The sequence below is a fragment of the Streptomyces parvus genome, from assembly GCF_014648875.1.
GTDB lineage: Bacteria > Actinomycetota > Actinomycetes > Streptomycetales > Streptomycetaceae > Streptomyces > Streptomyces parvus.
This window is the reverse complement of the sequence record NZ_BMRY01000001.1, coordinates 1,201,195-1,256,865: the sequence shown is the minus strand read 5'-3', so window position 1 is coordinate 1,256,865 and position 55,671 is coordinate 1,201,195. Positions and strand designations below refer to the sequence as shown.

At 73.0% G+C, this 55,671-nt stretch carries 53 protein-coding genes and 4 pseudogenes (2 of these 57 cut by a window edge); 26 read left to right on the top strand and 31 right to left on the bottom strand.

Features of this window, described 5'->3' with window-relative positions:
- A protein-coding gene (locus tag IE140_RS05705; RefSeq protein ID WP_093440080.1) for an HAD-IC family P-type ATPase crosses the window boundary here: on the bottom strand, positions 1-1,311 show its 5' portion. Its footprint begins 1,161 nt before the window's first position; 1,311 of the gene's 2,472 nt are visible here — the first part of the coding sequence; it begins with the start codon at positions 1,309-1,311; the stop codon falls past the left edge of the window.
- Between the two features lie 153 nt (positions 1,312-1,464).
- Positions 1,465-1,818 carry a DUF2530 domain-containing protein gene (locus IE140_RS05700; RefSeq protein ID WP_150195753.1) on the bottom strand — a complete coding sequence of 118 codons (354 nt, stop codon included), beginning with the start codon at positions 1,816-1,818 and terminating at the stop codon, positions 1,465-1,467.
- Between the two features lie 210 nt (positions 1,819-2,028).
- On the opposite strand from IE140_RS05700, the gene IE140_RS05695 reads away from it, so the two are divergent.
- Positions 2,029-3,483: an NCS2 family permease gene (locus tag IE140_RS05695; RefSeq protein WP_093440085.1), complete on the top strand. Its 1,455-nt coding sequence runs from the start codon at positions 2,029-2,031 to the stop codon at positions 3,481-3,483.
- Here the strand turns inward: IE140_RS05695 and IE140_RS05690 are convergent.
- Positions 3,476-3,709, bottom strand: a complete 234-nt coding sequence (locus IE140_RS05690) for a hypothetical protein (RefSeq protein ID WP_032749464.1) — start codon at positions 3,707-3,709, stop codon at positions 3,476-3,478. The genes IE140_RS05695 and IE140_RS05690 overlap by 8 nt on opposite strands.
- Before the next feature lie 134 nt (positions 3,710-3,843).
- Here IE140_RS05690 and IE140_RS05685 point away from each other — a divergent pair, with 134 nt between their 5' ends.
- Together IE140_RS05685 and IE140_RS05680 are read left to right on the top strand one after the other, a co-directional pair.
- A complete protein-coding gene (locus IE140_RS05685; RefSeq protein WP_006126571.1) occupies positions 3,844-4,284 on the top strand; it encodes a MarR family winged helix-turn-helix transcriptional regulator in 441 nt (146 codons plus the stop codon).
- 141 nt (positions 4,285-4,425) lie between these two features.
- Positions 4,426-5,760 carry an MFS transporter gene (locus tag IE140_RS05680; RefSeq protein WP_006126572.1) on the top strand — a complete coding sequence of 445 codons (1,335 nt, stop codon included), beginning with the start codon at positions 4,426-4,428 and terminating at the stop codon, positions 5,758-5,760.
- A gap of 61 nt (positions 5,761-5,821) precedes the next feature.
- On the opposite strand, the gene IE140_RS05675 is transcribed toward IE140_RS05680, so the two are convergent.
- The gene (locus tag IE140_RS05675) at positions 5,822-6,406 is read right to left on the bottom strand and encodes a Uma2 family endonuclease (protein WP_150195751.1); all 585 of its coding nucleotides are present in this window, start codon (positions 6,404-6,406) and stop codon (positions 5,822-5,824) included.
- Positions 6,407-6,508: 102 nt separating this feature from the next.
- Here IE140_RS05675 and thpR point away from each other — a divergent pair, with 102 nt between their 5' ends.
- Positions 6,509-7,105 (top strand): RNA 2',3'-cyclic phosphodiesterase, encoded by a 597-nt coding sequence (gene thpR / locus IE140_RS05670; protein ID WP_150195749.1) that lies wholly within the window; start codon positions 6,509-6,511, stop codon positions 7,103-7,105.
- Between the two features lie 277 nt (positions 7,106-7,382).
- A complete protein-coding gene (locus IE140_RS05665; protein ID WP_065488432.1) occupies positions 7,383-8,372 on the top strand; it encodes an aldo/keto reductase in 990 nt (329 codons plus the stop codon).
- 60 nt (positions 8,373-8,432) lie between these two features.
- Here the strand turns inward: IE140_RS05665 and pip are convergent, their stop codons facing one another.
- A complete protein-coding gene (pip, locus tag IE140_RS05660; protein ID WP_150195747.1) occupies positions 8,433-9,410 on the bottom strand; it encodes a prolyl aminopeptidase in 978 nt (325 codons plus the stop codon).
- 61 nt (positions 9,411-9,471) lie between these two features.
- Here pip and IE140_RS05655 point away from each other — a divergent pair, with 61 nt between their 5' ends.
- Positions 9,472-9,960, top strand: coding sequence for a hypothetical protein (locus IE140_RS05655; RefSeq protein WP_189460113.1), 489 nt, complete (start codon positions 9,472-9,474; stop codon positions 9,958-9,960).
- A 95-nt stretch (positions 9,961-10,055) separates the two neighbouring features.
- On the opposite strand, the gene IE140_RS05650 is transcribed toward IE140_RS05655, so the two are convergent.
- Together IE140_RS05650 and IE140_RS05645 are read right to left on the bottom strand one after the other, a co-directional pair.
- A complete protein-coding gene (locus IE140_RS05650) occupies positions 10,056-12,086 on the bottom strand; it encodes a serine/threonine-protein kinase (protein WP_189460111.1) in 2,031 nt (676 codons plus the stop codon).
- Between the two features lie 45 nt (positions 12,087-12,131).
- Positions 12,132-12,971, bottom strand: a complete 840-nt coding sequence (locus IE140_RS05645; RefSeq protein WP_189460109.1) for an SDR family oxidoreductase — start codon at positions 12,969-12,971, stop codon at positions 12,132-12,134.
- A gap of 202 nt (positions 12,972-13,173) precedes the next feature.
- On the opposite strand from IE140_RS05645, the gene IE140_RS05640 reads away from it, so the two are divergent.
- Both IE140_RS05640 and IE140_RS05635 read left to right on the top strand, forming a co-directional pair.
- Entirely contained in the window at positions 13,174-13,938 is a 765-nt protein-coding gene (locus IE140_RS05640) for an SDR family oxidoreductase (protein ID WP_006126581.1), read from the top strand.
- 33 nt (positions 13,939-13,971) lie between these two features.
- Positions 13,972-14,874, top strand: a complete 903-nt coding sequence (locus IE140_RS05635) for a LysR family transcriptional regulator (protein ID WP_150196450.1) — start codon at positions 13,972-13,974, stop codon at positions 14,872-14,874.
- 66 nt (positions 14,875-14,940) lie between these two features.
- On the opposite strand, the gene IE140_RS05630 is transcribed toward IE140_RS05635, so the two are convergent.
- Entirely contained in the window at positions 14,941-15,558 is a 618-nt protein-coding gene (locus IE140_RS05630; protein ID WP_150196451.1) for a TetR/AcrR family transcriptional regulator, read from the bottom strand.
- Between the two features lie 36 nt (positions 15,559-15,594).
- Between IE140_RS05630 and IE140_RS05625 the strand changes: the two genes are divergently transcribed.
- Together IE140_RS05625 and IE140_RS05620 are read left to right on the top strand one after the other, a co-directional pair.
- On the top strand, positions 15,595-16,395 hold the full coding sequence (locus IE140_RS05625) for an alpha/beta fold hydrolase (protein ID WP_150196452.1): 801 nt from the start codon (positions 15,595-15,597) through the stop codon (positions 16,393-16,395).
- 106 nt (positions 16,396-16,501) lie between these two features.
- Complete coding sequence (locus IE140_RS05620; RefSeq protein ID WP_006126583.1) at positions 16,502-16,831, top strand: nuclear transport factor 2-like protein; 330 nt, start codon at positions 16,502-16,504, stop codon at positions 16,829-16,831.
- A gap of 43 nt (positions 16,832-16,874) precedes the next feature.
- Here the strand turns inward: IE140_RS05620 and IE140_RS05615 are convergent, their stop codons facing one another.
- From IE140_RS05615 to IE140_RS05605, 3 genes are all read right to left on the bottom strand, one after another.
- Positions 16,875-18,329: a PucR family transcriptional regulator gene (locus tag IE140_RS05615; RefSeq protein ID WP_150196453.1), complete on the bottom strand. Its 1,455-nt coding sequence runs from the start codon at positions 18,327-18,329 to the stop codon at positions 16,875-16,877.
- Between the two features lie 85 nt (positions 18,330-18,414).
- A complete protein-coding gene (locus IE140_RS05610) occupies positions 18,415-19,221 on the bottom strand; it encodes an SAM-dependent methyltransferase (protein WP_093440116.1) in 807 nt (268 codons plus the stop codon).
- Positions 19,196-20,065, bottom strand: coding sequence for a helix-turn-helix domain-containing protein (locus IE140_RS05605; protein ID WP_006126587.1), 870 nt, complete (start codon positions 20,063-20,065; stop codon positions 19,196-19,198). Before IE140_RS05605 ends, IE140_RS05610 begins: the two co-directional genes overlap by 26 nt.
- Before the next feature lie 287 nt (positions 20,066-20,352).
- Here IE140_RS05605 and IE140_RS05600 point away from each other — a divergent pair, with 287 nt between their 5' ends.
- Positions 20,353-20,790 (top strand): hypothetical protein, encoded by a 438-nt coding sequence (locus IE140_RS05600; RefSeq protein ID WP_109179624.1) that lies wholly within the window; start codon positions 20,353-20,355, stop codon positions 20,788-20,790.
- Between the two features lie 48 nt (positions 20,791-20,838).
- Positions 20,839-21,471: pseudogene (locus IE140_RS05595) on the top strand (class I SAM-dependent methyltransferase); the annotation flags it as partial.
- A gap of 38 nt (positions 21,472-21,509) precedes the next feature.
- Here IE140_RS05595 and IE140_RS05590 read toward each other — a convergent pair.
- The 3 genes and pseudogenes from IE140_RS05590 to IE140_RS05580 all read right to left on the bottom strand — a co-directional run bounded on the left by IE140_RS05590 (position 21,510) and on the right by IE140_RS05580 (position 23,877).
- Positions 21,510-22,139, bottom strand: coding sequence for a class I SAM-dependent methyltransferase (locus tag IE140_RS05590; protein ID WP_093440121.1), 630 nt, complete (start codon positions 22,137-22,139; stop codon positions 21,510-21,512).
- Entirely contained in the window at positions 22,132-23,430 is a 1,299-nt protein-coding gene (locus IE140_RS05585) for an APC family permease (RefSeq protein WP_150196454.1), read from the bottom strand. Before IE140_RS05585 ends, IE140_RS05590 begins: the two co-directional genes overlap by 8 nt.
- A 52-nt stretch (positions 23,431-23,482) precedes the next feature.
- Positions 23,483-23,877, bottom strand: a pseudogene (locus IE140_RS05580) (pyridoxamine 5'-phosphate oxidase family protein).
- A gap of 182 nt (positions 23,878-24,059) precedes the next feature.
- Between IE140_RS05580 and IE140_RS05575 the strand changes: the two are divergent.
- Together IE140_RS05575 and IE140_RS05570 are read left to right on the top strand one after the other, a co-directional pair.
- A complete protein-coding gene (locus IE140_RS05575) occupies positions 24,060-24,680 on the top strand; it encodes a hypothetical protein (protein ID WP_150196455.1) in 621 nt (206 codons plus the stop codon).
- Positions 24,665-24,874: a hypothetical protein gene (locus IE140_RS05570; protein WP_150196456.1), complete on the top strand. Its 210-nt coding sequence runs from the start codon at positions 24,665-24,667 to the stop codon at positions 24,872-24,874. Before IE140_RS05575 ends, IE140_RS05570 begins: the two co-directional genes overlap by 16 nt.
- A 17-nt stretch (positions 24,875-24,891) precedes the next feature.
- On the opposite strand, the gene IE140_RS35860 is transcribed toward IE140_RS05570, so the two are convergent.
- Positions 24,892-25,062 carry a hypothetical protein gene (locus tag IE140_RS35860; RefSeq protein ID WP_308438355.1) on the bottom strand — a complete coding sequence of 57 codons (171 nt, stop codon included), beginning with the start codon at positions 25,060-25,062 and terminating at the stop codon, positions 24,892-24,894.
- 66 nt (positions 25,063-25,128) lie between these two features.
- Here IE140_RS35860 and IE140_RS35855 point away from each other — a divergent pair, with 66 nt between their 5' ends.
- Positions 25,129-25,584, top strand: coding sequence for a hypothetical protein (locus tag IE140_RS35855; RefSeq protein ID WP_308438354.1), 456 nt, complete (start codon positions 25,129-25,131; stop codon positions 25,582-25,584).
- Here the strand turns inward: IE140_RS35855 and IE140_RS05560 are convergent.
- From IE140_RS05560 to lanL, 6 genes are all read right to left on the bottom strand, one after another.
- Positions 25,557-26,342: an SAM-dependent methyltransferase gene (locus IE140_RS05560; RefSeq protein ID WP_032764395.1), complete on the bottom strand. Its 786-nt coding sequence runs from the start codon at positions 26,340-26,342 to the stop codon at positions 25,557-25,559. The genes IE140_RS35855 and IE140_RS05560 overlap by 28 nt on opposite strands.
- A gap of 58 nt (positions 26,343-26,400) precedes the next feature.
- Positions 26,401-28,197 carry an ABC transporter ATP-binding protein gene (locus IE140_RS05555; RefSeq protein WP_150196458.1) on the bottom strand — a complete coding sequence of 599 codons (1,797 nt, stop codon included), beginning with the start codon at positions 28,195-28,197 and terminating at the stop codon, positions 26,401-26,403.
- The gene (locus IE140_RS05550) at positions 28,194-29,933 is read right to left on the bottom strand and encodes an ABC transporter ATP-binding protein (RefSeq protein ID WP_150196459.1); all 1,740 of its coding nucleotides are present in this window, start codon (positions 29,931-29,933) and stop codon (positions 28,194-28,196) included. Before IE140_RS05550 ends, IE140_RS05555 begins: the two co-directional genes overlap by 4 nt.
- A gap of 172 nt (positions 29,934-30,105) precedes the next feature.
- A complete protein-coding gene (locus tag IE140_RS05545; RefSeq protein ID WP_189460106.1) occupies positions 30,106-30,237 on the bottom strand; it encodes an ALQxL family class IV lanthipeptide in 132 nt (43 codons plus the stop codon).
- On the bottom strand, positions 30,234-32,252 hold the full coding sequence (locus IE140_RS05540; RefSeq protein ID WP_150196460.1) for an alpha/beta hydrolase family protein: 2,019 nt from the start codon (positions 32,250-32,252) through the stop codon (positions 30,234-30,236). Before IE140_RS05540 ends, IE140_RS05545 begins: the two co-directional genes overlap by 4 nt.
- A complete protein-coding gene (gene lanL / locus IE140_RS05535; protein WP_167533528.1) occupies positions 32,249-35,107 on the bottom strand; it encodes a class IV lanthionine synthetase LanL in 2,859 nt (952 codons plus the stop codon). Before lanL ends, IE140_RS05540 begins: the two co-directional genes overlap by 4 nt.
- 306 nt (positions 35,108-35,413) lie before the next feature.
- Here lanL and IE140_RS05530 point away from each other — a divergent pair, with 306 nt between their 5' ends.
- The 3 genes and pseudogenes from IE140_RS05530 to IE140_RS05520 form a co-directional block, all read left to right on the top strand.
- Positions 35,414-36,643: a sensor histidine kinase gene (locus IE140_RS05530; RefSeq protein ID WP_189460102.1), complete on the top strand. Its 1,230-nt coding sequence runs from the start codon at positions 35,414-35,416 to the stop codon at positions 36,641-36,643.
- Complete coding sequence (locus IE140_RS05525; RefSeq protein ID WP_093440155.1) at positions 36,631-37,263, top strand: response regulator; 633 nt, start codon at positions 36,631-36,633, stop codon at positions 37,261-37,263. The genes IE140_RS05530 and IE140_RS05525 overlap by 13 nt, the downstream gene beginning before the upstream one ends.
- 276 nt (positions 37,264-37,539) lie before the next feature.
- A pseudogene (locus IE140_RS05520) lies at positions 37,540-38,439 on the top strand (CPBP family intramembrane glutamic endopeptidase); the annotation flags it as partial.
- Positions 38,440-38,482: 43 nt separating this feature from the next.
- Here IE140_RS05520 and IE140_RS05515 read toward each other — a convergent pair.
- Genes IE140_RS05515 through IE140_RS05500 form a run of 4 tightly spaced genes read right to left on the bottom strand, consistent with a single transcriptional unit; the run spans position 38,483 to position 42,253 of the window.
- Complete coding sequence (locus IE140_RS05515) at positions 38,483-39,676, bottom strand: ABC transporter permease (RefSeq protein ID WP_150197740.1); 1,194 nt, start codon at positions 39,674-39,676, stop codon at positions 38,483-38,485.
- Entirely contained in the window at positions 39,673-40,533 is an 861-nt protein-coding gene (locus IE140_RS05510) for an ABC transporter ATP-binding protein (protein ID WP_229826696.1), read from the bottom strand. The genes IE140_RS05515 and IE140_RS05510 overlap by 4 nt, the downstream gene beginning before the upstream one ends.
- Positions 40,530-41,606 carry a peptidoglycan-binding protein gene (locus IE140_RS05505; RefSeq protein ID WP_150198446.1) on the bottom strand — a complete coding sequence of 359 codons (1,077 nt, stop codon included), beginning with the start codon at positions 41,604-41,606 and terminating at the stop codon, positions 40,530-40,532. The genes IE140_RS05510 and IE140_RS05505 overlap by 4 nt, the downstream gene beginning before the upstream one ends.
- Positions 41,603-42,253, bottom strand: coding sequence for a hypothetical protein (locus IE140_RS05500; RefSeq protein WP_150198448.1), 651 nt, complete (start codon positions 42,251-42,253; stop codon positions 41,603-41,605). The genes IE140_RS05505 and IE140_RS05500 overlap by 4 nt, the downstream gene beginning before the upstream one ends.
- A 135-nt stretch (positions 42,254-42,388) precedes the next feature.
- On the opposite strand from IE140_RS05500, the pseudogene IE140_RS05495 reads away from it, so the two are divergent.
- The 4 genes and pseudogenes from IE140_RS05495 to IE140_RS05480 all read left to right on the top strand — a co-directional run bounded on the left by IE140_RS05495 (position 42,389) and on the right by IE140_RS05480 (position 45,730).
- Positions 42,389-43,088, top strand: a pseudogene (locus IE140_RS05495) (response regulator).
- Positions 43,089-43,261: 173 nt separating this feature from the next.
- Positions 43,262-44,743 (top strand): ATP-binding protein, encoded by a 1,482-nt coding sequence (locus tag IE140_RS05490; RefSeq protein ID WP_150198452.1) that lies wholly within the window; start codon positions 43,262-43,264, stop codon positions 44,741-44,743.
- The gene (locus IE140_RS05485; protein WP_150198450.1) at positions 44,740-45,243 is read left to right on the top strand and encodes a GerMN domain-containing protein; all 504 of its coding nucleotides are present in this window, start codon (positions 44,740-44,742) and stop codon (positions 45,241-45,243) included. Before IE140_RS05490 ends, IE140_RS05485 begins: the two co-directional genes overlap by 4 nt.
- Before the next feature lie 148 nt (positions 45,244-45,391).
- The gene (locus IE140_RS05480; RefSeq protein WP_150197717.1) at positions 45,392-45,730 is read left to right on the top strand and encodes a hypothetical protein; all 339 of its coding nucleotides are present in this window, start codon (positions 45,392-45,394) and stop codon (positions 45,728-45,730) included.
- A 28-nt stretch (positions 45,731-45,758) separates the two neighbouring features.
- On the opposite strand, the gene IE140_RS05475 is transcribed toward IE140_RS05480, so the two are convergent.
- Positions 45,759-46,358 (bottom strand): TetR/AcrR family transcriptional regulator, encoded by a 600-nt coding sequence (locus tag IE140_RS05475; RefSeq protein WP_032764271.1) that lies wholly within the window; start codon positions 46,356-46,358, stop codon positions 45,759-45,761.
- Between the two features lie 199 nt (positions 46,359-46,557).
- On the opposite strand from IE140_RS05475, the gene IE140_RS05470 reads away from it, so the two are divergent.
- Positions 46,558-48,840 (top strand): exo-beta-d-1,3/1,6-glucosidase, encoded by a 2,283-nt coding sequence (locus tag IE140_RS05470; protein ID WP_150197718.1) that lies wholly within the window; start codon positions 46,558-46,560, stop codon positions 48,838-48,840.
- A 105-nt stretch (positions 48,841-48,945) separates the two neighbouring features.
- Here the strand turns inward: IE140_RS05470 and IE140_RS05465 are convergent, their stop codons facing one another.
- Complete coding sequence (locus IE140_RS05465) at positions 48,946-49,668, bottom strand: hypothetical protein (protein ID WP_150197719.1); 723 nt, start codon at positions 49,666-49,668, stop codon at positions 48,946-48,948.
- A gap of 193 nt (positions 49,669-49,861) precedes the next feature.
- Positions 49,862-50,863, bottom strand: a complete 1,002-nt coding sequence (locus IE140_RS05460) for a DMT family transporter (RefSeq protein WP_189460100.1) — start codon at positions 50,861-50,863, stop codon at positions 49,862-49,864.
- 19 nt (positions 50,864-50,882) lie between these two features.
- Between IE140_RS05460 and IE140_RS05455 the strand changes: the two genes are divergently transcribed.
- The gene (locus tag IE140_RS05455) at positions 50,883-51,467 is read left to right on the top strand and encodes a MarR family winged helix-turn-helix transcriptional regulator (RefSeq protein ID WP_308438347.1); all 585 of its coding nucleotides are present in this window, start codon (positions 50,883-50,885) and stop codon (positions 51,465-51,467) included.
- A 13-nt stretch (positions 51,468-51,480) separates the two neighbouring features.
- Here the strand turns inward: IE140_RS05455 and IE140_RS05450 are convergent, their stop codons facing one another.
- A complete protein-coding gene (locus tag IE140_RS05450; protein ID WP_150197720.1) occupies positions 51,481-52,413 on the bottom strand; it encodes a sulfite exporter TauE/SafE family protein in 933 nt (310 codons plus the stop codon).
- A 294-nt stretch (positions 52,414-52,707) separates the two neighbouring features.
- Between IE140_RS05450 and IE140_RS05445 the strand changes: the two genes are divergently transcribed.
- Positions 52,708-53,349: a TetR/AcrR family transcriptional regulator gene (locus IE140_RS05445; RefSeq protein ID WP_006126618.1), complete on the top strand. Its 642-nt coding sequence runs from the start codon at positions 52,708-52,710 to the stop codon at positions 53,347-53,349.
- Positions 53,350-53,586: 237 nt separating this feature from the next.
- On the opposite strand, the gene IE140_RS05440 is transcribed toward IE140_RS05445, so the two are convergent.
- Entirely contained in the window at positions 53,587-54,366 is a 780-nt protein-coding gene (locus IE140_RS05440; RefSeq protein WP_189460098.1) for a GDSL-type esterase/lipase family protein, read from the bottom strand.
- Between IE140_RS05440 and IE140_RS05435 the strand changes: the two genes are divergently transcribed.
- Positions 54,365-55,390, top strand: coding sequence for an SdiA-regulated/phytase-like domain-containing protein (locus IE140_RS05435; RefSeq protein WP_189460095.1), 1,026 nt, complete (start codon positions 54,365-54,367; stop codon positions 55,388-55,390). The two genes, IE140_RS05440 and IE140_RS05435, sit on opposite strands and share 2 nt — an antisense overlap.
- A 229-nt stretch (positions 55,391-55,619) precedes the next feature.
- Here IE140_RS05435 and IE140_RS05430 read toward each other — a convergent pair whose 3' ends face one another.
- Positions 55,620-55,671, bottom strand: partial view of a TetR/AcrR family transcriptional regulator gene (locus IE140_RS05430; protein ID WP_093440184.1) — the final stretch only. Its footprint extends 557 nt past the window's final position; only the last 52 of its 609 coding nucleotides appear in the window; its start codon lies off the right edge, out of view; the stop codon is at positions 55,620-55,622.

The following is a 55,671-nucleotide window of genomic DNA, read 5'->3' as shown; positions in this document are numbered from 1 at the left end:
GTCACCCTCGGACAGCAGGACGTCGGGCGCGCCGAGCAGCCAGGCGGAAGCCGTCCCGTCGGCCTCGGTGAACGCCGCGCCGCTGTACTTGCGGGCGGAGGAGAACGGCATCGCGTCGGTGACCGTCCAGGCGGCTTCCCCGTCCACCGGGTACGCGTCGATGATGGCCTGGAGGCTGGCGTTGGGCCGGGGGTCCGAGGCGCCGAACGTCCGCAGCACCTCCTCGACGTACGCCTCGTCGCTCCCGTTCAGCGGCCGGACCTCGGTGACGTCCATGCCGCCCTCGGTCAGCGTGCCCGTCTTGTCCAGGCAGACCACGTCGACCCGGGCCAGGCCCTCGATGGCCGGCAGCTCCTGCACCAGGCACTGCTTGCGGCCCAGGCGGACGACGCCGATGGCGAAGGCGACGGAGGTGAGGAGCACCAGGCCCTCGGGGATCATCGGGACGATGCCGCCCACGGTCCTGGCGACCGAGTCCTTGAAGTTGTTGTCCTTCACCACCAGCTGGCTGATGATCAGCCCGATCGCCGTCGGCACCATCATCCACGTGACGTACTTCAGGATCGTGCTGATGCCGCTGCGCAGCTCCGAGTGGACGAGCGTGAAGCGCGAGGCCTCCTCGGCGAGCTGCGCGGCGTACGCCTCGCGCCCCACCTTCGTCGCGGTGAACGCCCCGCCGCCCGCGACGACGAAGCTGCCCGACATCACCGGGTCACCGGCCCGCTTGAGCACCGGGTCGGCCTCCCCGGTCAGCAGCGACTCGTCGATCTCCAGGCTGTCGGCCTCGGCGACCGTGCCGTCCACGACCACCTTGTCCCCGGGGCCCAGCTCGACCAGGTCGCCGAGGACGATCTCGGAGGTGGAGATCTCGGCGGCGACCCCGTCGCGCCGCACGGTCGGCTTCGCCTCGCCGATCACTGCGAGGCTGTCCAGGGTCCTCTTGGCCCGCCACTCCTGGATGATGCCGATGCCGGTGTTGGCGACGATCACGAAGCCGAAGAGGCTGTCCTGGATCGGCGCGACGAACAGCATGATCACCCAGAGCACGCCGATGATCAGGTTGAACCGGGTGAGGACGTTGGCCCGGACGATCTCGGTGATCGAGCGCGAGGAGCGTACGGGTACGTCGTTGACCTCACCGCGTGCGACCCGTTCGGCGACCTCGGCGGTGCTCAGACCATCCGGGCGATGGGGCGGCGGCGGTGGCTCCATGGGGTGCACGGGATCGAGTTCCGCCCCCGCGTCGATCATGGCCGGCCGGGAGGGGCCGGGGGTCTGCTCCCCGGAGGAATCGAGTGCCCGCTGCGTCATGGGTCCGACGTTACGGGCGCGTGCGCCCAATCTCCCGCCGGGGGGTCGAAGATCCGACCAGGGGAGGACGAAGTCGGTCCCGTGGTTGTACGGAGGTGCCCGACGTGGGGCGCGTCAGGCGGTCGTGGGACGCGCCGACGGCAGCGGGACGCGTCAGGCGGTCCGGTCGGCGCGGTCCGGCCGGTCGCCGCTCAGCGCCTTGTCCGAGCTCAGCGCCTTGTCGGCCGCCTCGGCCCCCGTCGCCGCGTCCTTGCCCTCGGCCCGGGCCGCGTGGCGCTTGAGGGCGGCGTCGCGGCCGCGCACGTACCAGATGCCGATCAGGCCGAGTCCGGCGCCGGCCAGCGGGGTCCACACCCACCAGGTGTGGCCGTGGTCGGCGAACCAGCCGTAGAAGGGGAGCTGGGCGAGGAAGAGGACGAACCAGAGGATCGTGCCGCCGACGACGGTGGCGACGACGGGGCCCTCCAGGGGTTCGGGCGCCTCGTGCTTCGGTGTCCACTTCTCCATGTGTTCAGTGTATGGGGACGGGTCCGGACCACCCGGGCGGCGGGTGGCGGGGCGGTCGCCACACGGGTCTACGCGCGGAGATAGCGATCTTCGCTTGATGTATTCATACTGAATCTGCTTTGGGCTGGCTCGAATTGTTCGTCGGAACATCCAAATTCGATCACCTCTCGTCCTTTGCTCCGCCTCCCCTACGTACGACTGAGGTCACCCATGCCCCCCTCGGCCACCGCTCCGGTCGACTCCCCGCCCCCCGCGGCTCCGCAGCCCACGGGCAGCCTGGACCGGTTCTTCAAGATCTCCGAGCGGGGGTCGACCGTCGCCCGTGAGTTCCGCGGCGGGTTCGCCACGTTCTTCGCGATGGCGTACATCATCGTGCTCAACCCGATCATCCTGGGCAGCGCGAAGGACATGTACGGCCACCAGCTCGACAACGGTCAGCTGGTCACCGCCACCGTGCTCTCCGCCGCCTTCTCCACGCTGCTCATGGGCGTCATCGGCAACGTGCCGATCGCACTCGCCGCCGGCCTCGGCGTCAACACCGTCGTCGCGCTCCAGCTCGCCCCCCGGATGAGCTGGCCGGACGCGATGGGCATGGTCGTCCTCGCGGGTGTCGTGGTGATGCTGCTGGTCGCCACCGGGCTGCGGGAACGCGTGATGAACGCCGTGCCGAGGTCGCTCCGCAAGGGCATCGCGATCGGTATCGGCCTGTTCATCCTGCTGATCGGCCTGGTCGACTCCGGCTTCGTCTCGCGCATCCCGGACGCCGCCATGACCACCGTGCCGCTCCAGCTCGGCGGCGACGGTCACCTCAACGGCTGGCCGGTTCTCGTCTTCGTACTCGGCGCGCTGCTCACGCTCGCGCTGATCGTGCGCAAGGTGCCCGGCGCGATCCTGATCTCGATCGTCGCCATGACGGTCGTCGCCGTGGTCATCGACGCGGTGGCCGGTCTGCCCGACGGGGCGTGGGGTCTGACGACGCCCGCGTGGCCGGGCAATCCGGTCTCCGCGCCGGACTTCGGGCTGCTCGGTGAGGTCAGCCTGTTCGGAGGCTTCGAGAAGGTCGGCTATCTGACCGGCGTGCTGTTCGTCTTCACCGTGCTGCTCTCCTGCTTCTTCGACGCGATGGGCACCATCCTGGGCGTCGGTGACGAGGCGAAGCTGATGGACGAGAAGGGCAACTTCCCCGGCATCAACAAGGTGCTGTTCGTGGACGGCATCGCGGTCGCCTCGGGCGGGGCGACCTCCGCCTCCGCCACCACGTGCTTCGTGGAGTCCACCGCGGGCGTCGGCGAGGGCGCCCGCACCGGACTGGCGAGCGTGGTGACCGGTCTGCTCTTCTCGGTGGCGCTGTTCCTCACACCGCTGGCGACCATGGTCCCGTCGCAGGCGGCCACTCCCGCCCTGCTGGCGGTCGGCTTCCTGATCATCGCGGGCTCGGTGCGGGACATCGACTGGAGCGACTACACGCTCGCGATCCCCGCGTTCCTCGCGATGGTGATGATGCCGTTCACGTACTCGATCACCAACGGCATCGGCATCGGCTTCGTCGCCTTCTCCGTGCTGCGCCTGGCGGCGGGCCGGGGCCGTGAGGTGCCGATCGCGATGTACGTGGTGTCGGCGGTCTTCGTCTTCTACTACGCGATGCCGGCGCTCGGCCTCACGTGATCGGGTCCCTGGTCACCGCAGGGCCTGTCGGCCCGCAGAGCTTCTCCGTCTCTCCGTAGAACTTCTCCGTCTCCTCGACGGCCACCTTGAAGCGTTCGTCGAAGTCGTCGCGGATGAGCGTCCGGACCACGTAGTCCTGGACGCTCATTCCGCGTTTCGCGGCGTGCTGCCGGAGCCGGTCGAGCAGCTCACCGTCTATCCGCAGGCTGAGCACTGTCGATCCCATGTCCAGCAGGGTCGCCGCCCCGGAGCGCTCTTTGCGTCACTTTCCGCTTCCAACTCACTCGTTCGGGTGATCGGAATTTACGGGAGGTGTAACCGGGTGGTATTTAGATTGGGTAATGAGTTACGCTAACAAACATGCCTGACCTGATCCACGACGGCGACAGTGCCGCCGCCGTGAGCTCCCTCCGCTCCGCCGTGATGCTGCTGGGCCGACGCCTGAAGCACCAGCGTGTCGACGAGTCGCTGAGCCCCACCGAGATGTCGGTGCTCGGCACTCTCGCCCGCTGCGGCTCGGCCACCCCCGGTGAGCTGGCCCGCAAGGAGCACGTACAGCCGCCGTCGATGACCCGCATCGTCGCGCTGCTGGAGGCGAAGGGGCTGGTCAGGCTGGAACCGCACCCCGATGACCGTCGGCAGAAGAGGGTCAGCCAGACCGAGCAGGCCGAGGCCATGCTCGCGGAGAGCCGCACCAAGCGGAACGCCTGGCTGGCCCACCTCGCCGAGGGCCTGGACGAGGACGAGTGGGAGACGCTTCGGGCCGCCGCGCCCGTGTTGGAGAAGCTCGCCCACCTGTGACCCCACGGGCGCGCCGACGGTGATCCACCCGCCGGACCGTATCCCTGTATACGGCCGGACCGGACCGGATCACCGCCGGAGCGCCCGTCGTCACGTCCTCGTCGGACCGCACGCCGCAGACGTACGAGGAGATGAACCCTTTTGAGTACGGGACCCGGAGCAGACTCCGCCCCCGCACCGACTTCCACCCACGAGAGCACGACCGGCGGGACCTTCTCGTCGCTGAAGATCCGCAACTACCGCCTGTTCGCCACGGGCGCCGTGATCTCCAACACCGGTACCTGGATGTCCCGCATCACGCAGGACTGGCTCGTGCTGAGCCTGACGGGTTCCGCCACCGCCGTAGGCATCACCACGGCCCTGCAGTTCCTTCCGATGCTGCTCTTCGGCCTGTACGGCGGCGTCATCGCCGACCGCCTCCCGAAGCGGCAGATCCTGCTCGTCAGCCAGGCCATGCTCGGCCTGTGCGGTATCGCGCTGGCCGTCCTGACCCTGTCGGGGGTCGTCGAGGTCTGGCACGTCTACCTGGTGGCGTTCCTGCTCGGCATGGTGACCGTCGTCGACAACCCGGCGCGTCAGTCGTTCGTCTCCGAGATGGTCGGCCCCGCGCAGCTGCGCAACGCGGTCAGCCTGAACTCGGCGAACTTCCAGTCCGCCCGGCTCATCGGCCCCGCCGTCGCGGGTGTCCTGATCACCACGGTCGGCAGCGGCTGGGCGTTCCTGCTCAACGGGCTGTCCTTCCTGGCTCCGCTCGTCGGCCTGCTGATGATGCGCACGAACGAGCTGCACGCCTCGGTGACCGTGCCCCGCGCCAAGGGCCAGCTCCGTGAGGGCCTTGCTTACGTCCGGGGCCGCCCCGAGCTGATCTGGCCGATCGTCCTGGTCGGCTTCGTCGGCACGTTCGGCTTCAACTTCCCGATCTGGCTGACCGCCTTCGCCGACGAGATCTTCGACGGCGGCGCGGGCATGTACTCCTTCTTCAACATCCTGATGGCGGCCGGTTCGCTGGCCGGCGCACTGCTCTCGGCCCGCCGCCGCTCCTCGCGGCTGCGGATGCTGGTGGCGGCGGGTACGGCGTTCGGGCTGCTGGAGATCGCGGCTTCGCTCTCCCCGACGGTCTGGCTGTTCTCGATCCTCCTGGTCCCGATCGGCATGCTGGGCCTGACGACGAACATCACCGCGAACACGAGCGTCCAGATGGCCGCCGACCCGGAGATGCGGGGCCGGGTGATGAGCCTGTACATGATGGTCTTCGCCGGGGGTACGCCGGTGGGGGCCCCGATCGTCGGCTGGATCAGCGACACGTACGGCGCCCGCACCGGCTTCGCGGCCGGCGGCGCGATCTCGGTGATCGCCGCGCTGGCGGTCGGCTTCGCCCTGGCCCGCGTCGGCGGCCTCCGCCTGAAGGTCGACCTCCGCCCGGGCCGCCCGCACGTCCGCTTCGTCCCGCGCGAGCAGCTGGCGACGGCGGCGTGAGCCATGCGAAGGCGCCCTCCCCGGAGCGGGGAGGGCGCCTTTCGCATGCCGGGGCGCGGGGTCAGTCGCGGGGGAAGGCGTCGGTGGCGAGGGTGAGGCCGACGACGGTCGAGGTCAGGTCGACGGGGGTGCCGAAGTCGAGGCTCAGCACGCTGCGGTACTCGTCCTCCTTCGGGAGCGTGTGCAGATGCCAGGTCCCGGTGTACGGGTCGACGATGAGGTACACGGGGACACCGGCGGTGGCATAGACGGCCTTCTTGATGCCGTAGTCGTTCGCCGCGGTGGCCTTCGAGATCACCTCGGCGACGAACTCGATGTCCTGGTAGCGCCAGCGGCCGTCCTCGCCCTTGACGGCGTCGGGCGAGAGGGCGACGACGTCGGAGGCGAAGCCGTTGAGGTGGCCGGGGAGGTCGATGCGTACGTCGGTCTTCAACTGCCGGCGTTCGTACGTCGTGCGGAGCTGCTCCAAGATGTCAAAGGTGATCTCCCAGTGCGTGTCCCGCTGCGGCGACATGTAGACGGCCCCCTCGACGATCTCGACCTTGTATCCCTCGGGGGTGGGCTCAAGCCACTCGAACATCTCGTCCAGAGTGCGCTCGTCGCTGGTGTCGGCCATGTCGATCCTGTCGGTGTCTACGACGGTCATCGTGCCGCTCCTCCCCGCTGCCGCACGGGCGTGCGGGCAGCCGCGTAGTACAACGATAGGCCCGGTCCGTGGGACACGCCCGGACCTGCCAGACTCGCGCGCATGAGCAGCAGCGATCCCGGTCGTCCGGCCACCGTGCGCCTCTTCGCCGTCGTCCTGCCGCCCGAGGCGGCCGTGGCGGAGCTCCGTGCGGCTCTCGCGCCGCTGCACGCTCTGCCCGGGGCGCGGGACCTGCGCTGGACGGGCCCCGAGGGCTGGCACTTCACGCTGGCGTTCTACGGCGAGGTGCCCGAGGACGTGCGGCCGGAGCTGGAGGCACGCCTGGAGCGGGCCGCGCGCCGGACCGCGCCCTTCGCGCTCCGTGTGCACGGGGCCGGGCACTTCGGCGGGCGGGCGCTGTGGGCCGGGGCGGCAGGCGGGCTCGACACCCTGCGACTGCTCGCCGAGCGCGCCGAGGCCGCCGCCCGGCGGACCGGGCTGCCGATGGAGGAGCACCGCCGCTACACCCGGCACCTCACCCTGGCCCGGAGCCGGGGCGCGGCCGACCTGCGGCCCTTCGCCGCGGCGCTGGCGGGGTTCGAGGGGCGGCGCTGGGAGGCCGCCGAGCTCACGCTCGTACGAAGTCATCTGCCGGTGTCCGGGGTGCCGGGGGAGCGGCCGCGCTACACGGCGGTGCGGGCCTGGCCGCTGGGCGGGTGAGGTGCCGCCGTGACGCCCGGGGCGGCCCGGCGGCCGGGTCCGGTGAGTGGTGCCGTTACGCTCGAAGGGTGGACCCGAAGACCAGAAACCGCATCATGGCGGCCGTACTCGTGCTGATATTCGTCGTCGTCGCCGTGGGGGCCGCCCTCGGCGGCTGAGAACCGGCCCGGCGGGCCGCCGGGCGGTGTGACATGCCGCAGGGCGGCCCGGCGCGTCCCGGACCTGTCCGGGGTGCGTGCTTGCCTGGAGTGGACTCGAAGGAGTTGGCTTGGGCGCCATGAAGTACACACAGCTCGGACGTACGGGACTCAAGGTCAGCCGGCTCGTTCTCGGGACGATGAACTTCGGTCCGCAGACCAATGAGTCGGACAGTCACGCGATCATGGACTCCGCGCTCGGCGCGGGCCTGAACTTCTTCGACACGGCCAACGTCTACGGCTGGGGCGAGAACAAGGGGCGCACCGAGGAGATCCTCGGCACCTGGTTCGCCCAGGGCGGCGGCCGGCGCGACAAGGTGGTCCTGGCCACCAAGATGTACGGGAACATGGGCGCCGACGGCGAGGCCTGGCCGAACCACGACAAGCTCTCCGCCGTGAACATCCGGCGCGCGGTCGACGCCTCGCTCAAGCGCCTCCAGACCGACCACATCGACCTCTACCAGTTCCACCACGTCGACCGGAACACGCCCTTCGACGAGATCTGGCAGGCGATCGACGTCCTGGTCCAGCAGGGCAAGATCCTCTACGCCGGATCGTCCAACTTCTCCGGCTACAAGATCGCCCAGGCCAACGAGCAGGCCGCCCGGCGCGGTTCGCTCGGCCTGGTCAGCGAGCAGTGCATCTACAACCTGGTCGAGCGCCGCGCCGAGATGGAGGTCATCCCGGCCGCGCAGGAGTACGGCCTCGGGGTCATCCCCTGGTCCCCGTTGCACGGCGGCCTGCTGGGCGGCGTGATCAAGAAGACGACCGAGGGCGGCCGCCGCGCCTCGGGCCGCGCGGCCGACGCCCTGGCCGACCCCGCGACCCGTGCGCAGCTCCAGGCGTACGAGGACCTCCTCGACAAGCACGGCCTGGAGCCCGGCGAGGCGGCCCTGGCCTGGCTGCTGACCCGCCCCGGCATCACGGGCCCGATCGTCGGCCCGCGCACCGCCGAGCAGCTGGACAGCGCGCTGCGGGCACTGGAGCTGGACCTCCCGGAGGCGGTCCTCACCGGCCTGGACGAGATCTTCCCGGGCCCGGGCCCTTCGCCCGAGGCGTTCGCCTGGTAGGAGCCGCGCAGGCGTCGTGTGCGAGCCCGTCCCCGGGAGTGCTTCAGCCGGGGGCGGGCCTCACACCTTCCCCGCGAACCCGTCCAGCGCCGCCAGCACCGCCCGCCGGGTCTCCGTGCCGCCCATGTGGCCCGCGTTGTCGATGACCGTCAGTGTGGCGTCCGGCCAGGCACGGTCCAGTTCCCAGGCGGTGATCAGGGGGCCCGCGAGGTCGAAGCGGCCGTGGATCAGGGCGGCCGGGATGCCGGTCAGGCGGTGGGCGCGGGCCAGGAGCCGGCCCTCCTCCAGCCAGGCGCCGTGGGCGAAGTAGTGGGAGCAGATCCGGACGAGCGCCTGCTGGTCGCGGTCCGGGCGGCCGCTGTACGGGGCCGGGCCCGGGACCGCCTCCATCGAGACGACCGCGTCCTCCCAGGCGCACCAGTCCGTCGTCGCCTTCTCCCGTACGGCCGCGTCCTGGCTCTCCATCCGGCGGGCGTACGCGGCGACCAGGCCGGCCGGGTCGTCCGCCTCGGGGACGCCCGCGCGGAAGGCGGCCCAGGCCTCGGGGAAGAGCTGCCCGGCGCCCCGGTAGAGCCAGTCGATCTCGCTGCGGCGGGTCGTCGTCACCGCCTGGATCACCACCTCCGTGACCCGCTCCGGGTGCTCCTCGGCGTACGCCAGGATCAGCGTCGAGCCCCACGAGCCCCCGTACAGCAGCCACTCGTCGATGTTCAGGTGGTCCCGCAGGCGTTCCATGTCGGCGATCAGGTGGGCCGTCGTGTTGTGCCGCATGTCCGTCGCCGGGTCGCTCGCGTGCGGCGTCGAGCGGCCGCAGCCCCGCTGGTCGAAGAGGACCACCCGATAGCGGTCCGGGTCGAAGTACCGGCGGGAGCCGGGCGAGCAGCCGGACCCGGGGCCGCCGTGCACCACGAGGGCCGGCTTGCCGTCCGGGTTGCCGCACACCTCCCAGTACACGAGGTTGCCGTCCCCGACGTCCAGCATGCCGCTCTCGTACGGCTCGATCGGCGGATACCGCGTGTCGTCCCGTGCCCGGTCCATTCCCGTGCCCTCCCTCGTGAGTCGGCCGGACAGCCTACGGCAGCGGCGTAGCCTGGACGCCGTGAACGCTGCTCCCCGGGTCCTCGCCGTCATCGACGATCTGCTGTCCGCCGCCGCTCCCGGCGAGCGCGGTGCGCTGTGGCATCTGGCCGAGTCGGGGCGGGAGTTGGACGCCAATCTGGTGCGACTGCCGCCCGGCGCCGAGGTCGGTGAGCACCAGGAGGACGTGCTCGATGTGCTGCTGGTGGTGCTGGAGGGGGCGGGTCTCCTACGGGCGGGCGATGGTCAGGTCCTGGATTTCGCGCCCGGCACCGTCCTCTGGCTGCCCCGTACGTCCCGGCGCGCGCTTGCGGCGGGGCCGGACGGGCTCGCGTACCTCACCGTCCACCGCCGCCGCCCCGGCCTGGCGATCAAGCCGCCGAGCGGGGCGTACGAGGGTGGCGAGGGGCCCTGCATGCTGGACCGGGTCTGCCCGGAGTGCGGGAAGCTGTCGCAGGATCCCGCGCCGGTGTTCTGCAGCCGGTGCGGGGAGCGGTTCCCGGAACGGTGAGCCCGGGCGGGGCCGGGCGTGCCGCGGTGAGCCGGGGCCGGGCGTGCCGCGAAGCCGCCGTGCGCCCGGCCCCGGCCCCGGCCCCGCCGCGCTCTTCAGTACCCCTCGCACTCCGTCAACTCAGGGCGCCCCGGCGGGTTCTTGTCGCCCACCAGGCCCGACAGGTTCTCCTTGTACATGTCCTCCCAGACCCGGCCGGCCAGGATCGTCCGCAGCGCCGAGCACACCTCGCCCTTCAGGACACGCGACTTCGGCCGCATCGCCACGCCGTAGCCCTCCGCGCCCTGGATGTTCTCCAGCCGCCGGACCTTGCCCGGGTTGGCCTCGACGTACCCGGCGAGAATGATGTCGTCCGAGGCCACCGCGTACACGTCGGACTTCGGGTCCAGCAGTTTGTCCAGACAGTCCTGATAGGTGTTGGGCTGCGACTCGGCCATGGTGAAGCCCTGTTTCGGCAGCGCCTTCTCGTACGTCGACTCCCTCGCCGTGCACACCTCGACGCCCAGGTCCCGCAGATCGCTGGAGTCGTTGATCGTGTACTTCGCCGACTTCTCGCGGACCAGAAACCCCCGGCTGGCCTCGTAGTACGGGCCCGCGAAGTCGACGCTGTAGCCGTCGGGGCCGGCTGTCTTGCGGTCGTCGGTGATGCTGTAGGAGGCGATGACCAGGTCCACCTGCTTCGTCTTCAGCGCGGTGGACCGGTAGTCCGTGGCAACCGTGGTGAAGGCGACCTCGCCCTTGCCGTACCCCATGGACTCGGCGATCGCGTAGGCCAGGTCGATGTCGTAACCCCGGTACGTGCGCGTCTTCCTGTCGAACTTGCTCAGCCCGGGCTGGTCGTCCTTGACGCCGATCTCCAGGGTGGGGTGCGTGTCCTTCCACCGCTCCTGGCTGCCGCTGTTGCCCTGTCCCTCCGTCGATCCGGCCCGGTCGCCCTGTTCGCCGTCCTCGCCGTCGCCCTGTGCGACCAGCCAGCCCGCGCCGGCCAGCAGCGCCACGCTCACCACGGCCGCCGCGATCTGCCAACCGCGGTGTCGGGGGCGCCGCTTGCCCGCCGTCGGAGGACGCGGCGCGGAAGCGGTGACAGGGGCGGGCACGGCGGGCGCCGGGGGCGGAACGGCCGGGCGCAGCGCGGGCGTCGGGGGCGTCGAGGGGTTCGAGGTGGAGACCGCCGTGGGCGGATGCGTCGCCGCGCCCGCGTTCGGCGAGGCGGGGTCGGCGAGCACCTCCCGGAGCATCGCCTCCGCCGTGGCCGCGTCCAGCCGCTCCCGGGGATCGATGACCAACAGCCCCTGGACGACGGGTGCGAGGGGACCGGCGTACCGGAGGACGGGGTCGGGGGACTGCCGGATGTTCTCCTGGACCTCCCACACCTCCTGCCCGGCGAACGGCACGCGGCCCTCGACCGCCTCGTACAGCGTCACGCCGAGCGCCCACAGGTCGGAGGCGGGCGTGGGGCCGGGGGATGCGGGGGCGAAGAGTTCGGGGGCCAGGTAGGAGGGGGTGCCGATGACGCTGCCGGTCCGGGTCACCCGGTCCGCGCCCTCGAAGGTGGCGATGCCGAAGTCGACCAGGATCGCGAGGCCGTCGTCCCGGACGAGGACGTTGCCGGGCTTCACATCGCGGTGGACGACCGACGCCGCGTGGACCGCCCGCAGGCCCTGGAGCACCTGGAGGCCGATGTTCGCGGCCCGCGGCACGGCGAGGACCCCGTCACGGCTCAACAGGTCCGCGAGGGACCGTGCTTCGAGGAGCTTCATCACGATCCAGACCTGGTTGTCGGTCTCGACCTGGTCGTGGACCGTCACCACGTTCTGGTGCTCGATCTTGGCGATGGCCTCCGCCTCGCGCCGGGCGCGCTGCATCGCCGTCGCCTGTGTGCCCGCGGTCATGGCGTTCCGGTCGAGCAGGCCCTTCACGGCGACGAACCGGTTCAGCCGCCGGTCGTGGGCCTTCCAGACCTCGCCCATGCCGCCGCTGCCGATCCGCTCCAGCAGCTCGTAGCGGCCGTCGATCACGGTCCGGGGGGCTTCGTCGTCCGCCCGGCGGTCGGCGAAGCGCCCGCCCTGCCCGTCGTCCGCTCTCTGCCCGTCGCCCGCTCCGCCGGCCCGGTCTTCGCTGTGCATACAACCCCCTGTGCACTACATGGACCAGGTCAGACTAGACACCTTCTAGGCAGCCGCGCCGCCGTTGCTCTTCAGCAACTGTCCGTTGACCCACTGACCTTCGGGGGAGCAGAGGAAGTCCACCAGGTGGGCGGTGTCCCGCGGGGTGCCGAGCCGGCCGAGCGGGGTGCCCCGGACCAGGGACTCGCGCAGGTTGTCGGTCATCCATCCGGTGTCGATCGGGCCGGGGTTGACGACGTTCGCCGTCACTCCGAGGTGGGCCAGCTCGTGCGCTGCGGCGAGCGTGATGCGGTCGAGGGCCCCCTTGCTGGCGCCGTAGGGGAGGTTGCCCACGGTGTGGTCGCTGGTGAGTGCGACGATCCGGCCGGTGGGGGTGCGGGGCTCGGTGCCGGCCGCAGTGCTGCCGGGCGCGCCGCGAAAGCGGAGCCCGTACTCCCGGATCAGCAGCCAACTGGCCCGGGAGTTCACCGCGAAGTGCCGGTCGAACGCCTCCACGGTGGTGTCGAGCAGCCCCGAGTCCACCGACTCCGCGTGCGAGAGGACGAGCGCGGTCACCGGCCCGCCGAGGCGCTGTTCGGCCTCGTCGAAGATGCGGGCCGGTGCGTCGGGGCCGGTGAGGTCCGCCTCGATCGCCGCCGTACGGGCTCCGGCTTCCGCCAGCTCCTTCGCGATGGCCTCGGCGGCCCCGGCCTCGACGCCCCACTCCATCCGGCGGTCGTACGGCGTCCAGTAGGTGAAGGCGATGTCCCAGCCGGAGGCCGCCAGCCGCCGCGCGATGCCCGCGCCGATGCCGATGCTGCGGCCGACGCCGGTGATCAGGGCGACGGGGCGGGACGGGGCGGGATCGGAGTACGGGGAGGGGGAGGGGTGCGCGGTGATCGTCACGCGGTGATCCTTCGTGACCCGTAGGCGTACGTCAATGGCGTTTCCGGTCACCGCGGCGACCTGCGGCGACCTGTGCTGACCTGCGGTGACCCATCTTCCTGGTGGGGCGACGCGATCTTTCTGTTTCCCCTCGGCGGCCGCCGCTCCTAGCGTGGACATCGGAAACCGCAACGAACGGTACATATCGGAGAGGGGATCCGTCATGAGTGAGAAGCAGCAGCAGTCGCTGAAGGGCAGGACCGCCGTCGTCGCCGGGGGCGCGAAGAATCTCGGAGGCCTGATCAGTCGCTCGCTGGGCGAGGCCGGAGCGAACGTCGTCGTCCACTACCACGGCGAGAACACCGCGGCCGATGCCGAGAAGACTGCGGAGGCCGTACGGGGCACGGGTGCCCAGGCCGTCGTCGTCCGCGAGGACCTGACCCGCGTCGAGGGGGTCCGCAGCCTCTTCGACCAGGCGCTCGACGCCTTCGGCGGGGTGGACGTCGCCGTGAACACCACGGGCATGGTGCTGCGGAAGCCGATCGCCGAGACGACCGAGGAGGAGTACGACCGCATGTTCGCGATCAACTCCAAGGCGGCGTACTTCTTCCTCCAGGAGGCCGGTGCGCGCCTCAACGACGGCGGTCGCATCGTCAGCCTGGTGACGTCCCTGCTCGCAGCGTTCACGGACGGGTACTCCACCTACGCGGGCGCCAAGGCCCCGCTGGAGCACTTCACCCGGGCGGCGGCCAAGGAGTTCGCGCCGCGCGGGATCGCGGTGAACAATGTGGCCCCGGGGCCGATGGACACACCGTTCTTCTACCCGCAGGAGACGCCGGAGCGGGTGGAGTTCCACAAGTCCCAGGGGATGGGCGGCCGGCTGACGGAGATCGAGGACATCGCGCCGCTGGTGACGTTCCTCGTCACCGAGGGCGGCTGGATCACCGGTCAGACGATCTTCGCCAACGGCGGCTACACGGTCCGCTGATCCCCGTCGGCAGACGGCGTCCGGGAGGACCGCGTGAGTCTGGACCTGCGCAAGTTGGAGCATCTCGTCGCCGTCGCCGAGGAGGGCGGGTTCACCCGGGCGGCCGAACGGCTGCACCTGAGCCAGCAGGCGCTGAGCACCTCCATCCGCACCCTGGAGCGGCACGTCGGCGTCCGGCTCCTGGACCGGGGCCACCAGTACGTGACCCCGACCCCGGCCGGGCAGGCCCTCATCGACGACGCCCGGGCGCTCAGCGCCCAGGCGCTCGCCGCCCTGGACCGGGCCCGGCGCATCGGGCGCGGCCGGGCCGGGCATCTGCGGATCGGCCACACCCCGGCGGTCACGGCGGAGGAGGTCGTCGAGCTGCTGACCCGGGCGGGCGCGGAGGAGCAGGGCATACAGGCCCACGTCCGCCAGCTCTTCCCCGACGAACTGCGCGAGCAACTCCTCACCGGCGCATGCGACCTGGGCCTGACCCGTGCCATGCCCGCCGATACGGGGCTGACCCGGGCCCGGATCGCCGAACACCGCCTGCGGGTCGCCGTCCCCGCGGGTGACCCGCTCGCCGGCCGGCCCGCCGTGGCCCTGGCCGACCTGGGCGGCCGGCCGCTCACGGTGTGGGGCGAGGCGGGCTCGTCCGCGTACACGGACCTCCTGATCGGCCTGTGCCGTCAGGCGGGCGTCGAACCGGACGTCCGGCGCAACCCGGTCCAGGGCACGCCGCCCGTCACCGCCGTCACCGCGACCGGCCGCATCGCCTTCGTCACGACGTCCCCGGGCCCGGCGGCGGGCGGCGCGGCGTACGTCGTCGACCTGGACCCGCCCGTACACGTTCCGGTCCACGCGCTGTGGCCCGCGCACACGACGTGCCCGGGGCGGGATGTCTTCCTGGAGCGGACCGCGGGGAAGAGGGGGAGCGGCTTTCTCGCGGAGTGACGCGGGCGAGGTGGTGCGCACCTCGGCGGGCCCCCGTGGCGTCCGGCCGGGCCCCTGTCCGGGCGGTCACCGCGAAGGGGCGGCCGGCCCGCAGATCAACGTGTGGCCCAGCCGGGCGACCGCGAGCAGGTCCGCGCGGTCCGCGCCGAGATTGGCCCGCGCCGACAGCCCGTGCCAGATCGACTGGATGAGCCCGGTCAGGGCCGACGCGTCCGAGTCCGTCGGCAACTCAACCTCCTTGACGGCGCGTTCGACGCGTGCGCAGAGGATCCGTTCGTTGTGGCCCTGGAGTTCGGCGAAGTAGGCGCTGGTGTCGAGGGTGCTGGTGCTGTCGGCCATGGCGGCGCTGCTGAGCAGGCAGCCGGGGTGTTCGTCGTCGGGCCGGGTGAACTCGTGGACGGAGTCGATCAGGACGCGTTCGACGACAGTCCGGAACTCCGTTGCGGCGACGGCCTGTTCGTAGATCTCCCGGTAGCGCTCGGCGTAGGTCCGCACCGCCTCCTCGAACAGCTCGGCCTTGCTGCCGAAGGCTCCGTAGAGGCTGGAGGTGGAGAGGCCGAGCTGTGCGGTCAGGTCGCGGGTCGACGTGCCCGAGTAGCCGCGTCGCCAGAAGAGGCGGGCGGCGTCGAGGAGCGCGCGGTCGCGGTCGAAGGCTCGTGGGCGTCCACGTTTCGGCTGGGGCACCCTTGCATTGTAGAGCGATCGCACCATAATGGGTTTATGGAGCGAACGATTCAGAAAAGGTTTCCGGTCGGCGACGGCAGCTGGGTCACGGTCGACGTGTACGGGGAGCCGGACACCCCGGGCCTCGTCGTGGTCCCGGGCGCGATGAGCGACGCCCTCGGCTGGCGTACTGTCGCGACCGCCGTGGACGCGTGGCCGTCGGTGGCGGTCGTCAACCGCCGGGGCCGTGCGCCCTCGGGCCCGATGACCGCCGCCTACTCCCTGCGCACCGAGGTGGCGGACCTCGGGGTGGTCCTCGACCGGCTCGGCGGCGCCCGGACCCTCTTCGGCTGGAGCTACGGCGGCCTCATCGCCCTGCTGGCGGCGGACGAACGGCCACTGCGCCAGGTGATCGCGTACGAGCCGGTGATACGGCCGTTCGGCCTCGACGTGCTCCCGGACCTCAAGGCGGCCGACGAGGCGGCGGACCGGGACGCTGCCGTGGAGATCGTGCACCGGCGGATCGCCGGTCTCGACGAAGCGGTCGTCGACGCGCTGCGCGCCGACCCCGAGGTGTGGGAGGCACTGTGCCGACTGGCCGCGCCGATCTACGCCGAGACGGCCGCGCTGTACGGGGAGCCCGCGCCGGACTCCCTCGCCCGGCGGGCGGACCGCGTCGACCTGATCGTCGGCGGGGCCAATCGGGGCACGGCCCCCTACGGAACATCGTTCGACGACGTCGCCCGGCGCGTCCCCCGCGCCGGGGTCCACGAACTCCCCGGCCAGGGGCACATGGCCCACCTCCAGGCCCCGGCGGAGCTGGCCCGGCTGATGGAGGCGCTGGCCGTCACCGGGTGAGCGGGGTGGGGGCGCGTCCGACATGCGGCGGCGGGCCGACCGGCAGAGACTCGGTACGGATCTCCGGGGCCCGCCCCGGGCGCACCCCGCATCGAGGAGGAACACGATGGCCACGTCGATCAGCGACCCGGTGGTGGAGAAGTTCATCGCCGCGGTGAACGCGGGCGACAAGGACGCCTTCTTCGCCGACGTCCTCACCGAGGACGCCACCATGTCCGACGACGGCAGCGAACGGGACCTGGCCGCCTGGACGGAGAAGGAGATCTTCTCGCCGCAAGCCAACGGCCGCATGGAGGTCGTGGAGGCTTCCGGCGACGGCCGCGTCCTCGTCGTCGACTACACGAACGACACCTGGGGCACGATGCGGACCCGCTGGGTCTTCACGGTCACCGGCGACCGCGTCAGCCGCTTCGAAACGGGCCAGGCGCCGTCCTAGGTGCATGGACCCCGCGAGGTCCTGGCCGTTCCTTCACCGCCGGTCACAGCCGGCGGTAGGTGCGTCCGCCGCGCCGGGGGAGGGCCGCCGGGTCGTCGGGACCGGTCCGGGTGGCCCGTAGTGCGAGGTGGACCTCGGCGCGCACGGTGGCGTCGCCGAGGTTCTGGGCGAGGTGCTCCGCGCACTGGGTGAGCCAGTTGGACAGGGTGGTGCGGTGGACGTGCAGTTCGGCGGCCGCCGGTGCGGTCCTGGCGTGATGGTCCAGCCAGCAGGCCAGCGCGATCCTCAGATGCGGCTCCAGTCCGCCGACCAGGCCGTGGGCCCAGGCCCGGACCGCCTCGGTGTCCAGGATGCCGTCCGGCAGAGTCTCCAGACGGGCGGAGGCGGCCCCGGTCTCGCCCCCGGGGATCTCGGCGGAGGCGGGCGCGCGGAGGACGAGCAGCAGATGCGCCTGCACGGTGGCGTCCTCCAGGTCCGCGCGGAGCAGCCGGGACAGCTCGCGTATCCGGGCCCGTACCGTACCGGCGGACAGACCGAGCGCGGCGGCGGCCCGGGGTTTGGAGCCGGTGCGGAGCCACACCAGGAGCAGGTGCTGGTTGGCCGGGGTCAGCGGGCGCCGTACGGATCCCGCCCAGCGGGCGTACCGGGCGGTCGGCAGCAGGGGCGCGAGCCGGGAGGTGCCGACGGCGTCGGCGGGGACGATCCGGCGGTCGGGGGTGGCGCTGTGCCGGGCGGCCGCGGCGTCGCTGTGGGCGGCGGGCATCTCCGCCAGGGGCAGCGGCCCGGCCATGCCCGCGAGCAGCTGGTGGCGCTCGCTCACCCGGGAGACCAGGCGCAGGACCCGCCCGTCGTCACCGCCCCGGTGGAGTTCCGCGACGACGAGTTCGCCGTCCAGCCGGCCCAGCAGGGTGCAGGCGTCGGCGTGCGGGGCGAGTGAGGGACCCACGGCCCGCCACAGGACCTGGTGGGCGGTGGGGACGTCGGCCCCGGTGAGCCGGTAGACCGTGACATGGGTGAGCCGGCTCCCGCCCAGGGTGTCGGCGACGGCGGCGGTGTGCCCGGCCAGCAGCAGCCGGACGAGGGAGGTGTGCAGCCGCATCTGCTCGCCCCGCAACTCCGCCGCCCGCTGCCCGCGCACCTCCAGGAGGGCCGCGGTGGACGTGGCGACGCGGGCTGCCTGCTCCGGCGGGACGGTGGGCCCGGGGGCCAGGACGAGGACGGCTCCGGCCGCCGGGCGCTGGAGGCAGTGCGGGTGTTCGTACGGGTCGGCGGCCGCGTGCACCCCGTCGGCGGCCGCGGCGGCGGGGGTGCTGTAGACGGCCCCGGCGATCGGGTCTGCCAGCACCGCCCACCCCTGGACCAGCAGCGCGGCCTCGGCGATCAGATGCGCACCGGACCGGGTCGCCGCCCGCAGCAGCCGGTCCGTCGTCTCCTGCGCGTGCCGGGCGCCGCCCGGGCAGGCGGCCTCGTGGCCGGGCGTACCTGTGGTGGTGCTCATGAGGAGAGCCTCTGCGGGCCGTGCGTGCCGCGTACGGGAAACCCCGTACGCGACACGGCAGTTGGGCGGCGGGTCCGGGCGCGGATCAGGGAATGCGGGCGACCGCGCCCCATCCGGCGCGGGCCGTGGTGGTGCCGGTGTTCGCGTCGGGCCGCCAGTTCGGCCAGGACACCATCCCCGGCTCCACCATCTCCAGACCGTCGAAGAAGGCGACCGTGGTCTCCGGCTCCCGGAAGATGTACGGGATCGCGCCGCTCGCGTTGTACTCGTCCTGGACGGCCCGGTGGGCCTCGTCGGACGCGGTGGAGTGGCTCAGCGAGAGGTAGCTGCCGGAGGGCAGGCGCTCCACCAGCCGCCGTACCAGGGACAGCGCGTCGTCCCAGTCCACGATGTGCCCCAGGACGTCACTGATCACGAGGGCGACGGGCTGCGTCAGGTCCAGGGTCTTGGCCGCCCCGGTGAGGACGGTCTCGGTGTCGCGCATGTCCGCCTCGACGTAGGCGGTCGCACCCTCGGGGGCGCTGGTCAGCAGCGCGTGGACGTGCAGGAGCACCAGGGGGTCGTGGTCGACGTAGACGATCCGGGACTCCGGGGCTATCCGCTGGGCGACCTCGTGCGTGTTGTTCGCGGTCGGCAGCCCCGCCCCGACGTCGAGGAACTGCCGGATCCCGGCGTCCCGGGCGAGATAGGTGACGGTCCGGCGCAGGAAGTCCCGGGACTCCTTCGCGAACGTCTCGATCAGCGGGTACTTCCCCCGGTAGGCGTCGCCCGCCGCCCGGTCCGCCGGGAAGTTGTCCTTGCCGCCGAGCCAGTAGTTCCAGACACGTGCGGAGTGCGCGACGCTCGTGTCGATCTGCGCGGGCAGTTCAGGCCCATTTCCGGTCGTATTCATCCTGTAACACCTCTCTGGTTCGGGCCGGCCGTATCGCCATCACGCACGACACGTCCAGCATTCCCTGATACGTCTGCACGGGGTGGGGGCTGTCCCACACCTCCGCCGTGCCGGGCAACCCGCCCTCCCGCACCACGTGGTCCGCGATCTCCCGGATCTCCACCCGGTACAGGGAGAGGGCCGGGACACCGGTGAGGGGGTGCGGCGGTGCGTACTCGGGGTGCAACTGCATCGTCACATCCCCGCGTTCGGCCGTCCGTTGCAGCATCCCGAGCTGCTCGCGCATCACCTCGTCGTCGCCCACGCGGCAGCGAAGCGCGGTGACGGGCAGGACGGCCCAGAGCCGGGTCTGCTGTTCCTGGAGCCGCTTCTGACGCTCCACCAGGAAGTCCGCCCGCCTCCGCCGCTCGGCCGCGTCACGCTCCGGGAACATGACCTCGTCCACGGCCATCGCGTACGCCGGGGTCCGCAACAGCAGCGGGACCAGCGCCGGATGCCACGTGCGGACGACACTGGCGGCGGACTCCACGCTCATCAGGTCCATCAGCCAGGGGGCCATGGCGTCCCGCCAGGGATGCCACCAGCCGGGCATGTTGGCGGCGTTGAGCCGCCCCATGATGTCGTCCGTCTCCGCGGCACCGGCCCCGTAGAGCGCGAGCAGGGCGGACACCTGCCCCACGTCGAGGGAGGTCTGCGCCTGTTCCAGCCGTCGCAGTGTCGAGGGATGCCAGCCCAGCTGCGTCGCCGCCTGCGGTACGGACAGGCCGACGCCCTCCCGCAGGTGCCGCAGGCGGGCCACCAGGACCAGGTGCCGTGCCGTACGGCCCGACCGTTCGCGCGCCACGGTTCCCCCTTCCCGCTCCGGTCCCGCTCGGTTCCGCTCCGGCTCGATCTGTCCGACATTCCGCGCAGTCTGCGCACAGTGCACACAGCGCACCTTGCGACGCTCGCACGGCGCTCCCAAGGTAAGCATGTCCGACTCCATCACACGCCAACTCGGTAAGACCGGGCCGATCTTGCCCCATGCCCCTCCGTCCACCCGCTACGGGGACCCCGTACTCCGTGGCCGTACTCCCGCTCTGCCGTTCCGTGCACCGTCGTTCCGGCGGCCCGTTCTCTGGAGCCCACCGCATGAACCACTCGACCGGCCTGACCGATCCGACCCCGCTGCCCCGCCTGGCCGACGTGACCCCTCTGGTCCACCCGAAACTGCGGTCCGTCGTCGCGGCTCCCCGGCCCGCCCAGCCCCGCCCGCTCGACCTGCGCGTCCGCGCCCAGCGGATCCAGATCGACGAACTCGTCGTCGACGACCCACACCAGGTCCTCGCCCACGCCCGGCAGGCCGCCCTCGACGACCCCGAAACGGCGGAGCAGTTGGGGTACAGCGCCACGGAACCGCTGCCGCTCCCGGACGCGGCCGCGCTGCTGTGCGCGCTCTACGACACCGAGGCCCTCACGGACATGGGCCTGCGCCTCACCCGCCACACCACCCGCGTCTCCGCCTCCAACCAGCAGACGGAGCCGGTGTCGTTGGTGCGGTCGACCACACCGGACGGCCAGGAGGACTGACTCCGCCGGTCGCCCGTGCGAGGGCGGAGCCTCGCCTAGCCTGCTGCCATGCCCGACAACAGGCCCGACAACAGGCCCGACAGCCCGCCCGGCAGCAGCGCCGAGCCCGCGCGACGCGACGACAGTCCCGCAGAAGCCCGGCGGGTGCTTCTGAGCCGTACGTTCGACGACGACGCGGAGCTGTACGACCGGGCCAGGCCCGGATATCCGCCGGAGCTGTACGGCGACCTGGCGGACCTGGCGGGCGCGGTCCCCGGCAGCCGTGTCCTGGAGATCGGCTGCGGCACCGGCCAGGCCACGGTGCCGCTCGCCGGGCGGGGCTGTCGGATCACGGCGGTGGAGGCGGGCCCGCGCATGGCCGCGATCGCTCGCCGGAACCTTGCCGAGTCCCTGGCGGCGGAGGTGGTGACGGCGGAGTTCGAGAGCTGGCCGCTGCCCGCGGAGCCGTTCGACGTGGTGCTCGCGGCGACCGCGTTCCACTGGATCGACCCGGCGGTACGCGTGCCCCGGGCCGCCGAAGCGCTGCGTCCCGGAGGGGCGCTCGCCGTGGTGCGCAGCCAGCATGTGATGGGCGGTACCGAGGAGTTCTTCGTCGAGGTCCAGCGCTGCTACGAACGCTTCGACCCGGCGACGCCGCCCGGGCTGCGGCCCCCGGCGGCCGGCGAGGTCGGCAACTCCGAAGCGAGGACGGGAAGCGTTCCGGCGGCCCGCCCGGCACGTCACGCTGATTCGAGGACCAGTTCGCTCCACCGGACGCCGCCACGGCCGTGAAGATCGACACGTTCGCCCTGATACACCGCCGTCAGACCGTAGGCACGGCCCAGCAGGACCGTCTCGGCGGCCGACACGTCGAACATGCGGCGGCCCTCGGGAACGGGGCCATGGCGCAGATTGACGAAGAACCGGCCTCCCGTCCCCAGCAAGGAGGCGATTCTCGCCATCGCCGCACGGCGCTCTTCCGCGTCCAGGTGCATCCACACGGCCGTGGCGAAGACGGCGTCGAAGCGGCCGGGGTGCCGGGGCAGCGGAAGTTGGGGGAGGGCGTCGTCGACCCAGTCGACCGTACGGGCTCCATGGATCCGCTGTCCGTGCGCGCGGAGCTCGGCGGTGGGCTCCGCCGCCACGACCCGGTACCCGCGGGCCGCCAGCGCCGCCGCGTCCCGCCCGGTGCCCGCGCCCACGTCCAGGATGCGGGCGGGCGCGGAGGGGATCAGATGCAGCACTTCGCGGTGGACGTCCTCGAAGGTGACCTGCTCGTACTGGACGGCCAGCTCGTCGGCGGCTTCGGCGTACCCGGCGGTGCTGTCGGCCGGGAACGCTGTTGCACCGGCGACTACTTGATCACTCATGGTGGGAAAACCAGACTTTCCGGCGGATGCCGTACGCGGCGGCGCCGATGAGGAGGACGATGGCTCCGGTGAGCACGGAGGGCAGCGGCAGGGTGAAGGCCAGGACGAGGCAGCCGGCCAGGCCGACGGCAGGGATGATCCGGGCCGGGCGGCCTTCGGTCGAAGTCAGGTTCCATGCGGAGGCGTTGGCGATGGCGTAGTACGCGAGGACGCCGAAGGAGGAGAACCCGATCGCCCCGCGTACGTCCGTGGTCGCGGCGGCCACGGCGACGACGGCGCCGACGAGCAGTTCGGCCCGGTGGGGGACCTTGAAGCGCGGGTGGACGGCGGCCAGGGCGTGGGGGAGGTGGCGGTCGCGGGCCATGGCCAGGGTGGTGCGAGAGACGCCGAGGATGAGGGAGAGCAGGGAGCCGAGGGCGGCGACGGCCGCGCCCACGCGTACGACGGGGACGAGCCATTCGGCGTCGGCCGCCCGCGCAGCGTCCGTGAGCGGGGCCTTGGCGGAGGCGAGTTGGCCGGGCCCCAGGACGAGGAGGACGGAGACGGCGACGAGGGCGTAGACGACGAGGGCGATGCCGAGGGCGATCGGGATGGCGCGCGGAATGGTGCGGGCCGGATCGCGGGCCTCCTCGCCGAGGGTGGCGATGCGGGCGTAGCCGGCGAACGCGAAGAACAGCAGTCCCGCCGCCTGCAGCACACCGGCCACCGTGGCGTCGGCGCCGATCTCCAGGCGGGCCCCGTCCACCCCGCCGGACGTCAGGGAGGCGGTCGCGACGGCGGCGAGCACCGCCAGGACGACCGCCACGATGACGCGGGTGAGCAGGACGGACTTCTGGACGCCCGCGTAGTTGACCGAGGTCAGAGCCACCACGGCGGCCACCGCGACCGCGTGCGCCTGGCCCGGCCAGACGTAGGACCCGACGGTCAACGCCATCGCCGCACACGACGCGGTCTTGCCCACGACGAACGCCCACCCGGCCAGGTAACCCCAGAACGGGCCGAGCCGCTCCCGCCCGTAGACGTAGGTGCCGCCCGAGGCCGGGTAGAGGGCGGCGAGCCGGGCCGAGGAGGTGGCGTTGCAGTAGGCGACGACCGCGGCCAGCGCGAGTCCGAGCAGCAGGCCGGATCCGGCGGCGCGGGCGGCGGGGGCCAGTGAGGCGAAGATCCCGGCGCCGATCATCGACCCCAGGCCGATCATCACGGCGTCCCGTACGCCGATGTGCCGCTGGAGGCCGCCCGGGGGTGCGGATACGCCTCCGGGCGCGGCTCCGCGTGGGGGCTTGCTGTTCAAACCCGGTCTCCTCAAGGAAATGTTCGCGTGCCTGTGCCCCGACGAAACCCGCCTAGACCAGCCACTCCCCATCGCGCATCAGGGTACGTCCGGCCATCTCGGAGACCGTGCCCCACGCCTGAAGCACCTGCGGGGTGACGTGGAAGAAGACGTACGAGGGGTGGTCCTTGCGGGGGTCCCAGCCGTCCTTGGCGGCGCAGGCGTCGCCGACCTCGGCCGGAAGCTCCTCGCGGGTCAGCATGCGCGCGGTGCCGTGGACCAGGACCACGTCCCGGGTATGGCCGAAGCTGAGCCGGGCCCGGCCCGAGGAGCACAGGTTGCGTCCCGTCGGGTTGGTGTCACGGGTGGCCAGCCACACCGTCTCGCCGTCCCACCAGAGGCGAGCGGGGCGAGGCACGGTTCGCCGGTGGCGTCGGCCGTGGCGACCCATACGTCGTTGTCCCGCACGAGCCGTTCAAGCGCTTCGCGCTTCCGCTGCTCCGGGCTACGGGGACCGCTGAAGAGAAGTCAACTGGCGTCATGCGGCGAGGGTATGGCGTGCGGCGCGGTTGCCGAATCGGGCGGGGGACCTACGCCTTGCCCTGAGCGAGCGGGCAAACTCGTTTGACGGCGTGGGGAGAATTCCTGGCATGGGTACTGACATCAGCGGCTTCATCGAGTACCGGGCGTCGGGGGACGAGCAGGAGCCGACCTGGTACGGCGCACACGACCTCGGTCCCCTGAACGACTATGTCCGCAACTACGACGCGTTCGGCTGTCTCTTCGGGGTGCGCAACTTCGCGAACTTCCGTCCCCTGGCGGCAGGCAGGGGGTTCCCCTCCGATGCCTCGGCTGCGCTGGGCGCGCGGTTCGCGCAGCTGGCCGAGTGGTACGGCGAGGACGGCTTCCACAGCACCACGTGGATCACGTGGGCCGAGGTGAAGGCCGTCGACTGGGACGAGCCCGCGGAGAAGCCCGACAGTCGCCTCCACGCGTACCGAAAGACGCCGAGCGGACTCAGGATGACGGGCAAGGCCTCCTGGAGCGCGGAGTTCGCCGAGGCCGTCGGACTGGAGCGGGGCGACGTCCGGGAGTGGCCCGACGGCGCTGAGTGGCTCATCGGGGACACGCTCTACAAGTCGGTCACCGTCCGCCGCAGGGATGCCGTCACCGAGACCGGCGAGTGGCGGCCTGTCTGGGAAGCCATGAAGGAACTCGCGGAACAGCACGGTGACGACAACGTACGCCTTGTGGTGTGGTTCGACGACTGAGCACGGGGGAATGTCTCGCCTTCGGCCTGAGCATCGACGCGCTCGGCCCCGACTTCGGCCCCGAGGCCCTGATGGACACCCTGGCGGCATCGGCCTCCTTGGCCACCCTCGTGCGCACGGCGGGTCCGCGTACTCCGCAGGACGTGTGGGCGCCGGAGTGGGTGGAGACGGCCTGGACGATTCATTCCACATGATCAGTGGCGGTAGGCGATCAGTGATCGCGTGACGGGCCGGCTCTTCCTGTGGTTGTGCCGGTGCCGTCGCACGGGTGGTAGAGCTCTTGGGCGCGGGCGGAGTCGATGGACCCGTCCTGGGGCAGGGGCAGGAAGTAGTCCAGCTGCCACGCCTGCGCCATGCCGGCTTGGCGGTTGGTGGTGGTCACCCAGGGCGGGTAGACGCGGAAGGCTCGCTTGCCACCGGAACCGTTTGCCGACGTGACACCGTCGGCGTGCGCGAGGCCCGCAAGCTCGCCGGGCTCGCCGCCGAGTGGCTGCGGCGGGGGGTGAGCGCCGGGGACCTGCGGCTGGCGCTCAGCAGCGCGCTGCCGGCGGAAGGAGTGCGCACGGCCTTCGGGTTCCTGGCGCACCGGCTGGTGGAGAAGCTGCCCCCGCGTCCGGAGGAGGTGGCGGAGAGCACGTCTCCGCCACCGTCATCGCCCCTGCCGCTGCCCCTCGTCGCCTGCGACGGACCCGGTGAGGAGCACGTGTTCCGGCCGCACATGTCGTGGGTCACTACCTGCGGGCCCTGTCACCGTGCGCAGCAACGCGCCGAGGCGGAGCTGATGTTGGCCCGAGCCCAGGCCGACCCCGCGCCTCCGCCACCGTCCTGGCGGGAGCGTGTCGCCGCCGAGGCCCGCGCCGATGAGGTCGCTTCCGGCTACGGGACCCGGGCCACGGCCACGTAGATGCCGCTGAACTCCTGCGTGGGCGCGGGCGTTCCGTTGAACCACTCCGGGGCCTTCACCAGGCCCGGAGCGACGATCTCCAGGCCCTCGAAGAACCGGGAGAACTCCTCGCGGCTCCGCAGGGCCAGCTGGATGCCGCCCTTCTTGTACTCGTCCCCGGCCTGCTCCCCCTTCTCCTCGTTCACGTCGGACGCGCCGTGGGACAGGACGACGTAACTGCCGGGCGCCATCGCGTCGGTGAACGTACGGACGATGTCGATCGGCTTCTCGGCGTCGGGGAGGAAGTGGAGGAGGCCGAGCAGCGACAGGGCGATCGGGCGGTCGAAGTCCAGGGTCTCGCGGGCCGCGTCGAGGATGATCGCGGGCTCGCGGACATCCGCGTGGACATAGTCCGTCACGCCCTCGGGCCGGCTGACCAGCAGCGCTTCCGCGTGCCGCAGGACGATGGGGTCGTTGTCGCAGTAGACGACCCGGGCGGAGGGGCGGATCTCCTGGGCCGTCTGGTGCAGGTTCGGCTCGGTGGGGATGCCCGTCCCGATGTCCAGGAACTGCGTGACGCCCTCGCCCGCCAGCCAGGCCGTCGCCCGGTTCATGAAGGAACGCTGCTGCCGGGCGCCCACCTTCGCCTCGGCGGGCAGGAGCTCCGCCACCTGCTGGTCCACCGGGTAGTTGTCCTTGCCGCCGAGCAGCGCGTCGTAGACCCGGGCCGAGTGCGGCTTGCTGGTGTCGATCGGGGGGTGAGGCGCCTGTGCCGTCATACCGAACTCCAGATACACGTGGTGTGGACCATTCAGTCGACGCAGTCTGCCACAACGCCTACGGGGTGCCGGCGGCCACCCAGTGGCCCACGAGATCCGCGTAGAGCGGGCTCTCGCCCAGGAGTTGGGCGTGTGTGCCGATGGCCGTGCGCTCGCCGTCGAGCACCAGGACGCGCGGCGCGCGCAGCGCGGAGCTGATGCGGTGCGCCACCACGACGAGCGTGGTGCCCCGTGCCGCGAACGCCCGCTCGGCCCGCTCCTCGGCCGCCGGGTCGAGGTGGCAGCACGCCTCGTCCAGCAGCACGACCGACGCGGGTGACACATGGGCGCGGGCCAGCGCCACGAGTTGCCGTTCACCGGAGGAGAGCGGGGGGCCGTCCAGCCCGACGGGTGCGTCCAGGCCGCCGAGCCGGTCCACGAGGGCCCGCGCGCCCACGGCCTCCGCGGAGGCGAGGAGGTCGGCGTCCCGGGCCCGGGGGGTCAGGTAGCGGAGGTTGTCCCGCACGGTGCCGGTGAACACGTACGCCTCCTGCGGGATCAACGTCACCTCCCGGTGGAGCCAGGCCCGGTCGACCTCCGTCACCGGCACGCCGCCCAGGGTCAGCCGTCCGTCGTCCGGTGCGGCCAGCCCGGCCAGCAGGGTGGTCAGGGTCGACTTCCCCGCACCGCTCGGCCCGACGACCGTCAGATGGGAGCCGGCGGGAAGGTCGAGGGAGAGCCCGTCGATGACGGGTGCCGCGCCGGGCCCGTAGGCGTAGCCGACGTCCACCAGGGACAGGTCCGGGGAGCGCGGGGACCGTGCGAAGGCGTCCGGCCCCGGCGCCCGCGCGGGTACGCGCCGTGCGGGGATGTCCGGCCCCGGCGCCGGGCGGGGTGCGCGCCGTGCCGGAGCCGTCGACCGGCTCAACCGGCCCAGTACGGTCGCCAGCTGCACGCCCCACGAGCCGAGTACGGCGACGAGGGAGCGCAGGGCCGGAGCGACCCCGCTGATCAGATAGCTGGTCGCGCCCAGCAGTTCGCCCACCGACAGCGCCCCCCGGTCCAGGAGCCGCGGAGCCGCCAGGAGGAGCACCAGCAGCGGGAGGTGGCTGCCCAGTGACACCAGCAGGGTGTTGGCCGACGCGGTCCTGGCGACGGCCCGGACCGCATCGCGGTGGTCGGTGATCCGGGCGGACAGGTCGTCGGCCACCCGGTCCCGGGCGCCGCACGCGACGACGTCCCGGATGCCGTCGAAGGTCTCCCCCGCCGCCGCCGTGAGCGCCTCCTCGGCCCGCAGTTGGCGGCCCTGGCGGCGGGCGAGGACGCGGAGCCGGGGGACGCAGAGGAGCAGGGTGAGCAGGACCGGGGGCAGGGTGACCGCCGCCACCGGCGCGGACAGGGCGGCGAGGCCCACGAACGCCATCAGCAGGGAGACGCCGAGCTGCCGGGCCGAGCGCAGCAGGGCGGAGACCAGCGCCCGTACGGTCTCGACCTGGACCGTCAGCCGGGCCACGCCCGCGCCCGCCGTGTCCCGCGCTCCCGCCGCCGCGCGATGGACGGCCCCTGCGGCCACGGCTGTCACCAGTTCGTCCCGCAGCGGCTCCACGAGCCGTCCCAGCCAGGGGGTCAGGGTCCGGGTCATCAGGGCGCGGAAGACCATCGCGGCCCCGAGCAGGCCGATCCAGAGGAAGCCTTCGGCCGGGCGGCCCGCCAGGAAGCCCCGGTCCAGGGCGGCGGCCACGAGGAGCCCGGAGGCGAGTGCCGGAACGGCCTCCAGCAGCGACCATCCCGCCACCGCGACCGCCGCACCGCGGTGCTGCCGCAGGAACCCGGCGAACAGGTTCCGGTCGACGGGGCGCGGGGCGCTCTCGCTCATGCCGACTCCCGGGTGTGCGGATCCGTGCCGTGCCCGGGAACGCCTTCCGGTGCGGTGTCCGTCGCGAAGAGGGCCCGGTAGTCCCCGCGTTGCCACAGATCCGCGTGCGTGCCCAGGGCGCGGACCCGGCCGTCCTCCAGCCAGGCCACCAGATCGGCCCGCGCCGCGGTCGACACCCGGTGGGCGATCAGCACGCGCGTACGGCCCGACCAGGCCGAGGCCAGCGCGGAGCCGACCTGTGCCTCCGTGGCGGTGTCCAGGCTCGACAGCGCGTCGTCCAGGACGACCACCGCCGGATCGTGGACCAACGCGCGTGCCAGTCCGAGGCGTTGGACCTCTCCGCCGGACAGGGGCGCGTCCCTGAGAGGCGTGTCGTAGCCGTGCGGCAGGCGGGCGATGAAGTCGTCCGCCCGAGCGGCCCCGGCCGCCGCCGCCACCTCCTGGCGCGAGGCGTCCGGGCGGGCGAAGGCGATCGTCCCGGCCACCGTCGTCCCCAGCAGCGCGGGCCGCTCGAAGGCGTAGCCGACGGCGGCGCGCAGGGCTCGGGGAGTCAGTTCCCGCAGCGGCACGCCGTCGATGGCGACCATGCCCGCGTCGGGCTCCCGCAACCGCCCGACCAGCGCCGCCAGCGTGCTCTTGCCCGCCCCGGACCGCCCGACCACCGCGAGCGCCGTGCCCGCCGGGACGACGAGGTCCACGGCGTCCAGGACGAGCCGGGTCCCGGAACGTACCGTCACCCCCGACAGGGTCACCGTGCCGGGGCCGGCCGCCGGGCGGCCCCGGGTGCCGGGTGCCGGGACCGGCTGGTCGACGACCTCGGCGACCCGTCGCGCACCGGCGGCCGACATGCCGAGCGCGAAGAGGGCGTCGAGCTGGTCCAGCGCGGCCATCGCGAGCGCCGTGTACGCGACGACCGCGGCGAGTTCGCCCGCGCTGATGTCACCGTGGAGCAGGGCGAGCCCCCCGGCGCAGAGCACCAGCACCTCCACGGCCGGGATCAGCAGCCCCACCTGCCATCCGGTGTCCCGCTGGAGCGCCCAGACCCGGTGCCCGGTGCGGGACAGCTCCGGCAGGGGTTCCAGGACCCGGCGCGTCTCGGCCGCCGCCGTGCCGCTCGCACCGATGGTCCGGGCCCCGCCGAGCGCTTCCAGCAGCAGGGCGGAGATCCTGCCCTGGGCCTCCTGGTACCGGAGGAAGAGCCCCGATCCGCGGTTCATGAACCCGCGGGCGATGAGCACCAACGGCGGTACGCCCAGCGAGAAGCAGAGCCCGATCCGCCAGTCGAGCAGCCAGAGCGCGACCACCCCGCCGAGCGAGGTCAGCACCGCGGCCGAGGCCGTGACCAGCGTGACCCCCGCCGATCCGGCCTGCGCGCATCCGGCGGAGAGCCGCCCCGCGAGATCCCCGGCCGCGAAGTCGGCCGTCCCCGGCACCCCCGCGTCCAGGGCGCGCCGTGCCAGGGACCGGCGCAGGACGGCCACCGTGCCGGAGCCGTAACCCCCGTTGGCGAGGGTCTGGAGGGCCCCGGTGGTGACGACGAGGGCCAGGAGCGCGGCGCACACGAGGACGGGACCGGTGGCGGGCCGCCGGGCGACGACCGCGTCCAGGGCTCGCGCCATGGCCCAGGGGAACGCCAGCGTGCCGGCCGATCCCAGGACGGCGGTGGCGGAGGCGAGGGCGAACCAGCCACGCGTCCGGGCGGTCGCGTCCCACACCAGTCGCTGGGGAGACGTCATCGCGCTCCTTCCGGCCCTCCGTGGCTCCCGCGCGGGCGGCCGGGCACGGGTTGCGGTGAGTCGTGCGTACGGGGATCGAAGGGGTGCACGCGGCGGACACCGGCATGGGGCGTACGCGCGGACACGGCGTGCGCCGGACAGGCCCGCGGGGGGTCCGTCCGGCGCACGGCTGCTACTGCTGCTCGATGCTGGTGATGCTGCAGGTCCAGGTGCACGTACGGGTGCAGCCGGCCAGCGCGACGGACTCCTCGCCCTCCAGGGTCTGCAGCTCGTCGACGTCGACGGTCATGGTGTTGTCGATCATGATGGTGTCCTTTCGTCGTGCGTGATGTGCCCGAACACCGCCGAGGATGGGCGGTGCCGCACGGCCGCGTCGGCGACCGTGAGTCCAGGGGGAGCGGGGGAGCGGCGGCGGTCCGGGAATCCGGCCGTCAGGAAGCTCACCAGCCGGTCGGTGAGTTCGGCGCCGCCCCGCTCCTGGAGCGGGTGGTGGCCCGCTCCCGCGATGTCGAGGCAGTCGTGGGGTGCGCGTTCCGGGCCGCCCGCCGCCGTCAGCGCCCGGCGGAGCCTGTGTGTCTCGTCCACCGGCACGACGGGGTCGTCGCAGCCGTGCAGGGCGAGCACCGGTACGCGGATGCGGTGGGCGAGGCGTTCGACGTCCCGGGGGCCGAGGTCGTCGTCCGGCGGCTCGCCCAGGCCGTGCCGGTCGATCAGCGCGCGCACGGCGGGCGACGACCGCTCGCGCAGTCCGCGCGCCGACAGGAACGGGGCGATCACCGCGCAGCGTGCCCAGGTGTACGGGTCGGCGCACACGGCCAGCAGGGCGAGAAAGCCCCCGTAACTGGTGCCCAGCAGCACGGGTGGTTCGGCGCCAGGAGGGCGCTGCTCCGTGAGCGTACGGACCAGGACACGGATGTCCGCGAGGTCGGGCACGCCCCACGCGCCGTGGATCGCCTCCGCGTGGGCCCGGCCGTAGCCGGTGCTGCCGCGCTGGTTGGGGGCCACCACCGCGGCCCCGGCCTCCGACAGGCGCGCGAGCACCGGGTCGTGGCCGAGCGTCCAGTGGTCCTCCGGGCCGCCGTGCAGCGCCACGACGACGGTGGGTGCGGTGCGCCAGTCGCCCAGGCGGACCGCCTCGAACCGCCCGGACGGGGTGGCGAACCACTCGGTGGGGGCGTGCGGGGTCCCGGATGCGTCGGAGGGCGTCCCCAGGGTGCCGGAGGACGACCTCTGGGTGCCGGACCGGGCCTCGCGGGTGTCGGACGCGGGTTCGTACGCGGCGTCGTACCGGGCGGGGGGCGTGGCGGTGCCCGGGACGGTGACCAGGTCGGCGGGACGGTCCGGGGTCGCGTACACGACGCGCAGCCCGCCCGCGCTCCAGCCGGCGACGGGGTGGAACGCGCCCGGCGGCAGCTCTGCGGGCCGGGGTTGGTCCGCCCCCACGTCGTACAGGAAGAGGCGGGCCTGCGCGCCCCGGGAGACCCGCAGCGCCACCCGCTCACCCGCCGGGTCGGCGGCCAGCGGAAGGACCGCGCCGTCCAGGGAGTTGAGCCGGTCCGGGAAGTCGAGCCGGGGCCGCTCGCCGAGAGTGGCGTGGGCGATCCGCAGCCGCCCGTCGCCGGGATCGCCCGCCGTCAGCAGCAGCCCCGAGGCCGGTGCCGAGAGCAGCAGCCGGTGGACGCGGCCGTTCGCCGGGGACGGGAGGGCGTGCCACCGCCCGTCGCGCAGGTCGAGGGAGACGGGGCGGTGTCCGTCCGGCCCTTCGAGGTCCGTGGCGTAGCGGCAGCCCGTTCCGTCCAGCGGCAGGAGGGCGGTCACCCGGCCCGGCAGGGTCAGTGGATCGCTCAGCCGCAGTGGCGCGGGAAGGACCCGCCAGACGCGGGTACGGCCGTCGTGAGCGGTCTCCACCGCCAGCGCGAGCGTCCCGCGCGGGCCGCCGGGCACCAGGCGCAGGCCGCGCGCCCCGACGGGCAGGCGCTCGGCCGGGTCCTCGGCCGGGCCCCTGGCCGGGGGCTCGTCCGGGTCCTCGGCCGGGGACAGGGACTCGGCGGGCGACAGCAGGAGCAGATGGCGGCCGGAGCCCGCCGCGCCGCGCAGTCGCAGCAGCCCGCCGTCCTCGGTCGGCAGCACCTGGGTGGCGGTGGTCTCCGCCGGGGCGCCCTCCCGGTAGCGGGGCGTGCCACCGGAGTACGGGGGACGCGTGCCGTCGAGGTCCCACCACCCCGGGGCCGGCGCGCCGTCGGCGGTGGCCACCAGACAGGCGGCGAAACGGGACCGTGCCGAGAAGCGGAAGCTGATGCGCTGCGGGTGCCGGTTCATCGCGCTCCCACCGCCGTACGCGGGTGCCGCCCGGCGGGGGCGAAGAGGTCCGGGGTGTCCGGCATCCAGAGCCGCGGGCCCCCGTCCCGCAGGCGCAGCAGCATGCCGACCGTTCCGGCGGCACCGGTCTGGTAGCCGCCCGTGACCGCCTCCAGCGATTCGTCGGGCACCACCAGCAGGCCGTCGCGCCGGACGGCGCGGGTGTGGATGCACGCGGCCAGCTCCCCGGCCTGCTCGCGGTACCGGGGGTCGCCGAGCGCGGCGGACATGTCGAGCAGGAACTCCGCGTTCCCGGCGAGCCCGTGACAGGCGGCGGGCGAGGAGAGCCACATGGCATCCCGTACTCCGGCCGCCGCGCCCACGGCCGCCTCCCGGTACCGTTCGTCGCCCGTCCGCGCCCAGAGCCGGACCAGGAACGTGCCGATGCCCGAGGAGCCGCTGCACCAGTGAGTCTGCCCCACCGGCCCGTCGGCGTCCCGGTCCCCGGCCGGCCAGACCGCCCGGCCGTCCTCGATCCGGGCCAGCCTCACCAGGGTGTCGCCCACCGCACGGGCCCCCTGCAGGAGGCCCGCGTGATCCGCCGCCACCCCGGCCGCCAGCAGGAATGCGCCGATCCCCGCGATGCCGTGGGCGAACCCGTAGTGGCGGGCCCCGGCGAGGTTCGAGTCGAAGGCGGCCGGCACCGGCCAGATCACCCCGGACGGGTGGTCCTCGGCCGCCTCGACGATCGCCCCGGCGCAGGCGACCGCCCGGTCGCGGAAAGCCGGATCACCGGTCGTGCGCCAGAAGTGCAGCTGGGTCATCCCGGCCCCCGCCGCCCCGTGGCAGATGTCCCGGTTGGGCCAGTCGACGGGGACCGCGCGCGCCAGTGCGGACGCCTCGGCGGCGACGTCCTCGTCGCCCAGCAGCAGCGCCGCGTCGAGCAGTGCCCAGGCCGTGCCGGAGCGGCCGAAGTGCAGCCCGGGCAGGAGCGTTCCGTCGGGTGTCCGGCCGGTGGGAAGATCGGCGAGGCGCCGCCGTGTCCACTCCGTCAGCTCCGCCACCCCGTGCCGGACGTCGGGCCCCGCGCCCGCCGCCGCGGCCCGGGTGAGCACGGCCAGGACGCCGGCCGATCCGTACTGGACGTTCAGCGGGTCGGTGGTCGCGCCGAACGAGCTGACGTCCCAGAGGTGTCCGCCGCTGCCGGGGCGGGTGCGGAGCAGATACGCGAGGCCGTCGGCGATCAGCCGTTCGCGCTCCTCGTCGGCCAGGGCGGCAACGCCGCTCCCACCGCAGGCGCCCGGGCCCGTCACCCCGGTTCCGCCCGTGGGCCGGTGACCGGTTCCGGGCAGCTCCGCGAGAACCCTCCGTACCCGGGACAGCTCCCAACGTCTTTCGGGGAGCGGGGCGCAGAGGGCGAGCAGCAGAGGCAGAAGCGGGGCCGCCCAGGGGCGGTCGGCGATCGCCAGTGCGATCAGGGCCTCCGTACGGTCGCCCACCGGGCGGTCGTCGGGGACCAGGAGCATGTCGACACCCGTCGCCAGGTGGAGCAGCACCGCGCCGAGGCCGTAGAGGTCGCCCGCGTACGTGGGGGCCGTGAAGTCGTAGTCCCGCAGCGAGGACACCTCGGGGCCGACATAGCCGGGGGTGTACCCGCGGCGGACCGGGACGCCCTCGGGTGCCAGGTACTCGACGTCGATGAGCCGGACCCGGCCTTCCGGGGTGACCATGAGGTTGTTCGGTGAGAGGTCGCGCAGCACCCGCCCGGTGCCGTGGACGCCCGCCACGATGTCCACGATCTGCCGGCCGAGGTGCAGGAACTCCGCGAGGTCCCGCACCGGGCGCTTCACCAGCCGGTCGCGCAGCGTCCGCCCCGGCACGAACTCCTGGGCCAGGAAGAGGTTGCCGCCCTGCGCGAACAACTCGATCGCGGCAGGGGTGCAGCCCAGCGGGGCCAGCGCCTCCAGCATCTCGGCCTCGTGGCGCAGGGTGTCCTGGAGGTCGGTGCCGTCCATGCGGACGCCGACGTGCGCCCGCGCCTCCTTCACCACGACCTGCCGGCCGGTGGTCTCGTCGGTCGCGAGGTACACCCCGCCCTTGAAGGCGTGCCGGATCGCCTTGGCGACGACGTAACGGCCGTTGAGGCGAACGGATTTCCTCCCCGGTGTCCGCGTCGGCTTCCGCGGTCCGGTCTGCTCCAGCGGTCCGGTCTGCGCCCGCGACGGGTTCGACGTGGCCCCCGGGGGAGACGTCGGCTCCGGGAACGGGGGCGGTGCCCACGCGGGGGTGGTGACCCAGGCCTGACGCCGGTCCTTCTCCAGTTCACCGGCGGGGTTGCGCAGCCGTACGTCCGTGTCCCCGTCGTTCGTCGTCGTCCGCACCCCGCCGAACACCCCGTAGCGGTAGTGGACGAGGCTGCCCGGGGCGTACGGCTGGTCCGACAGGATGCGGGGTCCGCGCAGCCCCAGCGTCGCCGCGTGGAGCCGCCGGGCCAGTCGGCGGAACAGCTCCGGGTCGTCCGGGTAGACCGTGATGAACTTTCCGCCGCCCCCGCGGTCGGCACGCCCGCCGGTCAGCAGGGCGACCCGGTCCAGGGAGCCGGCGAACTTGAACGAGGCCCGTTCCCCGATGAGGACGTCGGCCGCCACCGCGAGCACCAGGGCCGCGGACAGCGGTGTGGCCGACAGGTGCAGTTTCCAGCCCTGTTCGCCGCTCCGATGGCCGCGGGGCCGGACCGAGCACCAGAACTCCCCCTGATCGACCGCCCACCCGGTGGCACCGCGCCGGTGCAGCACGCCGTCGACGATGCCGGGCAGCAGTCCGGTGTCCAGCGCGAAGAAGCTGCCGCTGTCGTGTTCGTCGCAGTCCGTGCTCACGGGCGATCCTTCCTGTGCGGTGCGGTGCGGTGCGGTGCGGTGCGGAGCCGGGCCATGCCGTGCGGTGCGGGTCTGTGCGCTGGGCGCTTCGGGTCCGCGTCGGGGGTTGGCAGCGGCCGAATCAGGTGATGATGCGTCACATCGCTTTTCAGCCAAGGCGGATCGAAAGATCTGCCGAGTTGTCCGGGAATCACGGGCCGACCTCGGCCGGGGTCCGCCTATCGTGGCCGCGAGCGATCCCCTGATCGCCACGGGTGACGTTAGCGGTGTGCCGAGGGGCCGGTGCACCACCCGTTCTGGGGGGTTGTGATCAAGGGGGGCCGCCGGATCGACAGAGCCGAAACCGGGCTGCAACGGGCCCGGAAGACGATGGTCATCGCCACCGCGCTGTACCGCGGCAGTCATCTGGTCGCGGGAGGTTCGGTGGTCACGCAGCATCAGCGCGACCGTCCGTTCCCGTGGCTGGCGCTGGTGGCCGCGATCGCGGCGACCGCTCTCATCTGGTTCATGGCGGCCCGCCACCGGCGGCTCGTCTCCTGGGCGGTGGGCCTCGACGTCCTGGTGATCGGCTGCCTGCTGCCCTTCGGCGCGTACGTCTGGGGAGGGGCCCGCACTCAGGAGTCGATCGCCTGGGTCATGCTCCTGGGCGGATCGGCCTCGGCCATGGCCGCTGTCGCCTTCGGAGCGCGCCTCCTCGTCGTCGCCGTGGTGCTCCTGGTGGCCACGCATCTCGCCGGGTATCTCCTGGTGGAGGCGGACGCCGCCGTGACCGGCGCCCATCTGAACGCCCTGGTCTTCTCCGCCGTCGTCTCCTGGGTGCTCACCTGGTACCTCTGCCGGCAAGGCGAGCAGGTCGACGCGGCCAACCGGCGTGCGCTGGACGCGGAGGCGCAGCGGGCCCGGTTCGCGGAGCGCGTCGCCCACCACAACGCCCTGCACGACACGGTCCTCGCCACGCTGACGGCCATCGCCCGCGGTGGCGTCGACGCCAACACCTCGATGATGCGCGAGCGGTGTGCGCGGGAGGCCGCCTACCTCCGGAGGCTGGTCGAGGAGGCGGACGACCGTGAGCACGCCTCCGAGGTGCGGGCCGCACTGGAGGAGTCCGTACGCGCGGCCGAAGCGCTCGGACTGCGGGTGACCGCCCGCTATCACGCGCTGCCCGCCGTGCCCGGCGAGATAGCGCTGACCATGGCACGGGCCGCGACCGAGGCGCTCAACAACGTGCGGTGCCACGCCGGTACGGGGCACGCCTTCCTGACCGCCGCCGGTGACTCCGGCCGGCTGGTCGTCACCGTGGTCGACCGGGGCCGGGGATTCGCCGTGGAAGGCGCCGGAAGGCAGGGAGCGAGCGGACCGGCGGGGGCGGGGGCGTCGGGCGGGTCGGTGGTGCGCGCCGCCTCCGTCCCACCGGCCACCGGCGGGATCGGGCTCGACCGTTGCGTGTACGCCCGGATGCGCGGCGTGGGCGGGCGGGCCCTGGTGGACAGCGCCCCCGGCGAGGGCGTGCGCGTGGAGCTGAGATGGCCGGGGTGATCAGCGTCGCCGTGGTGGACGACGACCGGATGCTGCGGGACGGCATCCGGTCCTGGTTCGCGGACGTCGAGGAGGTGGACCTCGTCGCCTGCGCCGCCACCGTCGACGAGCTGCTCGCCGGGCACGGGGAGCCGCCGGACGTCGTGCTGCTGGACCTCATGCTGCGTGACGACCGGACGTCCGCCGACAACATCCGCCGCCTGCGGACGGCCGGCAGCCGGGTGCTGATGATCAGCGTGGTGGCGGACCGCGACCGGATCGTCGCGGCCGTCACCGACGGCGCCGACGGCTTCCTCACGAAGGACCAGGAACTGTCCGTACTCGTCGAAGCCGTCCGCGAGATCGCGGCCGGGCGCACCGCCCACTCCCCGGAGCTGGCCTTCGCCCTGGCCTACGACCGGGGCCCGGCCCGCCCCCGGCTCTCTCCGCAGGAGCGCGAGGTGCTGGTGGGGTACGCCTCCGGGCTGACGCTGAAGGCCACGGCCCGCAGGACCGGGATCACGGTGAACACGGCGAAGTACTACCTGGACCGGGTGAAGGCCAAGTACCAGGAGGCGGGCCGGCCCACCTACACCAAGATCGACCTGGCGACCCGGGTCCGCGAGGACGGCTGGCGTTGACCCGTAGACGTACGGCATCCGAGGATCGCTCACGTGAGCCATCCTTCTGATCAGCCTTCGTCTTCTCCGTCGCCCTCGCCCTGGTCGCCGCCCTCGGGCGATGCGCCCCGCACGGACGGGCCGCCGCCCTCGCCCTGGGCCCCGCCGTCGTCGGCGGCCGAGCCGCCGCACCCGCCCGCAGCGGCCTGGCAGACCGGACAGGCGGGGCAGGCGTGGCCGGGCGGCCAGGGCTGGGACCGGCCCCCGCAGTGGAGCCGCCCGCCGACCGGGCCGGAGCGGGCTCCCTCCGGGTCCCGCTACGACGAGCAGGGGCGCAACGGGCGCGGCGGACGGTTCGGCTGGATCGGTGAGCTGTCGGCCGTCGTGGGGCTGGTCGTGGCGGGCGTCCTGGTCGTCGGCATCGGCGGGTTCGTCCTCGCGGAGCTGCTGGACGCGGGGCCCACGGACCCGGACAGCGACCTGTTCTTCGAGGACCCCGTCGCCGACCTGGTCGTCCAGCTCCTCGGCATCGCGATCGCCATACCCATCGTCCTGTGGGGCGCCCGCGTGATCGGCCGGCGGCCCGCCGGGACCGTGTCCTCCGTCGTCGGGCGGCTGCGCTGGGGCTGGCTCGCGCGGTGCGCCGCCGTGGGCTTCCCGCTGATGGTCGTGCAGATCGGCGTGCTCATCGCGTGGACCTGGAACGACGAGCCGGTCGGGGAGTCGGGGACCGGCTTCCCGGGGTGGTCCGTCTTCCTGCTGAGCCTGGCGGTGATCCTGGCGCTCGTCCCGTTCCAGGCCGCCGCCGAGGAGTACGTCTTCCGGGGCTGGCTGGTCCAGGTGATCGGCCGGGTCGCGCGTACGCCCTGGCCCGCCGTCGCCGTCGCGTCCCTGCTGTTCGCCCTGGCCCACGGGTTCGGTGAACTCTCCGGGTTCCTCCTGCTGCTGTACTCGGCCCTGTGGTGGGGCTGGCTCGTGATCCGTACCGGTGGACTCGAAGCCGTGATCGTCATGCACGTCGCCAACAACCTGCTGGCCTTCGGCCTCGCGGCCGGCTTCGGCGAACTCGCCAGCACCGAGACCGCCGCCGACGCCCCCTGGCAGGCCATGGTCGCCGAACTCGTCTTCGCCCCGCTGTACTGCCTCACCGTGGCCCGCATCGCCGACCGCCGCGGGATCGAGCGGGTGAGCCCCTGACCACCTGAGCCCCTGACGACCCGGGACCACAGCACGGCACCCCTCACGTCGCGTTCAGCGCCACCGTCGGGTGCAGGCGCGCCGCCCGGATCGCCGGGTAGAGGCCCGCGACCACGCCGATCAGCAGCGTCGCCGCCAGGCCGCCCGCCAGGGACCAGGGCGGGACCACCGCCGTCCACCCCTGCGCCCGCGCGAACCCGTACGTCGCCGCCGCGCCCAGCAGCGCCCCCGTGACCCCGCCCAGCGCGGACAGCAGCAGCGACTCGGTCAGGAACTGGAGCCGGATCGCGGTGCGCGTCGCCCCCAGGGAGCGGCGCAGCCCGATCTCCTGGCGGCGCTCCAGCACGGAGATGACCATCGTGTTGGCGACCCCCACCCCGCCCACCAGCAGGGCCACCGCGCCCAGCCCGAGCATCAGGGCCGTCAGCCCCTTGTCGGCCGCCGCCCGGGCCGCCAGCGCGTCCGAGGGGCGCGAGACCCGGACGGCGGCCTCGTTGCCGGGGCTGACCGTACGGGCCAGCACCTCCCGTACGTCCTCGACCGACGCGTCCGTGGACCGCTCGAAGACCGTGGTGGGGCGGCCGTCGAAGCCGAAGTACCGTTCGGCGGCCGGGAATCCGACCAGGGCCACCCGGTCCAGCGTCGGGACCAGTTCGACGGGTTCGAGGATGCCGACGACGGCGACCCGGAAGTCGTTCATCATGATCGTCTCGCCGGGGCGGGTGACGCCGAGCCGGTCCGCCGCCACCGCCCCAAGGACCGTCGTCGGCAGCCGCTCCCCGGCCGGGGTCAGCCAGGTGCCCCGGGCGACCTCGCCGCCGAGCGTGGCGAGCAGATCCGTCCGGGCCGCCTGCGTGGTGACCCCGGCGGTGCGCTCCTCGGGGACGACATCGCTGCGGCGGACACGGGCGTCGACCTCGGCCGTGGCCGTGGCGTGCAGCACCGGGCCGATCCGCTCGACCATCGCCACCGCGTTCTTCGGCAGCTCCACCGTGCCCCCGAGCGGGGTGTCGCCCGCCTCGGCGGTGAGGAGGTTGGTGCCGAGGCGGTCGAGGCGGGACATCAGGTCCGCGCGGCTCGACTCGGACAGGCCGACCACCGCGACCATCGTCGCGATGCCGATGGCGATCCCGAGCGCCGAGAGCACCACCCGGGCCCGGCGCGCCCGCAGGCCGACCGCACCGACGCGCAGGACGTCCCGGGGGGACAGGCGTGCGGGCTTCAGTGCGTGGGTCATGCGCCCGCCTCCGTTTCGTCCGTACGGGCCCCATCGACCGTCACGCCGAAATCGTCCGTACGGGCCCCATCGACCGTCACGCCGAATGCTGCCGTCGTGCTGCGGTCGTCCGACACGATCTCGCCGTCCCGGAACCGGACCCGGCGCGGCAGCGCGGCCGCGATCTGCTGGTCGTGCGTGATCACGCAGACCGTCGTGCCCGACGCGTTCAGCTCGTGCAGCAGCTCCATGACGATCGCCCCGGACGCGGTGTCCAGCGCCCCCGTCGGCTCGTCCGCCAGCAGCAGCCGGGGTTCGCCCACCAGGGCGCGGGCGATGGCCACGCGCTGCTTCTCGCCGCCGGATAGCTCGTTCGGGGTGTGCGAGGCCCGGTGGCCCAGGCGTACGCGGGCCAGCGCGTCGCGCGCCCGCTCGCGCCGCTCCCGGGAGCCGACGCCCGCGTACAGCAGCCCGTCGGCGACGTTGTCCACCGCGTCCCGGCCCGCGGCCAGGTGGAAGTGCTGGAACACGAAGCCGATGTGGCGGGCGCGCAGCGCGGAGAGGCGCGCGTCGGAGAGCGCGGACACGTCGTACCCGGCGACCCGGACCGTACCCGTGGTGGGCCTGTCCAGGGTCCCCATGACGTTCAGCATCGTGGACTTGCCGGAGCCGGACGGGCCGACCACCGCGAGGAGTTCGCCCTCGTGGACGGTGAGGTTCACGGCGCGCAGGGCGTGGACGCCGCCGGGGTAGGACTTGGTGGCGTTCCGGAGTTCGACGACGGGGGCGGGCGGGGGTGCGGTGGCGGCGGGGGCCGGCCGGGGCGGCGGGGGTGCGGTGACGGCGGGGGCCGGCCGGGGCGGTGGGGGTGTGCTCACGGCTTCGCCACCCCCACCTTCATGCCCGCGCGCAGCCCGGCCCCGCTGACCTCGATCCGCCCGTCCGCCGTCATGCCCGTCTCGACCCGGATCATCTCGGACGTCCCGCCCTTGACGACCTGGAGCCCGTACCCGCCGTTCTCGCCGCGCAGGGCGACGACCGCCTCGACCGGCACCGCGAGGACCCCCTCGCGGGCCTCGCTGACGAACGTGACGCTCGCCGCCGCCTCGGCGTCCTCGCCGGACGCGGCGCGGGAGCCGCCGTCGAGGACGACCTCGACGGTGATGCCCTCCTGGCCGCCGCCCTCGGTCCCGTCCTCCCCTTCCGGGCGTACCGTGCCGGCGACCTTCCCGGGCACGGTCTTCCCGCTCGGCAGCGTCACCTCCACCTTCGTGCCGCGTGCGGTGAGCGCGCCGTCCGTCTGCTCCAGGACGGCCCGGACGACCGGCCTGGTGGAGGCGATCGTCAGGACGGGTGCGTCCGGGCCGACCTGGTCGGCGAGGGCCGCGTCGGCGGAGACCACCTTGACCTCGCCGGGCTGGAAGACGACATCGCCCCGGCCGATCCGGCCGGTGGTCTCGCGGTTCAGGTGCTTCTGCCAGCGCTTGACGGCTGACTCGGTGTCCTCGCCGTACTCCGTGTCGACGTACAGCCCGGCTCCGTAACCCAGGTCCCGCAGGTTCCGCTCCAGTTGGAGCACGTCGCTGCCCCGGTGGCCCTTCTTCATCTCGCGGAACGCCGGGACCGGCCCGTAGAGGAGCGTGACCGGCTTGTCGTTCAGCTCGTACAGGGCTTCCCCGCGCCGTACGGTCCTTCCCTCGGCGGCCGCCACCGTGACCGTGCCCTCCACGGCGGCCTTCACGGCCCGGCGCTGGGCGAAGTCGATCCTGCCGTCGACGGTTCTGGCGAGGACGAGGTCGGTGCGGACGACGGTGGCGGTGGCGGGCGGCAGGCCGTCACCGCCCCGGCCCGGGCTTCCCGTTCCGTCGCCCGCGCCGAGGAACAGGACGCCCCCGGTGACGGCCGCCGTCACCGTGCCCAGCGCGAGGAGGGCGGTGGTGGAGCGCTTCACTGCATCCCGTCCAGTCCGTCGAGGAGCTTCTCCTTGCACGCCTCGCGGGCCTCCTTGTACGCGGGCGACTCGCGGTCGTAGACGGGGGAGCCCGGGTTCGGGTCGCCGCCCGGTATCGCGTTGCCGCCGGACATCACCGGGTTGGTGAACCGGCTGATGCCGTTGTCCCGCATGCACTGGGCGTGCGCGAGCATCGATTCGTAGGCCTTCTGCTGGTCGCGCTCGGGCTCGGCCGCCATGGCCGCCTGGAGCTCCGCCACGCAGACGCCGTTCTTCCCGGCCTTGATGCCTTCGTTGCGGCCGGGCTGGGACCCGATCTCGTTGATCTTCGTCCAGTCGAGATGGCCACTGAGCTTGGGGTCCGGGTAGTCCTTGTAGCCGCCCTTGGAGCGCATGCACTGGACGAACGCCACCTGGGCGTCGTAGAAGGCGCTCTTGCCGGCGGGCTTCGCGCTCGGGGAGGTCTGTTCCTTCACGTTCCCGTCCGTGGACGGCTCGGTCTTCGGGGACTGTACGTCGGCGATCGCGTCGTGGCTCCTGGTCCCGGTGGCGTCGTCGCTCCCGCCGCAGGCGACGGAGAGGGCGAGCACGGGCACGGCCACGAGGGCGGCCAGGCGGAGCCCGGCTGTGGTGGTGGGGAAGCTCATGGATCTCACGCTGGCCGCCGAGGATGATGGCCGGTCCATGGGCACATGATGGGAACGTAACAATGCCTCTGACCTGCGCCTGTGCCCCCGGGAGGGGGAGGCGGGGACGTTCCGGGCGTGCGCATAATCGGGCCCATGCCGCATGTGCTGCTCATCGAGGACGACACGTCCGTACGGGACGGGATGGAGCTTGTGCTGCGCCGGCACGGGTACGGCGTGGAGACGGCCGCCACCGGCGAGGAGGCCCTCGCGCTGCTCGCCGGGGAGCGGGGCGCCCGGGTCGAACTGGCCGTGCTGGACCTGATGCTGCCCGGCATGGACGGCTTCGAGGTGTGCCGCCGGATCCGGGCCCGTACGGCGGCCCTGCCCGTCATCATGCTGACCGCGCGCGGCGACGACCGGGACATCGTGGCCGGGCTTGAGGCGGGGGCAGACGACTATGTGGTCAAGCCGGTCACCGCGCCCGTCCTGGAGGCCCGCATCCGGGCGGCGCTGCGGCGCGCGGAACCGTCACTGCGGCGGGCCCGACGCCGACGTCACCGACCTCGCCGGGCTCGTGATCGACCGGGCCGGGCTGACCGTGACGAGGAACGGCACTCCGGTCCCGCTGCCGCCGACCGAACTGCGGCTGCTGCTGGAGCTGTCGGCCTCGCCGGGCCGGGTCTTCACCCGGGAGCAGCTGCTCGCGTCGGTGTGGGACCACACGTTCCTGGGCGACTCGCGGCTGGTGGACGCGGCGGTGGGGCGGCTGCGGGCGAAGATCGAGGAGGTGCCGGGCAGGCCCCGGTACGTGCAGACCGTGCGGGGCTTCGGCTACCGGTTCGGGCCGCTGTGACGGGGGGCTTCCCGGGCTTCCCGGGGCGTGGGGCCCTCCGGCGCGGAGCCCCTCGGCGTGAGGCGCCCCGGCGCGGGTCTCCCCGGAACGGGTCCGGGCGGCGTGAGGCCCTCCCGGGCGGGTCTCCCCGGCGCCGCTCCCTCCGGCTCGGGTCCCGGCGGCTCGTCGGCGGACTGCGGGTCAGGCTCGTCGTCACGTTCGTCCTGGTCGCCCTCCTCAGCGCGGTGACCGCGACCGCCCTCGCCTACCGGGACGCCCGCACCGCCGTCCTCCAGCGCACCCAGAACACCGCCGTGAACGACCTCCGCGAGCGGGTCGCGACGGTCGCGGCCGGGTTCGACCTGCCGCCCGACCAGCGCTCGCTGTCCCGGTTCGCCGCGCAGGTCTCCGAGGGTCTGGGCGCGCGCATCGTGGTCGCCCGCCACCAGGACCTGACCGCCGTCTCCGACGCGTACGCCGCCACGGAGGGCCGGATCACCGCCGAGCTGCGCGCGGCCGTACGGGCCGGGGACGGGGCCCGGTTCCAGCGGGTCCAGTGGCGGGGCGAGCCGTACCTCGTCGTCGGCATGCCGGTGACGTACGCCGACGGGGACCGGCGCACCTCGGGCCTGGAGGTGTTCGCGATCACCGATCTGCGGGCCGAACGCGACGACACGGCGGCCCTGCTGGACTCCGTGCGGGAGGGGACCGTGCCCGTCGTGGTGGCGGCCGCGCTGCTGGCGCTGCTGGCCGCCGGGACGGTCCTGCGTCCGGTACGGAAGCTGGGGCGGGCCACGCGTGAGCTGGCCGCCGGTGACCTCGGGAGCCGGGTCGCGGTCCGGGGGCACGACGAACTGGCTTATCTGGCAAGGACGTTCAACGAGACCGCCGACGCACTCCAGGCGTCCGACGCGGAGTTGCGGGCCCAGGAGGCGAAGGCGCGGCGGTTCGTGGCGGACGTGTCGCACGAACTGCGCACCCCGCTGGCGGCGATGACGATGGTGGCGACGGTCCTGGAGGAGGACGCCGACCAGCTGCCGCCGGACGCCGCCCGGGCCGCCCGTACCGTCGGCGCGGAGACGGCCAGGCTGTCCCGGCTGGTCGAGGACCTGATGGAGATCTCCCGCTTCGACGCCGGTGCGGTCCGGCTCAACGCCTTCGAGGCCGACCTCGCCGAGACCGTACGGGCGTCGCTGGCGCTGCGCGGCTGGACGGACCGGGTGACCGCCGAACTCCCGGAAGGCGTCAGGGCCGTGGTCGACCGGCGGCGCGTCGACGTGATCGTGGCGAACCTGGTGGGCAACGCGCTCCGGCACGGGGCGCCGCCGGTCACGGTGACCCTGACCGCGCCCGGGGACGACGAGGACCGGGTGGCGAGGCTGGAGGTCGCCGACCACGGTCCGGGGCTGCCGCCGGAGGCCCGGGAGCGGGTCTTCGACCGGTTCTACAAGGCGGACGAGGCACGTACACGGAACACCGCCACGGCCGGGAGCGGCGGGGAGGCCGACAGGGAGTCCGGCGGCCGGGGCAGCGGCCTCGGGATGGCCATCGCGCTGGAGAACGCCAGGCTGCACGGCGGCACGATCGAGGTGGGCGAACGGGCGGGCGTCGGTGCGGTGTTCACGCTGGTCCTGCCCCTGCGGCGTACCGATGCGGACGGCGAGGGAGACCGATGAGGTTCCGACGGGGCGTCGTCCTGACCACGCTGGCGTTCCTGCTAGTCGGCTGCGGGGTCGGGGTCCGGCCGACCGGGGTGATAGACGCGGGCGACCCCGCCTCCGGGCTGACGCGCGGGAAACGGCTCTACTACGCGTCGGACACGGGGCTGCGGGCGGTGCCCCTGCTCGACCGGGAGAACGACACCCTGGACGCGGTGATGAAGCTGCTGGCCCAGGGCCCGACGGCCGCCGAGCGCCGCGAGGGGCTGACCACCCTGGTCCACGCCCCGAGCGGATACACGGTGACCGGGGACGGACCGCACGTCACGGTGACGCTGGAGGGGCCGTACTGGGCGCGGCCCCGGGACCAGGCGACCGGGCAACTGGTCTGCACGCTGGCCAGCTTCCAGTCCGTAAGGGAGGCGGAGATCCGGGCGGACGACGTGGAGGTGACGATCAGCCCGGGGGAGGGCCCGGAGTTGGGGCCGCTGCGGTGCGCGGAGTTCCTCGACCGCTGAGGGGCGCTGAGGGGGCTGAGGGGGCTGAGGGGCACGAGAGGTACTGAGGGGTGGGGACGGGCGCGCGCCGGGTCCGTGGAATGCTGGCGCGACAGGATCGGCCGCGCGGACGGCCGGGGCCAGGGCCAGGACCGGAACCGGGGGAATCGTGGAGCGTAAGCGGCTGTGGAAGTCCTGCGTCCCGGTGGCGGTGAACCTGCTGCTCGGGATTCCGGCCATCGTGCCGGCCTTCCTGATCTGGTACGTGCTGTCCAACGGCCCCCTGGCGGAGCTGGGGTGGACCGATCGGGAACCGACCGAGAACGACGGCATGTGGCTGTGGCTGGTCTTCGTCGTCCCGGTGGTGGCCTGCTTCGGAGGCCTGTGGACCCTGCTCAACCTGTGGATGCGGCGCAGGCTGCCGGCTGCCGCGCCCCCCGGCCCGTACTGGACTCTGGCGGCGACGCTGACCCTCACCCCGTATCTGCTGGGCGTCGCCTTCGGCTGAGGAACGCGGCCATCGGACCGGTTCGGATTCAGAACTCCACGGTCAGCTGCGCCCGCACGTGCGCCCGCAGCACCCCCGCCATGTCCGTCGTGCAGTCGCTGATCAGCCACTGGATCTGGAGGCCGTCCATCAGCGCGATGAGCTGCTGACCGGCGGCCGACGGGTCGACGTCGTCGCGGAGTTCGCCCGCCTCCCGGGCCTGGAGGTAGGCGCGTTCGGTGTTGGCGACGGACGTACGGTAGCGGGCCTCGAAGTACGCGTGGGCCGGGTGGTCGGGGGCCGTGGCCTCCGCCGCGACGACCGAGAACAGTTCGACGATGCCGCGCCGCTTGGCGTTCAGCTCGGCGAGGTCCACCAGGCGGCGCAGATGGTCCACGCCCCGGGTGACACCGAGCGCCAGCCACTCGTCGTCCACGTCGTCGCGGCGCTGGAGGACCGCGAGGAGCAGCGCCTCCTTCGTCGGGAAGTGGTGCAGGAGCCCCGGGTGGGAGATGCCGCAGCGGGTGGCGATGACGCGCAGCGACGCACCCCGGTAGCCGGCCTCGCCGAACAGGGTCATCGCCTGGTCGAGGATCTCGGTCCGCTTGGCCCGGCCCTTGGCGTAGCCGCGTCGGGTTTCCGGGGTCACGCGTATGCACCCGCTGTCATCGCCACGCCTCTCTGCTTCCGCCCCAGATTCTCACAGGAGTGAATACTTACCATGCGGTCGGGATTGAGCGTACGGTACTGCGAGTGCCGCACCGCGAGTGCCGCACCGCGAGTGTGCCGTAGCCGTCGTGACCGTCGTGTCCGTCGTGTCCGTCGTGTCCGTCGTGAAAGGAAGTCCTGTGGGTCCCAAGCCGCCGTATCTCGACCCCGCGCTGCCCGTCGCGGAGCGGGTCGCCGACCTCCTGGGGCGCATGACGCTGCCCGAGAAGGTGGGCCAGATGCTCCAGCTCAACGCCAAGGAGGGCGTGCGGCACCTCGTCGAGGACCTGCACGCGGGCTCGATCCTGCACGCGTCCCCGGAGCGGGTGCGCGAGGCCGCCGCGCTCACCGCGAAGACCCGGCTGCGCATCCCGCTGCTCGTCGCGGAGGACTGCATCCACGGGCACTCGTTCTGGGAGGGGGCCACGATCTACCCGACGCAGCTCGGGATGGCCGCCACCTGGGACCCGGAGCTGGTGGAGCGGATCGCGCGGGCGACGGCGGTGGAGGTCGCGGCGACCGGGGTGCACTGGACGTTCTCGCCGGTGCTCTGCATCACCCGGGACCTGCGGTGGGGCCGGGTCAGCGAGACGTTCGGCGAGGACCCTTTCCTGATCGGCGAGCTGGCCTCGGCGATGGTGCGCGGCTACCAGGGCGAGGGCCTGGACGACCCGACCGCGATCCTGGCCTGCGCCAAGCACTTCGCCGGGTACTCCGAGACCCAGGGCGGCCGGGACGCCAGCGAGGCGGACATCTCGCGCCGCAAGCTGCGCTCCTGGTTCCTGCCGCCGTTCGAGCGGGTCGCGAAGGAGGGCTGCCGGACCTTCATGCTCGGCTACCAGTCGATGGACGGCGTGCCGATCACCGTCAACAACTGGCTGCTGAACGAGGTGTTGCGCGGTGAGTGGGGCTACACCGGGACGCTGGTCACCGACTGGGACAACGTCGGCCGCATGGTGTGGGAGCAGAAGGTCTACGCCGACTACGCGCAGGCTTCGGCGGCGGCGGTCCGCGCGGGCAACGACATGGTGATGACCACGTCGAACTTCTTCGAGGGCGCCCAGGAGGCGGTGGCGCAGGGCGCGTTGAAGGAGGCGGAGATCGACGCCGCCGTACGTCGCATCCTGACGCTCAAGTTCGAGCTCGGCCTCTTCGAGGACCCGCGCCACCCCGACGCCGGCCGGCAGGCCGAGGTCATCGGCAGCGAGGCGCACGCGGCGCTGAACCTGGAGGCGGCCCGCCGCTCGCTGGTGCTGCTGACGAACGACGGCACGCTGCCGTTCGCGGGCGGCCTGGAGGCGGGCGAGGAGGGGCGGGCCACCGGCCCCGGCCCTCGTACGGTGGCGGTCATCGGCCCCAACGCGGATGACGCACAGACCCAGTTGGGCGACTGGGCGGGCTCGTCCGGGCAGGCCGACTGGCTCCCGGACGGCCAGCCGCGCGCCATGATCCGTACGGTCCTCGACGGCTTCCGCGACCAGGTGCCCGCCGACTGGACCGTCTCGTACGCGCCCGGCGCCCGGATCCTGGATGTCGGGCCCGACCCGGAGGGGGAGTTCTTCCCCGACGGGCAGCCCCGCCCCGAGGTCGTCCACCCGGCCGCGCCCGACGCGGAGCTGATCGCCGAGGCCGTCGCCGCGGCGGAGGCCGCGGACCATGTGGTGGCCGTCGTCGGCGACCGGATCGAGCTGATCGGCGAGGGCAAGTCGACGGCGACCCTCGAACTGGTCGGTGATCAGGTCGCGTTGCTGGACGCGCTGGCCGCGACGGGGAAGCCGCTGGTGGTCGTCGTCATCAGCTCCAAGCCGCTGGTGCTGCCGCCGTCCGCGCTGGGTGCGGCGGCGATCGTGTACGCGGCCAACCCCGGCATGCTCGGCGGCCGGGCGATCGCCGAACTGCTCCTCGGGCTGATCGAGCCGACCGGGCGGCTGCCGCTGTCCTTCGCCCGGCACGCGGGCCAGCAGCCGACGTACTACAACCAGGTGCGCGGCCAGCACGGTACGCGCTACGCGGACCTCACCCAGCGCCCGGCGTTCGCGTTCGGCGAGGGGCTGAGCTATTCGACGGTCGCCTACGCGGACCTGGAGGTGCTGACGGCGGTGGTCGACGAGTCGGAGACCGTACGGGCCCGGGTCACGGTGACCAACACGGGGGCGCGGCCCGCGCTGGAGACGGTCCAGGTGTACGTGAGCGACACGGTGACGTCGGTGACCTGGGCGGAGAAGGAGCTGAAGGCCTACCGGCAGGTGGCGCTGGCTCCGGGGGAGTCGCGCGAGCTCCTCTTCGAGCTGCCGGTGGCCGACTGCACGCTCGTGGACGCGGAGGGCGTCCGCACGGTGGAGCCGGGCCGCTTCGAGCTGCTGGTGGGCCCGTCGTCCCGGGACGAGGCGCTGCTGCGAGGGGAGTTCACGGTCAAGGGCTGAGCCCTGGACGGTGGGCGGCGGCGCCCGCCGACGGAACCGCCCCGCGCGCGATCGCGGGAGCGGTCCCATCGGTGTGACCCGGGGGCCTGGAACCGCCGGCAGTCGTCAGCGGACCTCGAAGAAGTCCACGTTGTGCCGGTTGGCCTTGATGCCGACCTTGACGAACCCGCCGTTGCCCTCGTCGCCCGCGTGCTCGCCCCAGTACTGGCAGTGGAAGCCGGTCTCGGTCTCCTCGTCCACGGCCTTGGCCACCGGCAGCTCGTCGCAGGAGAGCTTGCTGATGTCGGTACGGCCCTTGTACGAGGCCCAGAGGCGGTCGTAGGCGGCCTTGGCGACCAGAACGCTCTGCTTCGGGGTGCTGTTGTAGAACGTCAGGAAGCTGCCCGGCTTGTACTTCTCGCTGATCTCGATCTCGTACGGGACGGTCGCGCCCTCGTAGGTCACGTTGCAGATGCTGACGGCACTGGCCTTCTGGGTCACCCCGTCCGGGCAGTTCGCGCTGGTCTTCCCCGGCACCTTGAGGCGGCGGAGCAGGTCTTCCTGGAGCTTGTGCTCGACCTTCTCGGTGAACGACGCGCCGTTGGCGGGCTTCGGGAGGACCTTGAGCTTCGGGTCCGAGCTGGAGGCGACGACGTCGGCCTGCGGGCCGGTCACCGGCACCGCGAGGTCCGCGCCCGGCTCCGGGGCCTTCGCCTCCTCGCTGGGGGCCTGGCCGGCGGAGCCCGCCGATCCGGTGGAGCGGGCGGAGTCGTCGCCCGAGGAGGAGCCGCAGCCGGCCACGAGAATGCCGACGGCGGCCAGCCCGATGAGGTTCTTCGAGATACGCATAAGCGGAGCCTAAGTTGCGCCTGTGACACCCCTGTGTGGCCGAACGGGCCCTCGTGACCCCGGGAGAGCGGGGTCAAAAGGTACATGTAGGGGGGAGACCGGGATATTCCAGTTTGCGTTCGTCACGTTCTGGGCGGGTGATGGTGGCTCAGTCGAGAAGGACTCGTACCGCGAATGTGACGGTCGGCTTCCGTCAGTTCCTGGAGTCGCCGGAGCGTCCGGAGTGACCGGAGTGGCCGTCCCCGCGGGCGCACTCCACGACGTCCCGTTCTGCGGCCCGGCCGGTCGCCCGGCGGTTCTCCGGCCCGGCCGTCCGGCCCCCGGTCCGGTCGGGCGTCCGTCGCGGCCGGGCGGTCTGCCGCCCGAGAAGGACGCCGCAGAGGGTGAGCAGCAGGCCGCAGATCTGCCGCCCGGACAGCGTCTCGTCGGCGATCAGGACGCCCAGCAGCACTCCTGTCACCGGGTTGAGCAGCCCGAGCAGACCGACCGTGCCCGCGGGCAGGTGGGCCAGGCCGGCGAACCAGACGGCGAAGGCGAACGCCGTCGCCACGACGGTGACGTAGGCGAAACCGAGGAGGGCCGGACCGTCGAGCGAGGGCGGTGCCCCTTCGGTGGTCAGGACCGCGAACGGCAGGAGCAGCAGCCCGCCGCCGGTGAGCTGCCAGCCGGTCGAGGCGAGCACGTCGACCTCGCCGCTCCACCGTTTGGCGAGCACGTACCCGAACGAGGAGACGCCCATCGCGGCCAGGGAGGCGAGGATGCCGAGGGGGTCCACGGAGCCGGTCGCCGTGAACACCATCAGGCAGACGCCCGCGATGCCGACACCGGCCCCCGCGAGATGCCGGGGTCCCGGGCGCTCGCCGACGAGTCCCCAGGCGAGCAGCATCATGGCCAGGGGCACCACGGCCATGATGATCGACGCCATGCTGGTCGGGAGGCGCTGGGCCGCCACGTACACGAGGGCGAAGAACCCGCTCATGTTCAGCGCGCCGAGGACCAGGGACTTCACCCACCAGATTCCGCGCGGCAGCTTCCGGCACACGGCGAGCAGGAGCAGCCCGGCGGGGAGAGCCCGGATCACCGCCCCGTACAGGGGATTTCCGGCGGGAAGGAACTCCCGGGTGACGAAGTAGGTCGCGCCCCAGGCGACCGGTGCCACGGCCGTGGTCAGCGCCCATCTCAGATTACCTTCCATGGAAGATATAATAACTTCCATGGAAGGTAATGAGCGGGGCAATCCCGGATCCGGCGCCGGAGCCGACATCGACGCAGAGGCGGAGGTCGCATCCGGGGCCGCCCCGGACCGCGTTGCGCGCATCCAGGCCGAGTGGGCGCGGGAGCGCCCCGACGTGGACGTCTCCCCGCAGGCGGTCATCGGCCGGCTGCACCGCCTGGGCCTGCTCCTGACCGGGCGCCTGAACCTCGTCTACCGCCGCTACGGCCTGTCCGAGGGGGAGTTCGACGTCCTGGCCACGCTGCGCCGGGCCGGGGAACCCTTCGAGCGCGCGCCGGGTGAGCTGGCCGCGCACACGATGGTCACCACGGGGGCGATGACCAAGCGGATCGACCGTCTGGAGTGCGACGGCCTGGTGGCGCGGCGCCGGTCGGCCGCCGACGGCCGGGGCCGGGTGGTCGCGCTCACGGAGGCCGGCCGGACGCTGATCGACCGGGCTTTCACGGACCACATGGAGAACGAGCGGGCCCTGCTGGACGCCCTGGAGCCGCGGGAGGCGGCGCAGTTGGAGCGGCTGCTGACGACGTGGCTGGCGAAGGTGGAGCCGGTGCGGGACGGTGAATGAGCGCCCGAAACCGTCAGGAACCCGCGTCCGCGTCCGTCCTCCGCAGCACGTACAGGTCCCCGGAGTCCGGGTCGCCGATGTACTGGTAGAGGGTCGGCCGGCTCGCCGTGCCGCCGACGTTCCAGACGTCGAAGTCGCATGAGTCGAGGGCGAGATCCACCTCCTGCGACCACGTGCCCCCGCCGGGTTCGTACGTCCAGGTGCCCTGCCCCGAACAGCGGGTGTCCCCGTCCTGCGGGCCGTCCGGATCCGTGGCGTCGTCCTCGTGACCCCAGCCGTCGAGGTCGTCGTCGACGTCCACGGCGGTGACGCGCCCGTCCGCCGTGAAGGTGACCGTTCCGCCCTGCCCGTCCGACCAGCGTCCGACGATGTCCGCCGAGATGAGCGCCGGTGGCCGGTACTCCTTCAGGACCCCCGTCGCCAGACCGACGCCGCCGAGGGCGGCGGTGAGCACGACGGCGGCCACGCCCCACAGGGTCACCGGCTTGAAGATCCGCTCCCGGCGTGAGCGCCAGAGCAGTGCCGGGACGGTGATGGCCACCGTGGTGAAGAACCACCCCGCAGCGGCGGTGGCGGGGTCCGCGCCGCCGTACGCCGCGACGACGGACCCGACGGGCACGAGGGAGACGGCCGCCGCAGCCGGCGGAACCCACCACCACGCCTCACGCCCGGCCAGCCGGCGCCCCAGTACGTCGCCGAGCCAGGCGGCCGGGAAGACGAGGGCCACGGACGCGGCGCCCGCGACCATGATCCCGAACACCGCGACCACGGGCAGGAACAGGATGAACATCGCCGAGCCGCCGCCCGCGTTCGGTGACTCCTGCGTGATGCCGTACACGACGGCCACGACGAGCGCGAGCATCCCTTCCAGGATCAGCACCAGCATCGAGAGCAGCAGCGACAACCCGAAGAGCCGCTTCTTCTCCGGTCTTCCTGACTTCTCCATCGTCAGTCCCCCTTGCGCACACCGATGTCTGTGCGGCACGCCCGCCGCGGGCGGCAGCTACGGACATCGTGTCAGAGCAGTTTGAACGCGTTCAATGCGGGGGTGCCGTGATGGAGGGGACGTATGTGCGGGCGCACTCGGGGCGCGCAAAGAAAAAGCGTTTCCGCGTACGGGTATTACCCCGTACGGGTGTGGCGCGGCCGTCCGGACGGCGGTGCGGCGAGCACAATGGGGCGGCGGTTCGTGCAGAGGCGCGCAGGCTCCTCTCCCGCACCTTGCGCTCAAGGAGGACCGGTGGCGGACAGCTGGACGGTTCAGCGGACCGGGCCCGGGGACGCCGCGCGCACGCAGGCGCGGGAACAACTTCTGGAAGCGGCCAGGGAGCTGTACGGCGTCAACGGATACCGGGCGACGGCCGAGCACGACGTGTGCGAGGCCGCCGGGGTGCCGGTCGAGGTGCTGCGCCAGGAGTACGGGTCACGGGAGGGGCTGCTCATCGCCCTCCACAACCGGGTCACGACGACCGGGCTGCGGGCGGCGGAGCGCGCCCTGCTGACCGAGGGCATCGACGACTGCTCGATCGAGGAACGGGTCCGGCTGCTCTTCGACGCGTACGTCGAGGCCGTCACCAGCGACCCGCGCGAGGCCCGCGTGACGTTCGTCGAAGTACTGGGCGTGAGCGCCGTGGTGGACGAGCACTGCAAGCTCTGGCGGGCACTGTGGACGGAGTTCCTGACGGGCGAGGCCGAGCGCGCGGTGGACCGGGGCGAGGCGGAGGACCGGGACCACCGGGTCGACGTGATGGTGATGGTCGGCACGGTCCACGAACTGATGGCCCACCACGCCCGCCGCTGCCGCCGCGCCCGCCCCGGCGAGGTCTCGGGCGAACTGACCCAGCTGGCCCTGACGATGCTGGGGTCGCAGCGGACCGGATGAGGCTCCGCCCGGGCGGGGGCGGGACGTTGCTTCGTATCCCCCTCCGGGCCACCGTTCGCTCAGCCCGGGCGGGGGCGGGACGCCCACGTGCTGCGGTCCCTGCGCGCCCTGGACGCTCCGCCCGGTCCGGCGGAGGCGGTATGCCGGAGACCGGGGACAACCGGCCGGCCGCGTTCGATCCGGCGCGGGTGTTCTTCGCGCACGACTCCTCGGTGTGGGAGCCGTGACGGCCGGGGCTCAGACCGTGGCGGAGGCCAGCGACTCCCGGGGCGAGGGACCGCCCCCGTACGGGCCGCCCAGCCCCCACGCCTGGTGCATCGCGTCCGCGAAGGCCGCCGCGAGGAGGTGTTCGCCGCTGGGGCCGGGGTGCGTGCCGTCGTACGTGTCCGTGTGGATGTCGTAGCCCGGCGGGCGCGAGACCAGAAGGAGCGGGGAGGCGGGGGTGTCGAGGTCCGCAACCGCCTTGGCCAGCAGTTCGTTGAAGCGGGCGCAGGACGCGGCGAACGGGGCGTCCGTCTCGGCCCGGATGTTCGGTATCACCGGGAGCAGGACCATGCGGATGTGCGGGTTCGCCGTCCGGGCGGCCTCGATGAACGCGCGGGCGTTCGCCGCCGTCTGCTCGGCGTCCGTGTAGAAGCCGAGGTCTATCAGGCCCAGCGAGACCAGCAGGACGTCCGCCTCCGTCTCACGTACCGCGTCCGCGATCACCGGGGCCATGTGCAGCCAGCCCTCGCCCCAGCCGGACAGATGGCGGCGGGCGGCGGGCGGGAAGGACGGGTCGGCGTACGTAGGGGAGAGCGGGGCGTCCGCCTCGGCGTCGTACAGCGTCGAGCGCGGGCCGACGATCTCGTACGCGAGACCGGGAAATGCCTCCAGGTGCTGCCACATCCGGTAACGCCAGGTGAAGTCGCCGGCGCGCCCGATGGTCATGGAATCGCCGACGAAGAGGAAACGCATGGCGTCATCATGGCCGATCACGGCTCCGGCCTGCGACGTGACGATGGACACTTGGGTCATGCGCCTGTATCCGACCGGGCCGGCGGGCACCCGTGCTGCCGCCCTCGCCGCTGCTCTTCTGCTGCTCGCCGGGGCCGGTCCCGCCGTGGCCGACGACGGGCGGCCCGACCGTGACTTCACGATCGAGGACCCCCGTGTCACCGAGTCCAGCGGCCTCGCCGCCAGCCGCGCCCACCCCGGCGTCTACTGGACGCACAACGACAGCGACGACGGCCCCTACGTCTTCGCCGTCGACTCCCGTACGGGCAAGACCCTCGCGACCATCACCATGCGGGGTGTGGGGGAGCCGCGCGATGTCGAGGCCATCTCCATCGGGCCCGACGGCGACATCTACGTCGGCGACATCGGCGACAACCTGGACGGCACGTGGAGCCACGTCTGGATCTACCGGTTCCCCGAGCCGGAGCAACTGCGCGACGCGACCGTCGACGCCGTCCAGTACGACGTGAAGTACGCCGACGGGGCCCGCAACGCGGAAGCGCTGATGGTCCACCCGAAGACCGGCCGCGTCTACATCGCCTCCAAGAACGAGGACGGCGGCGGCCTCTACGAAGGGCCGGCGAAGCTCACCGCCGGGGCCGTGAACACCTTCCGGCGGGTGGACGAGGTCCCGTGGGTCACGGACGGGGCCTTCTCGCCCGACGGGAAGCGCCTGGTGCTGCGCTCGTACTTCAGCGCCCGCGAGTACGCCTTCGAGAACGGCCGCCTCGGTGAGGACCGGTCGGTCGCCGCCCCGTTCCAGCGGCAGGCGGAGTCGGTGACGTACACGGCGGACGGCTCGGCCCTGATGTTCGGCTCGGAGGGGGCGCGGAGCGACGTCGTCCGGGTGGAGGTGGCGGGCGGCGGCTCCGGGGGCGATCAGGATCGGGGGAAGCCCTCGGGGAGCGGTGGCGCCGGTGGCGAAGCCGGTGACCAGGGCGACGGCGGCGGGGAGGACGGCGGCAAGGGCGGCGCCGGGCTCGGTGCGGCGATCGTCGTCGGGGCGGGCGTCCTGTGGTTCGCGCTCCGGCGGAAGCGGGGGTAGGGGTAGGACTGAGTCCCGCCTGATACTCGCCCTGGCCGGGCTGCGCGACGTGATGACCGTCCCGGCGCCCGCGTGGACGGCTCCCGAGCCCTGCCGGCCCGTCGAGCTCGGGACCAAGCCTCAGAGGGCCAAGGACCACGTGACTCCGTCCGGTTGGCCGTCGCCGCCCCTGCCGGTCCCGGCTTCTTCTGTGTTGCCGGTTCCCACAGGTCCCGACCGACGGGTCATGTCAGGAAGACGTTTTCGCTCCCGGGGTGAGGGCCGCATCAATCATGGCGCCG

Bases quoted from the DNA above. Each gene is read 5' to 3' on its own strand.
- IE140_RS05700 (WP_150195753.1), bottom strand. From the start codon at position 1,818: ATGGAGAAGTGGACACCGAAGCACGAGGCGCCCGAACCCCTGGAGGGC.
- IE140_RS05695 (WP_093440085.1), top strand. From the start codon at position 2,029: ATGCCCCCCTCGGCCACCGCTCCGGTCGACTCCCCGCCCCCCGCGGCT.
- IE140_RS05690 (WP_032749464.1), bottom strand. From the start codon at position 3,709: ATGGGATCGACAGTGCTCAGCCTGCGGATAGACGGTGAGCTGCTCGAC.
- IE140_RS05685 (WP_006126571.1), top strand. From the start codon at position 3,844: ATGCCTGACCTGATCCACGACGGCGACAGTGCCGCCGCCGTGAGCTCC.
- IE140_RS05675 (WP_150195751.1), bottom strand. From the start codon at position 6,406: ATGACCGTCGTAGACACCGACAGGATCGACATGGCCGACACCAGCGAC.
- thpR (WP_150195749.1), top strand. From the start codon at position 6,509: ATGAGCAGCAGCGATCCCGGTCGTCCGGCCACCGTGCGCCTCTTCGCC.
- IE140_RS05665 (WP_065488432.1), top strand. From the start codon at position 7,383: ATGAAGTACACACAGCTCGGACGTACGGGACTCAAGGTCAGCCGGCTC.
- pip (WP_150195747.1), bottom strand. From the start codon at position 9,410: ATGGACCGGGCACGGGACGACACGCGGTATCCGCCGATCGAGCCGTAC.
- IE140_RS05650 (WP_189460111.1), bottom strand. From the start codon at position 12,086: ATGCACAGCGAAGACCGGGCCGGCGGAGCGGGCGACGGGCAGAGAGCG.
- IE140_RS05640 (WP_006126581.1), top strand. From the start codon at position 13,174: ATGAGTGAGAAGCAGCAGCAGTCGCTGAAGGGCAGGACCGCCGTCGTC.
- IE140_RS05625 (WP_150196452.1), top strand. From the start codon at position 15,595: ATGGAGCGAACGATTCAGAAAAGGTTTCCGGTCGGCGACGGCAGCTGG.
- IE140_RS05620 (WP_006126583.1), top strand. From the start codon at position 16,502: ATGGCCACGTCGATCAGCGACCCGGTGGTGGAGAAGTTCATCGCCGCG.
- IE140_RS05615 (WP_150196453.1), bottom strand. From the start codon at position 18,329: ATGAGCACCACCACAGGTACGCCCGGCCACGAGGCCGCCTGCCCGGGC.
- IE140_RS05610 (WP_093440116.1), bottom strand. From the start codon at position 19,221: ATGAATACGACCGGAAATGGGCCTGAACTGCCCGCGCAGATCGACACG.
- IE140_RS05600 (WP_109179624.1), top strand. From the start codon at position 20,353: ATGAACCACTCGACCGGCCTGACCGATCCGACCCCGCTGCCCCGCCTG.
- IE140_RS05590 (WP_093440121.1), bottom strand. From the start codon at position 22,139: ATGAGTGATCAAGTAGTCGCCGGTGCAACAGCGTTCCCGGCCGACAGC.
- IE140_RS05575 (WP_150196455.1), top strand. From the start codon at position 24,060: ATGGGTACTGACATCAGCGGCTTCATCGAGTACCGGGCGTCGGGGGAC.
- IE140_RS05560 (WP_032764395.1), bottom strand. From the start codon at position 26,342: ATGACGGCACAGGCGCCTCACCCCCCGATCGACACCAGCAAGCCGCAC.
- IE140_RS05555 (WP_150196458.1), bottom strand. From the start codon at position 28,197: ATGAGCGAGAGCGCCCCGCGCCCCGTCGACCGGAACCTGTTCGCCGGG.
- IE140_RS05550 (WP_150196459.1), bottom strand. From the start codon at position 29,933: ATGACGTCTCCCCAGCGACTGGTGTGGGACGCGACCGCCCGGACGCGT.
- IE140_RS05545 (WP_189460106.1), bottom strand. From the start codon at position 30,237: ATGATCGACAACACCATGACCGTCGACGTCGACGAGCTGCAGACCCTG.
- IE140_RS05540 (WP_150196460.1), bottom strand. From the start codon at position 32,252: ATGAACCGGCACCCGCAGCGCATCAGCTTCCGCTTCTCGGCACGGTCC.
- IE140_RS05525 (WP_093440155.1), top strand. From the start codon at position 36,631: ATGGCCGGGGTGATCAGCGTCGCCGTGGTGGACGACGACCGGATGCTG.
- IE140_RS05515 (WP_150197740.1), bottom strand. From the start codon at position 39,676: ATGACCCACGCACTGAAGCCCGCACGCCTGTCCCCCCGGGACGTCCTG.
- IE140_RS05500 (WP_150198448.1), bottom strand. From the start codon at position 42,253: ATGAGCTTCCCCACCACCACAGCCGGGCTCCGCCTGGCCGCCCTCGTG.
- IE140_RS05485 (WP_150198450.1), top strand. From the start codon at position 44,740: ATGAGGTTCCGACGGGGCGTCGTCCTGACCACGCTGGCGTTCCTGCTA.
- IE140_RS05465 (WP_150197719.1), bottom strand. From the start codon at position 49,668: ATGCGTATCTCGAAGAACCTCATCGGGCTGGCCGCCGTCGGCATTCTC.
- IE140_RS05460 (WP_189460100.1), bottom strand. From the start codon at position 50,863: ATGGAAGGTAATCTGAGATGGGCGCTGACCACGGCCGTGGCACCGGTC.
- IE140_RS05455 (WP_308438347.1), top strand. From the start codon at position 50,883: ATGGAAGGTAATGAGCGGGGCAATCCCGGATCCGGCGCCGGAGCCGAC.
- IE140_RS05450 (WP_150197720.1), bottom strand. From the start codon at position 52,413: ATGGAGAAGTCAGGAAGACCGGAGAAGAAGCGGCTCTTCGGGTTGTCG.
- IE140_RS05435 (WP_189460095.1), top strand. From the start codon at position 54,365: ATGCGCCTGTATCCGACCGGGCCGGCGGGCACCCGTGCTGCCGCCCTC.
- IE140_RS05440 (WP_189460098.1), bottom strand. From the start codon at position 54,366: ATGACCCAAGTGTCCATCGTCACGTCGCAGGCCGGAGCCGTGATCGGC.